This window comes from Larkinella harenae, assembly GCF_054780515.1.
This window is the reverse complement of record NZ_BAAGWE010000020.1, coordinates 1-41,389: the sequence shown is the minus strand read 5'-3', so window position 1 is coordinate 41,389 and position 41,389 is coordinate 1. Positions and strand designations below refer to the sequence as shown.

45 protein-coding genes are annotated in these 41,389 nt (G+C 47.6%); 35 read left to right on the top strand and 10 right to left on the bottom strand.

Annotation, left to right across the window (positions count from 1 at the left end; translation table 11 throughout):
* Positions 1–268: 268 nt before the first annotated feature.
* From ACYVH9_RS31100 to ACYVH9_RS31075, 6 genes are all read left to right on the top strand, one after another.
* The gene (locus ACYVH9_RS31100) at positions 269–595 is read left to right on the top strand and encodes a hypothetical protein (RefSeq protein ID WP_460640360.1); all 327 of its coding nucleotides are present in this window, start codon (positions 269–271) and stop codon (positions 593–595) included.
* A gap of 288 nt (positions 596–883) precedes the next feature.
* Positions 884–1,171: a hypothetical protein gene (locus ACYVH9_RS31095; RefSeq protein ID WP_460640359.1), complete on the top strand. Its 288-nt coding sequence runs from the start codon at positions 884–886 to the stop codon at positions 1,169–1,171.
* Complete coding sequence (locus ACYVH9_RS31090) at positions 1,168–1,395, top strand: hypothetical protein (RefSeq protein WP_460640358.1); 228 nt, start codon at positions 1,168–1,170, stop codon at positions 1,393–1,395. The genes ACYVH9_RS31095 and ACYVH9_RS31090 overlap by 4 nt, the downstream gene beginning before the upstream one ends.
* Positions 1,396–1,438: 43 nt before the next feature.
* Complete coding sequence (locus tag ACYVH9_RS31085) at positions 1,439–1,708, top strand: hypothetical protein (protein WP_460640357.1); 270 nt, start codon at positions 1,439–1,441, stop codon at positions 1,706–1,708.
* Positions 1,709–1,726: 18 nt separating this feature from the next.
* On the top strand, positions 1,727–2,584 hold the full coding sequence (locus ACYVH9_RS31080; protein ID WP_460640356.1) for a hypothetical protein: 858 nt from the start codon (positions 1,727–1,729) through the stop codon (positions 2,582–2,584).
* Positions 2,585–2,638: 54 nt separating this feature from the next.
* Positions 2,639–2,989: a hypothetical protein gene (locus ACYVH9_RS31075; RefSeq protein WP_460640355.1), complete on the top strand. Its 351-nt coding sequence runs from the start codon at positions 2,639–2,641 to the stop codon at positions 2,987–2,989.
* A gap of 715 nt (positions 2,990–3,704) precedes the next feature.
* On the opposite strand, the gene ACYVH9_RS31070 is transcribed toward ACYVH9_RS31075, so the two are convergent.
* Positions 3,705–3,977 carry a hypothetical protein gene (locus ACYVH9_RS31070; protein WP_460640354.1) on the bottom strand — a complete coding sequence of 91 codons (273 nt, stop codon included), beginning with the start codon at positions 3,975–3,977 and terminating at the stop codon, positions 3,705–3,707.
* Between the two features lie 303 nt (positions 3,978–4,280).
* On the opposite strand from ACYVH9_RS31070, the gene ACYVH9_RS31065 reads away from it, so the two are divergent.
* Genes ACYVH9_RS31065 through ACYVH9_RS31055 form a run of 3 tightly spaced genes read left to right on the top strand, consistent with a single transcriptional unit; the run spans position 4,281 to position 6,371 of the window.
* Positions 4,281–4,739, top strand: a complete 459-nt coding sequence (locus ACYVH9_RS31065; protein WP_460640353.1) for a LexA family protein — start codon at positions 4,281–4,283, stop codon at positions 4,737–4,739.
* The gene (locus tag ACYVH9_RS31060; RefSeq protein ID WP_460640352.1) at positions 4,736–6,016 is read left to right on the top strand and encodes a Y-family DNA polymerase; all 1,281 of its coding nucleotides are present in this window, start codon (positions 4,736–4,738) and stop codon (positions 6,014–6,016) included. Before ACYVH9_RS31065 ends, ACYVH9_RS31060 begins: the two co-directional genes overlap by 4 nt.
* Positions 6,017–6,053: 37 nt before the next feature.
* Complete coding sequence (locus tag ACYVH9_RS31055; RefSeq protein WP_460640351.1) at positions 6,054–6,371, top strand: hypothetical protein; 318 nt, start codon at positions 6,054–6,056, stop codon at positions 6,369–6,371.
* A gap of 26 nt (positions 6,372–6,397) precedes the next feature.
* Here the strand turns inward: ACYVH9_RS31055 and ACYVH9_RS31050 are convergent, their stop codons facing one another.
* The 3 genes from ACYVH9_RS31050 to ACYVH9_RS31040 all read right to left on the bottom strand — a co-directional run bounded on the left by ACYVH9_RS31050 (position 6,398) and on the right by ACYVH9_RS31040 (position 8,625).
* Positions 6,398–6,928 (bottom strand): hypothetical protein, encoded by a 531-nt coding sequence (locus ACYVH9_RS31050; RefSeq protein WP_460640350.1) that lies wholly within the window; start codon positions 6,926–6,928, stop codon positions 6,398–6,400.
* 15 nt (positions 6,929–6,943) lie between these two features.
* Positions 6,944–7,219, bottom strand: coding sequence for a hypothetical protein (locus ACYVH9_RS31045; protein WP_460640349.1), 276 nt, complete (start codon positions 7,217–7,219; stop codon positions 6,944–6,946).
* A 701-nt stretch (positions 7,220–7,920) separates the two neighbouring features.
* Positions 7,921–8,625 (bottom strand): recombinase family protein, encoded by a 705-nt coding sequence (locus ACYVH9_RS31040; protein ID WP_460640348.1) that lies wholly within the window; start codon positions 8,623–8,625, stop codon positions 7,921–7,923.
* Positions 8,626–9,338: 713 nt separating this feature from the next.
* Between ACYVH9_RS31040 and ACYVH9_RS31035 the strand changes: the two genes are divergently transcribed.
* From ACYVH9_RS31035 to ACYVH9_RS30955, 17 genes are all read left to right on the top strand, one after another.
* Positions 9,339–9,851 (top strand): hypothetical protein, encoded by a 513-nt coding sequence (locus ACYVH9_RS31035; protein WP_460640347.1) that lies wholly within the window; start codon positions 9,339–9,341, stop codon positions 9,849–9,851.
* A gap of 48 nt (positions 9,852–9,899) precedes the next feature.
* Positions 9,900–12,545 (top strand): bifunctional DNA primase/polymerase, encoded by a 2,646-nt coding sequence (locus tag ACYVH9_RS31030; RefSeq protein WP_460640346.1) that lies wholly within the window; start codon positions 9,900–9,902, stop codon positions 12,543–12,545.
* 40 nt (positions 12,546–12,585) lie between these two features.
* Positions 12,586–13,335 carry a ParA family protein gene (locus tag ACYVH9_RS31025; protein ID WP_460640345.1) on the top strand — a complete coding sequence of 250 codons (750 nt, stop codon included), beginning with the start codon at positions 12,586–12,588 and terminating at the stop codon, positions 13,333–13,335.
* Between the two features lie 54 nt (positions 13,336–13,389).
* Positions 13,390–13,665: a hypothetical protein gene (locus tag ACYVH9_RS31020; RefSeq protein ID WP_460640344.1), complete on the top strand. Its 276-nt coding sequence runs from the start codon at positions 13,390–13,392 to the stop codon at positions 13,663–13,665.
* The gene (locus tag ACYVH9_RS31015) at positions 13,662–14,468 is read left to right on the top strand and encodes a hypothetical protein (protein ID WP_460640343.1); all 807 of its coding nucleotides are present in this window, start codon (positions 13,662–13,664) and stop codon (positions 14,466–14,468) included. The genes ACYVH9_RS31020 and ACYVH9_RS31015 overlap by 4 nt, the downstream gene beginning before the upstream one ends.
* Positions 14,465–15,604 carry a hypothetical protein gene (locus ACYVH9_RS31010; protein WP_460640342.1) on the top strand — a complete coding sequence of 380 codons (1,140 nt, stop codon included), beginning with the start codon at positions 14,465–14,467 and terminating at the stop codon, positions 15,602–15,604. Before ACYVH9_RS31015 ends, ACYVH9_RS31010 begins: the two co-directional genes overlap by 4 nt.
* A gap of 1,154 nt (positions 15,605–16,758) precedes the next feature.
* Positions 16,759–17,094 (top strand): hypothetical protein, encoded by a 336-nt coding sequence (locus ACYVH9_RS31005; RefSeq protein WP_460640341.1) that lies wholly within the window; start codon positions 16,759–16,761, stop codon positions 17,092–17,094.
* A gap of 208 nt (positions 17,095–17,302) precedes the next feature.
* Entirely contained in the window at positions 17,303–17,773 is a 471-nt protein-coding gene (locus tag ACYVH9_RS31000) for a ParB N-terminal domain-containing protein (protein ID WP_460640340.1), read from the top strand.
* On the top strand, positions 17,760–18,416 hold the full coding sequence (locus ACYVH9_RS30995; protein ID WP_460640339.1) for a methyltransferase domain-containing protein: 657 nt from the start codon (positions 17,760–17,762) through the stop codon (positions 18,414–18,416). Before ACYVH9_RS31000 ends, ACYVH9_RS30995 begins: the two co-directional genes overlap by 14 nt.
* On the top strand, positions 18,404–19,426 hold the full coding sequence (locus tag ACYVH9_RS30990; protein ID WP_460640338.1) for a DNA cytosine methyltransferase: 1,023 nt from the start codon (positions 18,404–18,406) through the stop codon (positions 19,424–19,426). The genes ACYVH9_RS30995 and ACYVH9_RS30990 overlap by 13 nt, the downstream gene beginning before the upstream one ends.
* Before the next feature lie 299 nt (positions 19,427–19,725).
* The gene (locus ACYVH9_RS30985) at positions 19,726–20,088 is read left to right on the top strand and encodes a hypothetical protein (RefSeq protein WP_460640337.1); all 363 of its coding nucleotides are present in this window, start codon (positions 19,726–19,728) and stop codon (positions 20,086–20,088) included.
* Positions 20,078–21,664, top strand: coding sequence for a terminase large subunit domain-containing protein (locus ACYVH9_RS30980; protein ID WP_460640336.1), 1,587 nt, complete (start codon positions 20,078–20,080; stop codon positions 21,662–21,664). Before ACYVH9_RS30985 ends, ACYVH9_RS30980 begins: the two co-directional genes overlap by 11 nt.
* Before the next feature lie 110 nt (positions 21,665–21,774).
* Positions 21,775–23,880 carry a hypothetical protein gene (locus ACYVH9_RS30975; RefSeq protein WP_460640335.1) on the top strand — a complete coding sequence of 702 codons (2,106 nt, stop codon included), beginning with the start codon at positions 21,775–21,777 and terminating at the stop codon, positions 23,878–23,880.
* A 1-nt stretch (position 23,881) separates the two neighbouring features.
* A complete protein-coding gene (locus ACYVH9_RS30970) occupies positions 23,882–24,568 on the top strand; it encodes a hypothetical protein (protein WP_460640334.1) in 687 nt (228 codons plus the stop codon).
* 32 nt (positions 24,569–24,600) lie between these two features.
* Entirely contained in the window at positions 24,601–27,612 is a 3,012-nt protein-coding gene (locus ACYVH9_RS30965) for a coiled-coil domain-containing protein (protein ID WP_460640333.1), read from the top strand.
* Positions 27,613–27,660: 48 nt separating this feature from the next.
* Positions 27,661–28,119: a hypothetical protein gene (locus tag ACYVH9_RS30960; protein WP_460640332.1), complete on the top strand. Its 459-nt coding sequence runs from the start codon at positions 27,661–27,663 to the stop codon at positions 28,117–28,119.
* 122 nt (positions 28,120–28,241) lie between these two features.
* Positions 28,242–28,751, top strand: a complete 510-nt coding sequence (locus ACYVH9_RS30955; protein WP_460640331.1) for a hypothetical protein — start codon at positions 28,242–28,244, stop codon at positions 28,749–28,751.
* Between the two features lie 49 nt (positions 28,752–28,800).
* On the opposite strand, the gene ACYVH9_RS30950 is transcribed toward ACYVH9_RS30955, so the two are convergent.
* A complete protein-coding gene (locus ACYVH9_RS30950; protein WP_460640330.1) occupies positions 28,801–29,667 on the bottom strand; it encodes a hypothetical protein in 867 nt (288 codons plus the stop codon).
* Positions 29,668–30,295: 628 nt separating this feature from the next.
* Between ACYVH9_RS30950 and ACYVH9_RS30945 the strand changes: the two genes are divergently transcribed.
* Both ACYVH9_RS30945 and ACYVH9_RS30940 read left to right on the top strand, forming a co-directional pair.
* Positions 30,296–30,487 (top strand): hypothetical protein, encoded by a 192-nt coding sequence (locus ACYVH9_RS30945; RefSeq protein ID WP_460640329.1) that lies wholly within the window; start codon positions 30,296–30,298, stop codon positions 30,485–30,487.
* 58 nt (positions 30,488–30,545) lie between these two features.
* The gene (locus tag ACYVH9_RS30940; protein WP_460640328.1) at positions 30,546–30,806 is read left to right on the top strand and encodes a hypothetical protein; all 261 of its coding nucleotides are present in this window, start codon (positions 30,546–30,548) and stop codon (positions 30,804–30,806) included.
* A gap of 633 nt (positions 30,807–31,439) precedes the next feature.
* On the opposite strand, the gene ACYVH9_RS30935 is transcribed toward ACYVH9_RS30940, so the two are convergent.
* From ACYVH9_RS30935 to ACYVH9_RS30915, 5 genes are all read right to left on the bottom strand, one after another.
* The gene (locus tag ACYVH9_RS30935; RefSeq protein WP_460640327.1) at positions 31,440–31,973 is read right to left on the bottom strand and encodes a hypothetical protein; all 534 of its coding nucleotides are present in this window, start codon (positions 31,971–31,973) and stop codon (positions 31,440–31,442) included.
* A complete protein-coding gene (locus ACYVH9_RS30930; RefSeq protein ID WP_460640326.1) occupies positions 31,936–32,844 on the bottom strand; it encodes a toprim domain-containing protein in 909 nt (302 codons plus the stop codon). The genes ACYVH9_RS30935 and ACYVH9_RS30930 overlap by 38 nt, the downstream gene beginning before the upstream one ends.
* Before the next feature lie 94 nt (positions 32,845–32,938).
* A complete protein-coding gene (locus ACYVH9_RS30925; protein ID WP_460640325.1) occupies positions 32,939–33,565 on the bottom strand; it encodes a hypothetical protein in 627 nt (208 codons plus the stop codon).
* 96 nt (positions 33,566–33,661) lie between these two features.
* Positions 33,662–34,435 carry a hypothetical protein gene (locus ACYVH9_RS30920; protein WP_460640324.1) on the bottom strand — a complete coding sequence of 258 codons (774 nt, stop codon included), beginning with the start codon at positions 34,433–34,435 and terminating at the stop codon, positions 33,662–33,664.
* Positions 34,436–34,477: 42 nt separating this feature from the next.
* Entirely contained in the window at positions 34,478–35,578 is a 1,101-nt protein-coding gene (locus ACYVH9_RS30915; RefSeq protein ID WP_460640323.1) for a type I restriction endonuclease, read from the bottom strand.
* A gap of 286 nt (positions 35,579–35,864) precedes the next feature.
* On the opposite strand from ACYVH9_RS30915, the gene ACYVH9_RS30910 reads away from it, so the two are divergent.
* The 7 genes from ACYVH9_RS30910 to ACYVH9_RS30880 all read left to right on the top strand — a co-directional run bounded on the left by ACYVH9_RS30910 (position 35,865) and on the right by ACYVH9_RS30880 (position 41,281).
* On the top strand, positions 35,865–36,107 hold the full coding sequence (locus ACYVH9_RS30910; RefSeq protein ID WP_460640322.1) for a hypothetical protein: 243 nt from the start codon (positions 35,865–35,867) through the stop codon (positions 36,105–36,107).
* 191 nt (positions 36,108–36,298) lie between these two features.
* Positions 36,299–36,514: a hypothetical protein gene (locus tag ACYVH9_RS30905; RefSeq protein WP_460640321.1), complete on the top strand. Its 216-nt coding sequence runs from the start codon at positions 36,299–36,301 to the stop codon at positions 36,512–36,514.
* A gap of 310 nt (positions 36,515–36,824) precedes the next feature.
* Positions 36,825–38,171 (top strand): hypothetical protein, encoded by a 1,347-nt coding sequence (locus ACYVH9_RS30900; protein WP_460640320.1) that lies wholly within the window; start codon positions 36,825–36,827, stop codon positions 38,169–38,171.
* Positions 38,168–38,650: a hypothetical protein gene (locus tag ACYVH9_RS30895; RefSeq protein ID WP_460640319.1), complete on the top strand. Its 483-nt coding sequence runs from the start codon at positions 38,168–38,170 to the stop codon at positions 38,648–38,650. The genes ACYVH9_RS30900 and ACYVH9_RS30895 overlap by 4 nt, the downstream gene beginning before the upstream one ends.
* Positions 38,647–38,964 carry a hypothetical protein gene (locus tag ACYVH9_RS30890; protein ID WP_460640318.1) on the top strand — a complete coding sequence of 106 codons (318 nt, stop codon included), beginning with the start codon at positions 38,647–38,649 and terminating at the stop codon, positions 38,962–38,964. The genes ACYVH9_RS30895 and ACYVH9_RS30890 overlap by 4 nt, the downstream gene beginning before the upstream one ends.
* Positions 38,961–40,499, top strand: coding sequence for a hypothetical protein (locus ACYVH9_RS30885; protein WP_460640317.1), 1,539 nt, complete (start codon positions 38,961–38,963; stop codon positions 40,497–40,499). The genes ACYVH9_RS30890 and ACYVH9_RS30885 overlap by 4 nt, the downstream gene beginning before the upstream one ends.
* A 422-nt stretch (positions 40,500–40,921) precedes the next feature.
* The gene (locus tag ACYVH9_RS30880) at positions 40,922–41,281 is read left to right on the top strand and encodes a hypothetical protein (protein WP_460640316.1); all 360 of its coding nucleotides are present in this window, start codon (positions 40,922–40,924) and stop codon (positions 41,279–41,281) included.
* Positions 41,282–41,389: the final 108 nt, after the last annotated feature.

Here is a 41,389-nt window from a genome sequence, read left to right as displayed (position 1 = left end):
GGACTCTTGAACGATGGAGTAGCGGTCCTCCGGGGTGAATGTTCGTCGTGTTTTGCTCATTGTTCCTGAAGTTAAAGGGACTTAATTGTTTTTACAATTTTGTCCAACTCTTCGGGGGGCTAAGACATTATCGACGTTGCTTTTTATAGCTTCTGGTTTCGTGCAAGGGGGCCGATCAAACTTCATATAGGCAATGGTAAGGGTTAAGTCGTTCTTCGCTCGCTGCTGGAATGCCTGCCTACCAAATACGCTAGACTTTCATTGGGTCATGGTTTTTGGTCGGCTTGGTATTGCTCTACTGGAAATATCAACCGATTGGGACGGGTGGGGCGGTTATTCCGAAAATCCCAAAAAGACCTATCGGCCGGAGTTTACATTGCTGGAGCTGGAATGGCACGGTAAGAACTATACTGGCTTCCAGCGAAGGCTCTTAGGCTACAAGCTCGAATACCAAACCGAGTTTCTGGATACTGATTTTGACGATGATGACGAAGAGGTGGAAACTGAAACCTGGTACTGGCACCGAGTGAGTATCCTGTTTTTCGACTTCTGGTTTGAAGCGAATGGGCTTATCAATCTGCGAATGAATGCCTAACACCGCACGACGTATAACAACAACCGTAAATACTGAATCATGGATTCAAACCCCCTCGACTACCAGGTCAACGAACGGATTGCAATAACCTTTCAGCATCTAAATATAAAGCCCGGCCAATTTGCGCAGCTTCGCGGATTCAACAGGATGACCTTGCACACGATAGCCACGAAGAAGCGTAGGGTTTCTTCCGAGCTATTGGCCCGCATCTGCCAGGCGGATAAACTAATATCGGCAGAATACTTAGAGCCACTGCGAAACGTATACTAATACCCGGTTAACAAGGCAATGACTATAAATATCAATTTCCTCAATGAGTTCACGGTAGGTAACTGGCGCACCATTGTACTCTCTCTTGTCGCCGATGATGAACAGCCGCCATACTTTGGGTTTCTCGGCCTTTGCAATGAAACCATTGATGTAGATAAGTTATGGTACTTCTCAATTGAGCGGTATTTGTTGTCTTATCAGTTCTACCAATGGTATCGTGGACCTAATTACGACCAACCAGAACGCCCCGTCCACTGCATTGACATTCTTTACTTCCGTATTGTCATCCCCGCCAAAACGTCATGAGCAACGCCGTACCGTACCGGCGGATGGCCGAGAAGGTCGTCCGCCAGGTGATCAGCAATAACTCTAGCGACCGACTCCCTGAGCTTCGCCGGAAGATCCGCAACGCCTACCCTTTTGGCTATCCGGAAGGCTATGCGTTGATGGTCTGGAACTACGAAGTGTCAGCGCAGCTCGCTACGCGCAAACGTCCCTACAATCGCGTGAATTGTAGTATTAAAAAGTAATCCAACTTCTTGATAAATCAACTGATTTTTAGTAATTTAACTCATGGCACAGGTACGTACCACAAAGGAAGATGTGCAGGCAATAACAGGCGGTGTCCTGTTCAATAAAGCCGCCAAATCACACGTAAACAAGGATATTGAGATACCCTCGGTTGAGGGAAAGCAGAAGTTTCGAGTCTATGGGAGGGGGATTGATCGTAAAACATGGATATTCATTTATCCACACCAAGTAGAGGAAAAGCGAGAAAAGTACCGTGTCCTTGGGCAGTCGCTACATGGTCCGCTTTCCGAAGATGACGAAGAAGCAAAATAAAAACATCCAATCTGAAGTATGGACCAGGAAAATAAAGTAGAAGACACACACGCATTAAATGTTGAGAAGTTTAGGTTACGCACCTTGTGGCGATTTGACGCTATTCAAGATTTGGTTAAGCGGGGCGAAGCAGTTGATCACGACGATATAGTATTGGCCCACTCGCTGGACTCTATCGACTTATTTCTACGGGGCTATCTGGTTGGAAAGCAGCAAAACCTAAGATTCGTAAACTCTCATATCCGACAGTATAAGGAGCTTGCCCGGACAATTAACAAGGATGAGCAGAGTATGTACGAAGCCGTATTCTGGCTTGTTGTCGAAGCCTACGAAGACATGCTTGAATTTGAGTTATATGAACTTGTGCCGACGCTCAAAAACGCCTTGGAGAAAGTCACAGCAAACCTATTTCCCTCGGCCTATCCTTTGTTGTTTCCGGAGGACCCGGACGCAACAGAAGAAGAAAGACTGCTCATCGCTTACCGAATGGAACTTTCTCCAGAAGAAGCACCAACAATCGACCATCCGACGGACACCATATTAAAGCTGTGGCCGCCAGATGCCCATGTGGTCCAGGGTAAAAAGCAGGGGCTTACAGGAGAATCACTTAGGCTGTGCTATTTTATGGATAAGGCTTGTGTAACCTTTCGTCGCTACCTTCTCTCGACACGGAGTACCCTTCGCGGCTTTTATGCAACCGTAGAGGATATGCGGTCTCAATTCCCTGATATAGACCCACCTTCTCTACGAACACTCTTATCAGCCATTATTGACCAAGATTTGCGCAACCATATCGCACGTTTTGAAGTCTGGGAGGTAATGGCCCGGTTTGACGACGGATGGAGCAAAATAAAGAGAAAGTATCAAATCCAGTGACGAAAAGGCTGGATTAAGGACAGGGCTTTAAATTCAATTAAACATAAAACAACCATGGTAAGCGTACTATTAAAAGTTGAAGTAGGAAATCGTCAGCGTGGATGGGTATCGTTCAAGACCGAACATTACCCAAACTATTTGCCTGGACAGGAGATAATGCTAGCCACTGAGCTTGACGACGAAGTGATTCAATTCGAGCACTTTCGTGTTAAAGAAGTAGCGCATAGCGTCGGGCCAGAAGAACTGCCCGACGATCCACGTCCAATTACGGTAAACGTCTTGGTTGAAGTAACTGACCGCAAGCAAGTTCGCGGAGAAGAGGAAGAAGGGCGATTCCAGGATTTTATGTTGACCCCGGAGGAGAAGGATGAAATCTTTGAAAACGAGTCTTTCGACTACGAATAAGTGTATCAGACAGGTTAATTATAACCAACGGTTAATTGATACGATCAGTAATCGTACTTAAATAATGGTTGGTTATGATATTTTGGGATAGGCGTAAAAGGCGAGAGTCACTTGATTTTCGCCTTTTTTATTGCAGAAAATCAACTATATTAGACATGCACGTCATCGGGCCTAATATTTTGTTGTTGATCATTCAAAACGCCAAGGTTACTGACCTCGGCGTTTTTATTATAACTAAAAGTTATATATCCAAGATTGAATTGTGAGTTGTTGGGTGTACTGGTTCGGCTAGTTCTTTATCAGCTTAATACTTTCTTACACTGAGGGGGCAGCATAATCCAGAAGGGTTCGACATGGTGTCGAGGGGGTGATGAAACGTCACCTCCATTTTTCTTGATTTTTAGAATAAACCTATTTTGGTGTGATTAGAGAAAGTCTTCAGTTTGAGGAGTTCCTCCTCTTCTGGTGAAAAACTCAGGGGTATGGAATTTCCATGCTCTTGAACGTCCTGACATCAACGTCGAAACGATCCCGGAACGTCGCGCATTTTAAATGCTTAACGTCCACTCCCACTGGACGGAATTAGAAACGTTCGCGCGGAAGCGGACATCGACCGTGAGCGGAAGGATGGCGTTTAAAACGCGACCCTTTTGCCGTTGGAAAACGGTTGATTATTGAGAATTAATTCTCAGCATTGAATTAGTCTGCCCGGTTATTATCCTTCAACAGCTATGAAGCCTAACCGCATTAGTGTTTTTTCGGCTTCGGTTAAGGTAGGGCCGGTCGGGTGACGTCGCTCTACGAAGTTGCGAACGCTTTTGATCACGGTAAGTACGCTACCCTCAAATTCGGACAAGGGCACTTGCTGAGCTTCACCGATGGCCGCCCCATTCACATAAGGGACAATAGTTGCTTGATGCTCATCCATTGACACCGCCACCTCGCAGGGGATGTTGTTGTGAACCAGGGGTAGTTTGTAGGATTTCATTTCTTCTCGCCGGAAGGGAATACCTCGTTGATTTGCCGTACCTGTTCGTCTAATTCGGCTTGGGTGACCGGTTTGATTTCTTTCTTCTTTGCCATGCCACAAAGGTAAAACAAAACCCGGCTCTATCGGAGTCCGGGTTGTCTACATTCTCTCTGTCCTAGTATTTGTTAGTCTACCCAAAGGTACAAATTCCAAGCCTCATATCATACCACTATCTCAGTATTATGATATAATTATCGAATATTTCTTGACATTATTGTTGATTGTATGTTATAGTTGCAATATATATTCTCTCTAACTTACATGATAGTCAATGATGACACCCTATTACCCCACGAAATTATCGTGCTCGATTCCCGCGCATGGGACGAGCAATTTCTTGGTTTTCAGCCCACAACCGGCTTTGCTTCCCCCGCCAATCAGGACTTCAAACGCGCCTGTGACCTGAATGAATTGATCGTGCGGGACCGCGATGCAACCATCTACGCCCAGATGACCACCGACAGCATGGAACCCGACCGCATTTTCGAGGGCAGCCGGTTGATTGTCGATGCGAATCATCCGGTGGTGGACGGTACGATCATCATGGCCTGGGCGGACGGTGGGCTACGGGTTCGGCGCATTCAGATGCTGGACCATTTCTTTATCCTTCACGCATCGAACCAGCTTTACCCGCCCATCTATTGCCACGAAGGCGGGGATTTTCTGTTTTACGGGGTTGTGACATTCGTGTTTTACCCGGTTAAACAGCCGAAAGAATGAGCGCGCTCTGGATTTTACACGTTGACGTAAACAACTTCTATGCGAGTTGCCACGTCTCATTCAATCCAGCACTGCGCGGTCGCCCCATTGTCATACTCTCCAACAACGATGGCAATGTGATTGCTCGGAGCGCGGCCGCCAAAGCGATGGAAATACGCATGGGCCAACCCTTCCATGAGGTGCGGCATCTGGTCGAAGCGGGCAAGCTGGTGGCTTTTAGCTCCAAGTACCAGCTGTACGGTGATATGTCCACGCGGGTCATGAACATCATGCGCCGATTCTTTCCGGAATTGGAGCTTTACAGCATCGATGAGGTGTTTTGCCAAATGGAGGGTAAATTAAAGGATGTGGAGTCCCTGGCTCGGCGCGTTAAGGATGTAATTAATCGCTGGCTGCGCCTGAATGTCTCCATTGGCATTGCCCCTACGAAATCACTGGCGAAAGTAGCGACCCACGTAGCCAAGCGGAATGAAGAGCACGATGGCGTATTTGCGTTGGCAAACCGGCTGTTCACCGATCAGGTGCTGAAAGAAATGAAGGTGGGCGACTTGTGGGGCATCGGTAGCAGCGGAACGGTCAAACTCAACGCGGTGGGGGCTGAAACCGCTTTTCAGTTTATCAACCTACCCGATGGCTGGATTCAAAAGAAGCTGACCATCCAGGGGCTTCGCCTGGCGCACGAGCTGCGCGGTGAGGTAGCCCGGCCTCTACAATTGGTCATCAAACCCAAGAAGGCAATCATGGTGGCACCCTCATTCGGTCGGCCGGTAACGGATCTGGAAACGATTACGAAAGCCCTGAAGCTGCACGTGATCAAGGCGGGCGAGAAACTGCGGCACCAGCATTCCAAGGCGGCCATGATGACGGTATTCATCAATACGAACCGTTGGCAGCCCAGGAAGCCGCAGTATTCCAGTAGCATCAGCTTCTCACTACCGTTTGCCACCAACGAAAATGATGTGATGTTCGACTGCGCCAAGGCGGTATTGCGAGACTTGTACCGTCCGGGTTATGACTACCACAAAGTAGGCGTGATGCTTTCGGGCCTCAGTGAAGATACCAGCCAGCAATTGAAGCTGTTTATCGAAACGCCCGACCCACGTAAGGGGAAATTAGAGAAGGCGTTCGACCGAATCCGGCTAAAGTTCGGCCGGGATATGGTATTCTATGCGGATCGGTTGCCAACCAGAGAACCAGATCCAGACTGGCTGCGAAAAGAGCAGTACAAGTCTGGTGCACCTACTACCAACTGGAAAGAAATTCTGACCGCAGCGTAAATCGAGTATTTTGCCTATAACCCTTGCTTGAACTGATATGATTATTATTGACAAAGCTTTCAAGGAGTTGGCTACCTGGCAATTGAAAAAGCCTTTTAACGACCAGAACCTGAAAATTGAAATGGTCAAAACGCTTATTGCCCAACTGTCCGATTATCTAGTATTCACCAAACGGGTGATTGTGCCCGACGAGGTAGAAAAGCGTCAGGGCATTGAGGTGTCGATGGGCTTTGTAGCCTTAAATCGAAAGGACTACAAGCAGGTAAAAGAACTACTGAGTGACCTAGCGGGCGGTAATTTGGAGAATGAGACGTACCAGAAGATTATTGCCATCCTAGAGCAACCTATGAAATAAAATGTGTGTATCCTGAAATGTAAAGCCTAATTTTTAGGCAAGTTCTCCGGCTTTCCAGCATCTTTCAACTTAATGTAATTTATTACAGCATAATGAAGCTGAAGATCTTTGGGTAATAATTTCATTTTCAGGTATTCGTCTTGGCTCATTTGCTTTCGCTGAACGTACTCCCGAACTTTTTGTTTACACCCCTCAAAGCCTAATTGAATCTGATTTTCGCGTTCCGAGAATGGCAGTGCATCTAGCCAGGTTTGATAATCGTCAAAAGTTGGTTCAATGTCAGATCCATGACTATAGCGGTGGGCAGCGATAAAGCCCATAAATCCACTTATAAGTGAAGAGATTTTGCCTCCCTTTATTGCATGGCTTGTAAACGACTCAATTATCAATCGATGCTGATCTTCGCCTGGGTGCTTAAGATACATTAACTCATCTATCTCCCTTTTTTTTGCAATGTATGCTGGTGCCGAATCAGGGAAAACCTCATCAATCTGCCGTATTTGTTCCTGCCTTTCTTCTGCGGTGAATGGTTTGAAAGTACTTGATTTCTTAGCCATATTATTTCACCTTCACTAAAAGCTTCTAGATGGGTTTATCTTATTGCGATTGGTGAATGGAGGCAGTACTTCCTTGTAAAGGCCCGCCTTTATTCTTCTTTCTACCTCCTCTCGCTCTATCATTTCCCACTTTGTCCATAAACCGTTTCGTTCCTTTCTTCTCTCTGCTAGTGCCCCATCGGGATACTCTATTACCTGAAAAATCATATTAATATCACCCACCGAATAGGTTTTGATTTTCCTGTTAGAGACACTCAAACCAAATAAATCTCCAAAATTGGGTTCGTCCATGATGTTCTTATTTTATATGTTAAAAACCAAGATGAAAATAAAGTGAAAAATCAGAAAGGAAAAATTGAATGAGTTAATGGTAGGTCGGCCTACAGTTACGTTGTAGAGGAAAGTATATAGCTATTGAGTAAGCAATTTTGTCTTGGTCGAAGAGCCCATTACCATGCTATCTGGTAATGAGTTGTAAATCTTACAACCCTTCGACCAATCCGGATATTTCGGGTCAGTCACTCCCACTGAGTGGGAGATAGGAATTGATTCTCAATCTCACCAAGCAAAGTTGAGAAAGTTTTCTCGGTAGCTTCGTCAATCAGTCTGCCTGTACAGCAGTTGTACATAAATGAACCGGCACTGTACAAGCAGTCTTTGATTGAGAATGTTTTCTCATCGTTGCGGGTAAAATTGAGAAAACATTCTCAATATCATGACTTGCCCGTGCGCCATTTCTCTAATGCCTCTGCTGGGACGCTGTAGGTTCTGCCTCTCACATAAATATCTACCATTCTCAACGCGGGATACCCTGCAACTAATCCTGGTTCCAATAGCTCGCTGGAGGAGCGTGTCGCGTTTAAAAAGCGGAACGCTTCTACGGGTAGTCTTAGCTTCAATTGCTGGACCATTGCCATATCAACTATCACCTTTGTTGCGGGTTTTAATTTTGCGAATTGTTTACTGTCCATACTCATGGTTGCACTATTTCATTAACGATTACCTTGGTTACGCTTATGGAGACGTTGCACTTGCATCGCGTGAAACTCCTTGCCGGTTGAAGTAACAAACCCGTCTTGATTTAATAAGTTCGCTATCTCGGTATAGGTCTTGCCCTGACTGCGGAGGTGGGCCACCATTGCCGATGCGCGCCGGTTGTTCTGGTTAACCGCGGCCTTTCGCTTCGTAGCGGCAGCACCCTTGATCTGGGCTTCGCGGGTCAGGTTCTCAGGGTTTCCGAGCTTTGCACCCTGGGCCACTTTTGCCGCCAACGCAGCTTTGGTTCGTCCGCTGATCAGTTCACGCTCATGCTGTGCCAGGGAAGCGAAGATTCCGATTGTTAGTGTTGATGCTTCGGGTAGGTCCACGCACTTAAAATCAACACCCGAGTCCCTGAGTGCGAAGATAAACGAGGCATTACGGCTTAAACGGTCGAGCTTGGCAATGACGAGCGTTGCGCCCTGCTTCTGGGCTGCATCAATGGCCGCTGCCAATTGCTCGCGCTGGTTCTTCTTTCCCGACTCTACCTCCACAAACTCCCCTACTATTGGGGCTTCCTTCACAAATCCGCGCACAGCATCTTTCTGAGCATCCAACCCAAGGCCTGAGCGGCCCTGCTTCGCGGTGCTAACTCGGTAATAAGCGACGTACTTACGGCTGCCGCTGGTGTGTACCTGATGAAATGTCTTCTTTGCCATCACTGTCCATATTTCACATATAAGCCATAACCTAGGGTGCCCAAGACAACAACGTATCCAGCACCCTCAGCAATCGGATTATCAAATAGGGCCAATACTGCACCCAACGCAAGTGCTACATACCACAACGCTCTCGGCTTCTTATTCATAAATGACTTACATAAATCTCATCTTAAAAGTAGGAAATATAGCCCAAATTAACAAGGCATAGACGAACGTTTAAGCCTTGTTATATAAGGAGTAAGCAAAGTGATATACACTTAACCTTTAAACATGATAGCAGATTGCTATACAAAAATGTTAAGTTTTTCTTGCATTTGCCTAGGCTTTTGAGTAGCTTACCATCAAACTTAAATCTATTGAATATCAGATGGATAAAGAACCTAAACAGGTGCAGGTCTTGGTGCGGATGTCACCCAAGATGAAAAGCGACCTTTTGGCGATTGCGAAAGAGAAGGAAGTTAGCATATCCGACTACATCCGCGATTTGGTATCCAATTCGGTAAGAAGTTACCGACGCCAAAATGGTAAAACAGCCTAGTATAGTTAGTAAAACGCCTGATTGTCAACGTTTTAACACTGAGACTAACCGGTTTAGCAAGCGCGAGGCGGATTATTTAGCCGATCTACCTAGTTGACCCAGTAATATTAGTAAACTTTTATGACTGAGTAAACCTAGTAATACGGAGTGAGTCAGTAAATCCTCTTCGATGGTGAAACAGTTGATATACGATGTTAGGGCGCTGCGCAAGGTTCGGCGGGTTGTCGCTCCCGAGCCGGTCTCGGCACCAGTAGTAGTGGACGAAGCGCCAGATAAGCGAGTCGATCCTCTACCGGAAGACCTGCCGACCAACGAAAAAGTATTGATTGGTGAACCGATCGCTATCTATTTTGAGGATGAGGACCAGAGTACCGAAGCCGAGAAAGCGGTACGAAGGATGGAGAAGAAAAATCCGGCACTTACTGCGCTGATTGGGGCACTAGACCTTACCCCTATTGGCGTTGCTGAGCCTGATAGCCACAAGCGTTGCCGCAAACTCGCCGAAGAGCTACTCAGCCCCGGACTTGTATACACAAAGGATCAGCTACTTGATTTGATCTCAACAAAAACCAAAGGTGACAAGCTCCGGGCTGAAGCAGGATTTGCACTGATGTTAACCGCCCGGGCCATTGAGCGAACGCTTAACCCCGATTTATATTACCTGGGTAGCTCTACCCCTTTTTGAAAGTAAACAACATAATATGAGTAAACCTAGTAAACTTTAGTTACCGATATGATTGAAGAAGCTGTATCATATATAGGATTCGGATTGCAACCAATTCCGGCTACTTCGGACAAACGTCCGTTTGGGGAGTGGAAGGCCTACCAAACTACGCGGATTGATGAAGCGACATTGCGGCAGTTGTTCGCTGGTAGCAACGTTACCGGCACCGGCATCCTCTGCGGTGATATTTCGGGCAACCTGGAAGTGATTGATGTTGATTGCAAATACGACCTTACTGGCAGGTTGTTTGATGACCTGCGGGACAACATCGCCGGAGCCTTGCCCGAGTTAATTGATAGCCTGGTAATCGCAACCACTCCGAGTGGTGGATACCACATCTACTACCGCTGTGCTCAGATCGACGGCAACAAGAAGTTAGCCCGCCGCCCACCGACCCCGGAAGAGATTGAAAAGAACCCTAATGAGAAGGCGCTGGTGTTGATCGAGACACGCGGCCAGGGCGGTTTTATCATGGCCCCCCCTTCTGCCGGTTACCGTTTGATACAGGGCCGCTTCAATAGCATTCCAACTATATCCACTGAAGACCGCACGACCATCCTTGCCATTACCCGGAGCTTTAACCTAGAACCAGAGCAAACCGAGTATAAGCAACAACGAACGCAAGCCAGCACCTCTTTTGATGCGGACCTATCCGACTCGCCGTTTGCCGCCTACAACCAACGCGGAGACGTAGTTGCTCTGCTACAGCAACACGGATGGGCCTACGTTTTCCGTCAGGGGCCAAGGGTGCACATGAAGCGCCCCGGCCAAAGTGCCGCCAGAACATCGGGTAACTTCCACGAAGAACTGCGTAAGTTCTACGTTTGGACTAGTAGCTCCGAGTTTGATTCCGAAAGGGCTCATAGCCCGTCCGACGTATTCATTCAACTTGAGTGTGGCGGAGACAAAAGCCTGGCTGCCCGTCGGCTGCTTGAAATGGGGTACGGGTCACCACGCACAACCGCTTCACGTACTCAGGAGCCAACCCAGGTAAAGGCCGACAAAATACGGGTGGAGGGTATTGATAAAGCGAAGCAGCCTGTTACGCTGGTTGATGTCAACCTTATGCTTAAGGTGGAGAACGTTAAAGCCGCAGACCTCGAATCCGTTTACATCTACTACGTTGACGACAAATCAGAGCGCGAGGTTGTACACGTATTGAACGCATTGAACGCGTGGACGCAGGCGCGGATTTACGTTCGGCAGGTGGCCACCATTGAATCTAAGGAGGGCGAATCTTTGCGACCTTATGAGTTTCTGGCGAACCGTCTGTTTCGTCGCTACAATGAACTGTACACCAAGAACGGAGGATACCTCAAAGCCGAAGAAGAGGACCGTTTTTTTGAAAAGGTTCACGACACGGGCGCTAACATAAAAGACCCGGGCGACCGGGAACGGTACCGGGATCTGGTGTTGCGCTTCGGAAAAGAAAACGAGCTAGGGATAACTGAAGAGACTTACACGGCTATTGCGGAGAAAATCCGGTTTGATCGGGCCATTGAAGCTCAAAAAACCGAAATGTCCGATTTGCTGGAGCGTGTTCGCAAAAAGCAAGACACCGGCGATTTGAACGGGGCAATGGCTGACCTGAGCAAGGGGATTCAGCAAATTAAATCTAAGACGGCCAAGGACAACTTTTCGAGTTTATTGCTACCAACGACCGAAGCGGCCTTTGCCGAACGAATCAAAAAGAAGCCCGAAGACCTGGAGACTGGCTACACTATCGCGGGTGAACAGGTCAAATTCCCCGCCGGAGCCATCAGTCTACTGGTTGCCCCAACGAACCACGGCAAAACGACACTTCTAGTTAACTCGTTGTTGCGGGCTGTACAGTCAAAGACGGACAAATCCTTCTATATGTTTAGTTACGAAGAGGATGCCGATAGCGTCTTGGTAACAACCCTGAGCGTGTACATTGGAAAGAAGATTAGTGCCAACAATCGTAACAGCATTCGGTCGTATTACCGAAACGAGGAAGACCCGCTTAAGTATATCAACGCGATTGACCGGGATATCTTCAACCAAAAACGAACCGAGTTTTTCGGTGAATTGGTAGAAACGGGTAGGCTCTCGATCCATTATACCGAGTTCGGGTCCGGCCAACTCTCCGACGCTGTTCGGTATCTGGCAAAACACGGCAACGCGGGCGGTATCTTCATTGATTATATGCAGCTGCTGCGAAAGGAAGAGTTTAAGTCAGGACCTCGGGCTGAAGAGTTAAAACAGGTCTGCCTTGATCTTAAAAATGCTGCGGTTGATACGGGGCTACCTATTATCCTCTGTGCTCAATTTAGCCGCCAGGTGGTGAGCCCAATGCGCATGCACCCTACCAATATCGCCGATGCCTCCGATATTGAGAAAATCGCAAACTGCATTGTCGGATTCTGGAATCTTCACAAAAAGCCTCTTTGCACCGATGACGAGATCGACTTCATAAATACCTGCAAACGCATGGGGGATATGTACGCCGAGGTTTTGAAATTCCGGGGCGGCCCATCGACGGGCAGCGGTCTAGGCGAATGCCTGATCTTTGAAGGCAGTACGGGTGTCATCTCAAACCGGACGGTTGAGACGAACTGGAATAGTAGTGTACATTCACCTACAACATTTTTTAACGGCCAGTTATCTAACAACGAAGACGGAATAGATTTTTAGTAACTCTGATAAGTACAGTAAACTTAGTAAACCTGATAATATGAGTAAGGTAATTGCACTGGCAAATAACAAAGGTGGTGTCGCCAAGACTACCTCAACGATCAACCTGGGGGCGGGCCTGAACCGGATGGGAAAACGAGTTCTTTTGATTGACCTGGATCCGCAGGCCAATCTAACGCAGTCGCTAGGGGTTACCAATCCGGCTATAACCATCTACGACACGATGAGTGGTAGGGCACCCATATCGCCAGTGGTCGTACTGGATGGATTCGATATAGTCCCTTCTACACTGGACCTGTCGGGCGCCGAGATTGAGTTGAGCGCTGAAACGGGTCGGGAGTATATCTTACGTGAATCGCTTGACCCGATCCGCAAAAACTACGACTATATCCTTATTGACTGCCCCCCATCGCTGGGGCTGTTGGCGGTTAATGCACTCACCGCAGCTGACGAAATATTGATTCCGTTGCAGGCACAGTTCCTGGCCACCCAGGGATTAACCAAAATGCTTGAGGTCATAGATAAGATTCAAAAGCGACTCAATAAGAAGCTGAGGATTGGCGGGGTATTCCTAACTCAATACGATAGCCGAAAGGTTCTCAATCGAAACATTGCTGATGCTGTTCTGGGACACTTCACTGGGCAGGTACTTTCAACCCGCATCCGTGACAACGTAGCCCTAGCCGAAGCCCCGACACAGGGGCTAGACATCTTCCGGTATAACCCGAAGTCAAACGGAGCCGAAGATTATACCTCGCTCAGTATAGAGGTAGCCGGTTTAAATGGTTGACCAAATAACCTTAGTAAGTAAAGTAAACCTAGTAAACTTAGACTACTCAATAATATGGCAAAGAAAGACCTTACAGGCGGTATTCAATCGCTATTAGGAGGAAAGCCGCAACCAGAACAGCCACGCCCTACCGCAACAACGGCGACTCCGGTATCTGCCGAAACGCGGGCCACCTTCATTGTTCCAGAGGACCTGGTTAATAAACTTAAAGCCGTAGCGTATTGGGACCGGCGACTTTTAAAAGAAGTTGTTGCCGATGCCCTGGAGGGTTATATCCAGAAGTACGAAAAAGAGAACGGCACCATCCAACCCATTAACAAGACCAGATGAAGACCAGGCGAAGCGCAACAGATATAATTAAAAGGCCCATCAAAGACCGGGTAGAAATTCTGATCGACCATTTCGCCGCAGACGGTACGGGTGATCCTGAATTTGATAAGTACCTGCTCAATGATGAAGAAGTTGCCCTGATTGAAAAGTCTTTGGAAACCACTAGGGGGCGCGCCCTTTATGATCAAACCTTCTGGGCAAGAACCCAAATATGGGTAAGCCTGCTGGCCATCAAGCAACTTCATTACGCCTATCGGGAAGCGGTTGCATACATCACAGGCTACGCTATGCTTTGGGAGAGCTACCAAGAGACAGAGAACCTGCTGAACAATGTGCTGCGGGAGGTTGGCCCCCCAAAATCAAAAGCTATTGCCAAAATGATTCAGGAGTCGGAAAACCTGCTGTTTGTAGAAGTAGGAGAGAAGTCCGGCGAAAGTGAGCAGATTGAAATTGTAACGGACCGTAAGACGCCGGCAGTGACACGGCCCCTCGAAACCGTTATTCTCGAATGGCGAAGAAGGGCCGAGATGATCGTCGTTCAGCTTCGTGATGCATCGCTACAGCTGATTGATACGATGAGCACCTATGATACCTGGCCGAAGCCTTACCTAAAAGTTTTTGAACGGATTCTTCGCGCAATCGAAGACACGGAGGGATTCATGCCCAAGTATACAAAGTGGCGCTCTGGTCTGTCTGAAGAGCAGGTTCGTTTCGCCATTTATCCTGATACTAGCCAACTACTTGTCGATGACGACTTGTATGAAATGATCAAGAATCGAAAGGCCCTAATCGGTGAGCTATGAGCCAGAAACGAAAGTTGATTAAAAAGGAGAAGGTTAATCCGATAGTTCCGAATCAGCTCGACACGCTGACGTCGGCAAAGTCGCTTCGGGTAGAGCCGCCTAGCAGAGAGGGGTCCTTCATGCGTGCATCCATACTCGTTGAGCAAACCCAGAAGTACAGTTACCCAAAGGGGCAGTCTGACCAACTATCAATTTTTGATCAGCTATTACCGACTACTCAGGATAAGATTACCAAGCTCGGCAAATCCGCCGAATGGATAAATGAAAAAGGGATCGGGTTAAAATTAACCAAGGGTGAGCACAAGCTCCTTATTTGCATATCGAAGCTATTACATAAGAAGAGTCAACACACGGACAAAACGCGGAGCGACTACTTTACGGGCAATGTTGACCCCAATATCGTAGCGCCCAGAGAAACCTACCGGGAAGGGACTGATTTGAGATTTGATAAACGAAATCGCCGAACAGCATCTTTAGCCCTGACGCTTTACGAGATCACAAAAGAGTATAAAGGTGGCGAAACGCCCAGCGGGAGAGACGTTCAGAACGTTTTAGGAATGTTGATGCCACTGGCGAATGATCCAGACAAGCGGGCCCTGATAAAGTACACCCGGGAAACGAAGGACCCAAGTGCTCGCGGGGGGAGAATCGTGGACGAAATCGAAGGTTTTGAAACACTGTTGGATATTTTCACCACCAACCGGAAAATCTACAATGAGAATGATGTTTTGACTTCCACGCGGTCAGAAGTCATTATCTACCTAAATCCCATCTTTCGGGATCAGATTGAATCAAAATACATTGAGTACCCCGATGACTTCATAAAGCGCATTATTGACGCCAACAAGTCACACAATATATCTGAAGTAACATTCCGTCTGATCGACTTTTTGGCACATGCCCGATCAAACAAGCCGAAGGATGGCAAAACAGAAGTCTACGAAGAGAAGCTATATTACAAACTTGCTGAAGACTGGATGAAGGACCCCAAGCGCGGCAAGTCATTCATCAAGAAGGCGGTTGATAAGGCGATTGAAGTTTCTGTATCCATCGGATTGCTGCTCGGATTTGAGCGCACGGCCGGTGCCACAGGCAGCCCAAAATACATTTTCAGCCTGAACGCTAACTGGACTTGAGAAGGGAAAATGTTGCCTTAACAACTATGTACCTAATTGCGCTAGCTATGTACCTAATTGCGCAAAAAGGCAGGAGACTATGTACCTAATTGCGCTAGCTATGTACCTAATTGCGCAAGATATTTTGTAAATACCTGTTTAACAGTAGTTTATAGGCCATTTTGAAACAGTAAGAATATTAAGAGTATTTTTTAAGACTCTTAAGAAAGAAGGGAAGTCCGCACAGGCTTCCTTCCCTTCCGGAAAAAAAGCCCCCCACGCGCCTGAAAATCATTACTTGCTGTTGGGAGATGGAAAGCTAGTCATGCCTTAAAAAAATATTTGGTAAAGTAGGTTTTGATCGTTGATCCACTAAATTTGCGATGCAAGGGAAATAAAATAGGCATGTAATTTTGGCACCATATTTTCCCTTTAAAAACATTAAGGCCCCCTGCATAAAACAGAAAGGCCTTAAAGTGAGGGGTCAGCAACTTGCTACTCCTCTCCAAGGAGATAGATTCTTAAAGCATAGAATACCACTCGAAAAAAGCTTCCTACGGCTTCGAGTTTTCGATATGGTTTCTCTCTTTTAACTTCTCCTTGCTTCCTGGGCACCTTTTTTTTGCCCATTTCGCAATAGGCCAGAGGGATGTTCTCTCTGGCTTTTTCGTTTCCAGATTTTACCAGAAATGACTAGGCGTAAAACGCGTGTTGATTAATCCAAAATTGAACTTTGAATATATAATTTGCAAATATTTGTCAGTTTTTTGTGCAAAAAAGGTCGATATCAGAGTTGAAAGCGTAAAACAAAGAATGTTGAACAATCAAAAAAAAGGTCGAATTAATTTCATAAAAAATATCTGAAATCACTGATTATCAGAATATTGTTAGAGTTTTATTGTATAATTTTAATTTAGATTTGCGCCCCCGTTCTTGCGTTTATTTGCCGAATTTTAAGTTAAAAGTTATATAAAATTTTATACTCCTTGTATCATTTGTGTGGATACAATTTGTTATAAAAATAATGCAATATCTGACTGTGTATATAGTTGATTGTGAAAAGGATGTTTTAATCTTAGTACCGGAGCATATTTTGCATATAACAAACGTTGAACGCAATCCAAGTAATTCTTGAGGATTGATCCCTTTCTAGGGAAATCAAAACACTCTATTCAATGGGAGCATATAGCGAACTCTGGCATGGTGGAGAATTTGCCGAAATAAAGGCATTTCTGGAAGAGTATAGTTTTAAGCCTGTCGATAGTTATAAGTTCGACTCCTGGCTAGTACTTTATCGATCTGACGAGGATAATGACGTTTTTGTAATCTTTAATCCTAGTGATGGAGATGACAAGCATAAAGTCGTCATCATTAAATACGTAAAAACCTTTAGGCCAGATTATTTAGGCAATGAACAAGATCACATTGGACGACAAGTGTTGTTCTATGGAAAAATTGATCCATACAACGTAAACGATTTAAAAATCATCATAGCTTCCACATTGTTTTAGAAGCTAACATTGTCCTCTTCTAAGGCACCTTCTTACTAAAGTAAGGGGGTGCTTTTTTGTTGCTACTAGCTTGACGAAGTAATAAGAGACAAATAAGAGAAAATACCATTACTAACAGAAAAATTTCCTTTGTATTTAGCCTATAGGTTGTATAAATTCCCGTACTAATTCGATATAGCAGTAAATATTTCTAAAACAACAATTACCGATGAAAAGTGGAATCGTTAAAATGCCTATCGGGGATCTGATCCCGAACGAAGAAAATCCCCGGACCATCCAGGACGGCACGCTTAAAAAGCTCACCGAGTCGCTAAAGTCTTTTCCGGAGATGATGAACCTACGGCCGATCATCGTCAACGAAGAAATGGTAATCCTAGGCGGGAATATGCGCTACAAGGCCGCCCAGGCCGCAGGATGGAACGAAGTGCCTGTTATGGTGGCAAAGGGTCTTACCCCGGAGCAAGAGCGGGAGTTCATCATCAAAGACAATGTGTCATCCGGCGAATGGGACGAAGAGTTGCTGGCCGATTGGGATAGCGACCTATTAAGCGAATGGGGTCTTGACCTGGAATCGGTCATGGATACGCCCAAAACCCGTAGCACCAAGGACGGTAGCGAGATCGGCGGCAAGTTGGCTACAAAACACAAATGCCCCAGCTGCGGCCATGAGTTCGACTGAGTTCTCATTCGACACGATCACCAACTTTGACGATCATATTGAACTTTCGATACCGAACTACGTCAACCTGCGGGAATCGGTGTTACGTGTCGCTACGCACTTTATCAAGGAGAACGCCGTAGTTTATGACCTCGGCTGTTCTACGGGCGTCTTACTGGCTAAAATCCGGCTTATTGCCCCGGAGTCCGCTACGCTGATCGGCATCGATCGGTCCGACAACCTTCTAGGTAAATCCCTCAACGCGGGCGTTCAACTAATCAAAGACGACCTGACCCGTCCGGACCTGACGCTAGGCCCGAGTGAACTATGCTTATCGTTGTTTACGCTTCAGTTTCTGCCAGTGGATGCGAGGGCGGCTTTAATCGCCAAGGTGCACGAATCGCTCAAGCCCGGCGGGGCGTTGATCGTTGCCGAGAAGCAGTTTCTCAACGATGGCTACATTCAGGATTTGTTTACGTTTAGCCATTACGACATGAAGCTGCAACACTTCACGGCGGAGCAGATACTCGACAAGCAGCTATCCTTACGGCGAATCATGCGCCCGCTATCGGAAGAGCAGAACTTAAACCTACTGGGCCGTTTTTCGAGCGTTACACCCATCTGGCAGTTCCTCCAATTCAAAGCCTGGCTATGTATCAAGTAATATCGACATTCTCAGGCATCGGCGGATCGTCACAAGGCTACAAGCAAGCCGGTATGAAAGTCCTGGCATCGGTGGAGTTCCTCGACTATCAGGCCCGTAACTACCGACTTAACCACCCATCGACAAAAGTATACCAGGCAGATATCCGAACGCTGGACCCGCTGGCAATCCTTTCTGACCTAGGGCTACACCCGGGCGATCTGGACATTCTCGACGGTAGCCCGCCGTGCTCTTCTTTCTCCACGAATGGCATTGTCGCCGACGGTTGGGGCAAGGTAAAGCCTTACGGCAACAAACAGCAACGTACCGACGACCTATTCTTTGAGTACATCCGCTTTCTGCAGATGATGCAACCGAAGTGCTTTGTTGCCGAGAATGTCAGCGGATTAATCAAGGGCGCCAGCAAAGGGTACTTCAACCAGTTCTTTGAAGCCTTTCAGGGTGCTGGATACCGGGTGAAGGCGAAGCTGTTAAATGCCGCCAATTACGGGGTTCCCCAGATTCGACAGCGTATTATCTTTATAGGCGTTCGTAATGACCTGGGGCTTGATCCGGTGTTTCCTCTGCCCACGAGCCGCATCATCAGCGCGAGCGAAGCTATCCGGGCCTACCAGATACGCAAAACCGAAGACGTTAGTATATCGGACTTGCAGTACGAGTATTGGGGCGTCACCAAGCCCGGTGAGTCAATGGAGGAGTCCAACTACCGAAAGACCGGAAAGAAGGGCTGGTTTTCCAAAGTTAAGCTGCACGCCCTGCGGCCGGCCAATACGATCACTGCCCACGCTTCGGACGACCTATTCCACTGGAAAGAGCCGCGCCACCTGTATATCGATGAACTCAAGGCGTTACAGTCGTTCCCCAATGATTACCAACTGGTCGGGTCCTATGGTCGGAATGCCGAGGGAATTGGCCGCAGTGTACCGCCTAAAATGATGGAAGCAATTGCGCGAATAATTGCCGAAGAAGTATTGAGTAAGGTTCCAATCAATAGCCACGAACAGCCGTGAAGCGAAACGAACAGATACAGCAAGTAGTCGCCTTTCGGCGGTTCTTGAAATTAAAACAAAGAGGAACGCTTACCCTAAAATCGCCCGCTACCAATGGCCAACAGTCAAAACCTTAAACCGGCGAAGAAGGGCGAAGTCAGAAACCCGAACGGAAGACCCAAAGGGACGCTTAACGGTGCCACATTAGCAAAGAAGGTGATTGCTCATTTGGCAAAAGAAGGCATAGCCCCATCCGCCATTGAATACCTACGTGAATTATACGGACCCAGGGTAGACGTAATCATTAATAAACTAAAACCATGAACGACGAAAACTTAAAGCCAGCAAAGCCCGGAGAAGTGCGCAATCCAGCCGGAAGGCCAAAAGGATCGCCAAACCGTTCAACCGTTGCCAAAAAGATACTGGCGGCATTGGGAAAGAATGTCATATTTGGCGCATCCCTCGCTAAAATTAAGGAGATCGTTGGGGACGATATTGACAAAATGACGGTCGAGGAAATAATGACTATTGTGCAGATCAACGATGCCGTTTCCGGAAAGCGTCGGGCTGGTTCCTACAAGGTTGTTATGGACTCGGCCTACGGCGCGCCAAAGCAGGAAATCGACACACCGGGTGACAAAACTAACGTCATAATTTTCAAAATACCTGACAATGGTCGTTGAGACAGAAACGGAGAGTATTCGGTACATCGGACCGCAGCCGGGCTACCAGATGAATGCGCTGTCTTCAGCCGCGGACATTGTTATTGGCGGAGCTGCGGCCGGTGTGGGCAAAACATTTTCTCTGCTGCTAGAACCACTTCGACACGTTCAATCCAATGCGAATTTTGGTGCGGTCTGTTTCCGCCGAACGTCGCCCCAGATCAGCGCCCAGGGTGGACTTTGGGACGCATCCTCAGCAATTTATTCGCTCGCTGGCGGAATCCCTCGACAGTCGCGCTTAGACTGGCACTGGCCTAATGGTGGCCGGGTCAGCTTTAAACACTTACAGTACGAAAGTGACCTGCTGGATTGGCAGGGTTCAGAGATTCCGTTGATTCTGTGGGATGAGTTGCCGCACTTCACCAAGAAGATGTTTTTCTACATGCTCACCCGGAACCGGTCTACCTGCGGAGTAAAGCCCTATGTTCGGGCCACCTGCAACCCTGACCCAGATAGCTGGGTGGCCGAGCTAATCGCCTGGTGGATTGATCCCGAGTCGGGCTTACCTATTCCGGAGCGCGACGGGGTTATTCGGTGGTTTACAATGTCGGGTGACAACTACGTTTGGGGTAACACGTTTGAGGAAGTTGCCGATAAGGCATCTCACTTTCTGGAACCAATGGCCGAGCAGTACAACGTATCTATTGATACGTTCATTAAGTCAATCACTTTTATCTCGGGCAAACTGGTCGATAACCGGGAGCTGCTAGGTAAAGACCCTTCTTACCTGGCAAACCTGATGGCGCAGGATGAGGGCACCGTAGCGCAGTTGTTACACGGCAGTTGGAAAGCGGTTATCTCCGACCGTGACCTTTATAGTTATCCGGCGTTTCTAGGGATGTTTAACAATGCCTACAAGGTCGAAAGCAGTGGACGATACCTAACCGCCGATATTGCCCTGAAAGGTTCTAACAAGCTGGTTTTTGGCGTATGGTACGGCTTTGAACTAACCGACATTTCGATCCTTGACATAAGCGACGGTAAGAAGGTTGTTGACGAAGCCAAGCGGCTAATGGCTATGCACAAGATTCAAAACCGGCACTTCACCTACGATGCCGATGGCGTCGGCGGATTTGTTGACGGCTTCATTGAGGGAGCTATCCCGTTCCATAACAATGGCACCCCCAAAGAGGTACGCGGTACCGATGGGCGGAAGGTAAAAGAGAACTACGAAAACCTAAAGGCCCAATGCTTCTACCGCAGCTCAAACCGGGTTTCCGAAGGGGGCTATAAGGTCTCCGAGGATGTGGCAAACCGGATGTATGACGATAAGATGACGATTCGTCAGCGCTTTATCCACGAACGCAAAGCCATCAAGCGGGCCAATCCCGACAGTGAGGGGAAGCTAGCTCTAATTCCCAAGAAGCAAATGAAGATTATCCTTCAGGGCGAATCACCAGACTTGATGGATATGTTCGCCATGCGTGAATCATTTGAGATAGAACCAGTACCAAGCGGGGAAACTTCCGCCTACCGCGCACCAATCCCGCCCAGCCGGTTTGGACCCGCCACTGGTCGCACTGGTCGCGCCTGGTAGTCAAATTAAACTGTTGAAATTTGATGTAGATACAAGGAATTTGTTCTACTCAAGTGTCTCTAAAAAGTTTTTTTTACGGTAAGCATGGAAATTACTAACTTACGATACCAATGGAAGACGGACTTTATATAGCCGAAGGCGAACGTTCCCCGCACAACTGGGTAGCTGACGTTGACTTTGAACTCACCCTACAGGCCAACGATTTATCCAAGCCAGATTCGCTCCAATCCTCCTATACTAATTCCGCCACCCTGCCTGACACGAACGCGGTGCGGCAACTCCTGCGCGGCTGTGAGCAGATCGACGCGGGGGGGCCGAACCCATACCAGAAACTCGATGCGTATGTGATCAAGTCGGGCTTAAAGTTGTTCAGGGGATCAAGTATCTTAAAGTCATTTGCCGGGGGTTGGACAGTGGAGTTGTCAGAAACCAAGCAAAATCTGCTTGACCAACTGGCCGCCAAATCACTACGCCACCTTAATCTGTCACACCTCAATCACGACTGGAATATTCCCACTATTGACGTTCTAAATAAAATTGGCACCGATGTGTGTTACCCCCTGATTGACTATGGTACAATGGGGCCGGGTAATGTGCCCTACGACGCTTTATTTCCATCGGTAAGGGTTACGGCTATTGTGGGGCAAATGTTACTGGAGTCGGGCTATAGGGCTATAGGGGACTGGGTGTCTGATCCGCTATACAAAGCGATGGCAATTCCATTCTCCGAAGCCGAAGCGACTGGGCACGATCAGAAGTGGGTTGATGACCGCACGGCCCGCGTGACGCTGGTTGAAGCCGAGCCTTTAGAGCGGCGGTTTGACCTGGTGACCAACCAGAAGGTTAGCCGAATCCAACCCTTTACCGTGGACTCCTCCGCGGATAAACGCTTTTCTAATGGTAGCGCCAAAAACTACCGCACGGCTATTACTTCCTACGTCGCTGATCAACCGATGCGCCTGAAAGTCAATGCTTATCAGGAGTTCATGGCCACCGTGGACGTGGGCGCTCTGGAAGTAAAACTGATTTGCGAGGTCAACGGCACCAACCGGGCCCAGGGCTATTGGAGCAAAGGCGGTCCGTACAACCAATACCGCGAATACACCGGACTTAAAAAGAAGGCGTCTGTTACACTGGATACGTTTGTAGACCTGAAAGCGAACGACTCGGTGCGTATTCGGCTGGAAGTAGGCAAGCGTACCAACGTTACCAAAGGGGACATAAAGCTCTATCAAACGCCGGATACCTCCCATGCGTCGTTCATTCCCGATAACACGATCAAGTTCGGCGATAAATGGCCGGTAGCCGGAAACCTTCCGGAAATGAAGTGCCGGGATCTGCTGCTGTCGATTGCATTTATGATGCAGGGTTGGTTCCGCATTGATGACCTGCGAAAAACCATTGAGCTAGTTAAGGTCTCCGATCAGGTTAAGCAGCCGCCCAAAGACATTTCGACGCTGGTAAACGAAGCAGTAGAGCCAGTTCACACCCCGTCTATTGGTGGCTATGGGCAGCGCAACTTCGTTAAATGGCGGGAGGCTGAGGAGGTGGTTAACTTCTCCGGTGGCAAATCCAGCAGCAACAGCCCCCAGGCGTATTACGGTGACGGTGTAATCGGTTGCGATGCCAACACCCTGCCGAATGATGCAATTCTGTTTACGCTACCCTTCTCGGCGAGCATTGATAGCAAGACCGATGTAACAGGGTACGGTAGACCCCTCTTTATTGAAACCCGGACCGTAAACACCCCCGCCGGAGGACAAACCAGCATTACCAAAAAATCGGCCGGCGCGCGGCTGATCCTCATTGAGCCGACCAAGACGTTTTCTGTGCCCACGAAGATACGCAGCGGTGAATCGCTGGTTGACGCAACGGTTACGCTGGTGGGGGCATGGTTCGGCGTCCGCCCGGAGACTATCCGCACGGAAGAGAACGCTTTCACGCTCTGCTTTGATCGGGTCCAGAATATGCGGGAGCAATCACTGATCGAGCGGTACTTTACGGGATTGAAGCTCATCTTACGCCGGCCGCGAACGTTTGAGGTTTCGCTCTACCTGCGTCCAAACGACCTTATGAATCTCGACCTAGCCCAGCCGGTACAACTGCAAATGGTCCGGATCGGCGCGCAGGCGATTGGTACCGCCCGCTTTCTCATCAGTCAGGTAAAGGGCTGGAAAGATGGCCACCCAGTCAATGTTATTTTAACCGCTTACTGATATGCTACAAGTAGAAACCAAACAAGGAATAATCAATTTCCCTTCAGCGTGGGAAGAAGTTAATTTAGGACAGTTTGTCGCCATTTCCGCGATCAAAGACGCAACCGCCCCGATAGCGTTAGGAGCACTGGCGGACAATCGGCAGCTCTTTTCCTCGCTTTCTGATGAGCACTGTAGCCAGATTTTAGCCAAGCTGGACTTTCTGCAAACCCCGTTACGCCTTGATGCGCTGACGCTCCCGGAGTACGTCACCATTGAAAACCGCCGAATCAAAGTACTTGAGTGGCCGGACTTACGAATGGGTCATACTGAATATCTAAGGGATTTGGGGTTAGGGCACCATGACCTAGAAGACATTGAAGGATACTCGTTTGCTGTTCCTTTCCTTAGTGTTCTGCTATACTACCAGGTATCCTGCGATCCTTCATTTGGTGACTTTGATAAATTCCTCGACATCGCCCCGTCCATCCAGACTATGTCTTGCCTGGAGGCAGTCCCGCTGGCAAATCACTATATGAATCTGTGGGCGTCTGGCGAATACCGGGAACTCCGGAAAGGACTTGATCCGGAACTGGTGATGATGAAAACGAAGGAATACCACCATAAATCACTGAAAGCGCGTCTGTGGTTCTGGTGGCAAAACTTTACGGGTAAGCACTATAAAGTAATCCTGATGGGCAGAGAATGAAATAACCTAGGTAAACAACAAGCACGAAGGACATGGCAGAGACGCTATTATTACGCCTGGAGTACGATGAAGCCGGAGCTCGGGAAAAGATCATCGCTCTTAACAAGGAGATGCTGGGACTTAAGGGCCAGCAAGCAGAACTAAATAAGCAGTTTAAGGAGGGTAAGATAACCGCCGAACAGTACGCCGAAAAAAACTTTGATCTGGGCGAGAAGATAAAGAAAACGAGTAACCAGATCAAGGACCAGGGCAAAGCCTTGGATGAGGGCCGTAAAGCCAGCAAGCTAGCGATTGATAGCATCAAGAGTTTATCGGCGGCCACGGACGAACTGGTCACCAAATACCAGGAGATGAGCCGTGCCCAGCGGGAAAGTGCCGAGGGTAAGGCGTTGGTTAAGCAAATCATTGAACAGCGAACCGAACTAGGGCGCACCGATGAAGCGATCAGTAAAACCCGGAAAACGTTTCGGGAGATGGTCAGCGAGTATGAAGTGTTTGGCGTTAGTATCGAAGGGATCAAGACGGGAACCGACGCTTGGATAACAAGCCTGAAAGGAGCGCAGCTAGGATTAACGGGTATCAAAGCCGCGCTGGCCGCTTCAGGTATTGGCCTACTGGTAGTAATCCTCGGGTCGCTGATTGCCTTCCTGACCAAATCACAGGAAGGAATGGATTTGCTTAGCCGAAAGATGGCGGGCGTTTCGGCGGTAGTAAGCGCAATCACCAGCCGTTTTTCAGCGATGGGCAAAGCGATTATCGAAGCGATTGACAAGCCCGGCGAGGCATTCAAGAAATTCGGTGACTTTCTACAAAACAACGTCATCAACCGGCTTAACTCCTTCAAGGTGATTTGGGAAGGCATCCGGACGGGCAGTGCCACCAAACTGCTTGATGGTGTCGTTCAATTTGGCACTGGCATTACCGATGCCACCAAAAAGGTTTCGGGGCTAACCACCGAACTCAACAAAACCCGAAAGGCGGGTGAAGCCGTTGCCCTGGAAAGTCAGAAGATTCGGGATTTGTCTATCCAGATGGAAGCCGACTATAAGTTAATGCGGGGAGAGTCCGAGCGGCTCAAGCAAATTGCTGACGACACCACCAAATCATTCGCCGAGCGCAACGCAGCCATCCGAAAGGCCGGAACCATTGAGGTTGAATTACAGTCTAAGCGGGAGGCTTTCCAGCTCCGAATCATTAAAAACTTGAAAGAAGAAGCACGGTTAAATGGTAACAACTTTGAAGACAAAAAGAAGGTGGCCGAAGCCGAGCGCGAACTAGGAGACATTCGGGAAGATCGCTATGAAAGGGGAACTGAAATTCAGAACACCTACAACAGCCTGGTTAAAGAGCAAGCGGAAAAGCAAAAGGAGTTGGCAAAGAGCGCCCTGCAGGCTCAAATTGGCGGCTATGAATTGTTAATCAATGCAGCAAGAAAAGCTGGCCGGGAGACGCTAAAAATTGAAGAAGATTTAATTTTAGCCCGCGCCAAGCTCGACAAGAAGAATGCCGCCACCAAGCGGGAAAGGGACTTGATCGATGCCCAGGCAGCAGCTTCAATTGTTGACCTTCGTACTGGTAGCGTCATTAACGAACAGCAGCGCTTCTTTAAGATTCGGGAATCCAACATCAACGCTGAATTGGCTCTGGTAAAAAGAGGCACGGAAGAGGAGGCAAAGCTGATGAAGTCCTTGATTGCCAACCGGGCCGCACAAGATCGGATTGCTACCGTCAGCACCATCACCAATGCAAAAGAACGGGCGGCTAGGCTCAAAGAGATTGATGCCAGCGAGAAAGCCCAGAAGCTGGCGGTTGATAATGCACTTAAAGCTCAATTAGCCCAGAACGACGTTGCGGCCATTCAAGCCCGTTTAAACGCGGTCCGGGAAGGAACTGAGGCCGAGTTCGATTTGCGGAAGGAAATGCTTGATGCGCAACTGAAAGAAGAGCTGGCCAACGTTGATCTATCCGAAGAACAGAAAGCCGAGGTTCGTAGCCGGTACCAACGGGCGCAGGATCAGCTAGCCAAGGAGCGTATCCTCAAGGATAAGGAAAACGATCAGATACGCATTCAAACGCGGCTCAACGCAACGATTCAAGGCAGCAAAGAAGAATACGACATCCAAACCGAATTGCTACAGAAACAACTTGAGCGGGAGTTAGAGCTTTACAAAGACAACCAGATCAAAAAAGATGAGATTCAGAGTGCCTTTGACCGGATCATGCGTGATCGGGAACGGCAGCGAGATCAACAATTCATTGACAATGTGGCTGACATTGCCAGCCGTGCCACGGCGATTTTTGCCAGCATCTTTGAGGCCCAACGGCTGGTCCAGGAACAGGCATTCAATGAGCAGCAGGATGCAGCTTTAAAATCGGCGGGCAACAATGCCGAGCTACGAGCCGCCATTGAAGAGGACTACCAGAAAAAACGGGAGCAGTTGGAGAAAGAAGGTGCCGAAAAGCGCCGGAGAATTGCCCGCGTCGAAGCATTGATTAATACGGGAGTAGCGGTCACCAAAGCCCTTACGGGAGCACCTCCACCCTTCAATGCCATTCTGGCGGCGGTCGTAGCGGCTCAGGGTATCGCTCAACAGGTCTTGATTGATCAGCAGAAATTTGCGCAAGGCGGGGTGTACAGCAGCAATCGCAACGGCCCAATGGTCAAAGGGCCCGGAACCGGTACGAGCGATTCTATCAATGCCAAACTGTCCAACGGCGAGTCGGTCAACACGGCCAAGGCTACCAGCATGTTTGGGCCACTACTATCCTTCCTGAATCAATTGGGTGGTGGCCGGGCCTATCCGGGCCACCCGAGCCTTGGAAGTGGCTATACGGTGCCGCTCCCGAGTACGATTACCAACTATGCAACAGGCGGGGTTTATAACCAGATACAGCCGCAGGAAATAAATTATGACAAGCTAGCATCAGCATTGGGTGCCGAACTAAGAGCCAATCCAATCATAACGAAGGTTGTTGACATCAACACCGCGCAATCAAATGTTCAGGTTCGAGAAAGTCGCCACGACAACGGTTTCGGATCATAATTATAACCAGGCCGCATTTTGGGTGTGGCCCATAACCAACCAAAAACAATGAATATTTTCAAAAGAACATACCGTTTCGTTTACCGTCAATATCTAATCGGCTCTGTGCTACAGCTTTTCCCGGATTGGCGCAACAAAGAAACCGATCAGATCCTCAACGACTACTGTAGCCTAATTACCGAAGAAATAGCCGCCGATGAGATCGACCGTTTAAGGCACCTGATCGAATGCCATCAGACCGGAGCGACTCCCGCAGCTTGGCGCCGATACCCTCGCCCCGCCCTCTACCAGTCAATACTAGGCTTCCAGGCTGCTACTAAAAGCAAACAAACATTAGCGGTAGAGCTGGCTATTGAGTCGCAAAAGGTGACCTTCCTGATGACGGAGATTGTCGGCAAAGACAAGATTTTCGAAAGCCTTACCCATACGTCAGAACGCATAGCAGACCGGGCACTGACATTAGAAGAACAATTCTTGGCAACGCTACCCGAGAAGCGTCAAAATTAAGCCCGTAGACAAGCGATCTATTTAAAGTATATACTTCATCAACTTTTCCATGTTCGTTGATTCTAGGCCATATCCTGCGCGAAGTATGGCCAGAATCGGCGAACAATCTACTAAAAACATCTATGTCTTCTCACAAGCTAAAGGTTTACTTGAAAGAACACCGGGGGAGTGAAATGATTGACGGGCATTACTTCTATGGAGCCTACACCCGATGGACCTTCCTGGAAGCGACAACCGAGCAAATGAAACTCCGCCCCCAATCCGAAGAAGGTGCTTACCGGCAATTTAGCGGGTGCATTCCGGCAGATGGTCAGACGTGGAAGCTGTCCGAACTGAGCGCCTGTGTACTTGAGTCTGACGTTGAGATGCCTGAGGGGTACAGGATTCACAAACGGGGCTTGTGGCAGATACCCGTTTACCCGGCGGCTAAAACCCCAGAATTACTAACCGCTGAGCAGGTGAGCGAACAGTTCCCGCTAGTCAGTATTTGGGGTGGTGCATTGATTGGAACGGTTGAATATGTCCTTAAGAATGGCCGTTTGCAGCGGAAGCATCAAAACATGGCTAAATCTTATCTTGAGGATAAAGCGCCCGAAGTAGAAGAGGATGAACTAGAAGCGGTTGAAGCATAACAATCCCCAGTTTCTATTTATTCATACAAATAGAAAATGGGGTTCTACTTTAAAAGCCTCCCTTCGAAAGCGTTACCTTGATAAAGCCAGCCTCTATTCTTCCACGGTCGTAGCTCATTACAAGTTTAAGAGTATCATTTGTCCAGGTATAGCCTTGATGGGTTGAGTCTATGGCTACCCCGTAGCGATTCGTTAATGCGTCCCGAAGTTGCTCTATAGAACGATTATTAAATGGGTGCCGGTTAAACTCAATCTCAGAAACACTTTCGCCCTCCGCCCGGATGGCAATGGTTCCTGGGTGGCCTTCAAAGGTTTGTTTTGAGAAAACGAGCCGCCCGTCTTGAATCAGGGTGGACTTCCCTTTAATTGTGCCCTTGATTTCGGATAAGGGCATATAGGGCGTAAGGCCGTTAATTGTTAAGGGAGCAGTAGCAAAACCCTTCTCCCGCTCTCTCTCATACGCTTCTCCGGCATCCATTGCCACACTAACCACCCACGCGACCACGGCGATTTTAAGTGTAGCCTCAAACGCGCAAATAACCGCCAGCCTCTTTAGCTCGTGATGTTCTGCCGATTGGTTATAATAAGCAAACGCCCAACGAACCGGACGGATGATCCGCCCAATAAAGAGCAAGCCCAAGAGAAGTCCTGAGATTGGGTTGCCCCCGAAAAAGGCCACAAGTCCAACGAGAAGGAAAAGCCAGATGGCCAACAATACCGCATTTGATATTGCGCTGCTCCACGAAGGAAGTGGCGCTTCCTCTTCTGCTGTTGATGCCGACGGTCGGCGTGAAGTCTTACCAGAAGAAAGAGGTATGCGGTAGGTTAGCCCCGGAATGCCGGTTCGGATACCTATTGAGCGTTTACTTATGCTTCCCCAAGAGGTACGAAAGTAGGGTCGGTAGCGAAATCCCATAGCTGATTTTCCAGTGAATGGAACAATATTATCAAAGGTGAACGAAATAACAGCTAGTAATTTAGTCTTTGGCAGTTTCCTGCTGAACAACGGATGTATAGCCGTTTGTGTGGTCGGTTTGCTTTATAATGCAAAATTGCGTTTTCGATTTGCTTATCCATTTCCGACCCGGGGGGAAGGCAGGTAGCGGAGGTAAAAACCATTACGACTCAGAAAAAGCAAGATGTGTTTTTGTAGGACAAAAAACTCCAAAGGGCCTATGGCATCATCCCTACTAGTGGGTGGGTTTTTGTTGCCTTTAAAAGATTTAAAGAGGGGGTTTAAAACATTTAAAGAGGGCGCATGATCAGCCTTTGCTGATACATACCAGAAAACAGCGCAAACGCTCACTTTATGCCGCGATCTTTTGTTGCCAGTGTGAGTGCGACTGGGCAGGATCGTTGATTATAGCGTGTTACTGCGCGTAATTCGTGCAAGCTGATTCTGGCTGCGACAGAAACCTCACCAAACCTCACCTTACTGTCACAGAAACGTGAGCACCTTATTACTTGGTCAAGCAAAATTAACCTAAGAACAATTTGTTTCGTTGCGAAACGCTTGTTATCTTCACCTCATAATCAATGAAGCTATGACGCGCGTAGAGCTAAACAAACTGATCGAATTACACGAAAGTCGTTTGGCTCACCTTCTTAACTTGCTGGATAACCACTATTCGGATATTGAAGAACTGGACCAGCAAAATGAATGGGTAACCCTTTTGGTCAAGGAGAAGAAAATCCTGGCAGGGCTTAAAGCGATGACGGCCGACGATGACGAGTGACCGGGGGCCTAACCAACCCCCTCCGTTTTACCAAACAAACACAATAACCACAATCTAAATGAACCAAACGCTCAACCTCGCTGCCGAATTGGAGGATATTCGGCGCGGGCAGGAGAAGACACTGGCCTTCCTGAAAGAACACGGCCACGAACTAGACATCGGCGAATGGTTGTCTATTCGCGACTACGCCAAGAAGTACAGTATCACAACCCAGGTTGTCACCAACTGGATTGATCGAGGGAAAATCCCGGCTGACTGCGTTGAGGAACTACCGATGTTTAACAACATCCGAATGGTCCGAGATAGGGAATATAGATAAGTGCACAAGCCCGACTACTCCGGTAATCGGGCTTCTTTTTTACCGGGTCCGAAATGGTCAAATGAGTCAAAAACGTGGGCAATCCTTATTAGCTCCATATCCGCCCTACAATCAACGATCTCGATAAAGGCGGACTGTTGTTCAACTTTTGGCAGATCGCGCTCTAGACAGCGTGTTTTGTCGGTTCGCGGGGCAATGATCGCTATTCAAGGGCACGAAAAGTCAAGAACACCCCGGTATACCACGTAGATGTTGCCATGGCGAAGTAAAATTTACCGAAGCATGTCGTTGGCACCTCTTAAGCACAACAAACGAGGGGTAGTTTTGCCCAGACCAACCCATTGTCACCGGGGGCCAACCACAACAGAGTAAAGAAAAACAACCCTATTCTTCTTAAAAAAGAGGGAGGGAGGGAGGGCAGGCTTTTCTCTTCTCCTTCTTCTAATTTACTATCACCCTTCTTTTTTTTTTCTTTCTCTAGCAAAAGGATCTGTGAAGTATCATAAAAAAACCGTGGAGTATCATATTATGTGGTGTGTTTCCCCGGTACTACAGTGGTGTGTTTTCAGATCACTGGAAGGTGGGCAAATGGGGTGGTTATCAGTGGTGTGTTTTCCCTGCAATGATAGATAACTAGAAAGGGGTGTCCAAGTCTTCGTCAGAGGTCATGCCTTCTACGGTCTTTGATAGTTTCGCAGAGACCTCTATTGATCGTCTTTTAAAGAAGTCTGCCAGTCGGTGAATCTCTTCGTCAGGAACTGCGTAGAGGGACTCCAGGACATCAGGCTGGTCAAGGACATCAAATAGGATTCGGTAATGAGTCTTTCTTTCCGGGTATCCACTGGCAAGCCTTCGGCCTATTGGCCTTATTGACTTAACTAGTACCCCAATTTTTTCAAGTGTTCGGACGGCTCTGTCAAAGCGATCTTCTTTGATGCCGTACCTTTCAAACTCTTTCTTCGAGCAGAAATACCATCCGTCTGGCGACTTGCCCTCGATGGTCTTTGTATAACACTCATGCTGTAGCTTTTGGAAAACGATAACCGTTTCAAGGCCGATCCTCTTCATGTTGAACGAGGCCAGGTCTTCAAAATTTATCGTACATCTTCCATACTCTCGGCTTCTTGATTTACCCGGTTTTTTCTGTATATTGCTGTTGTCTTTCATGGCGTCCCTGAATTAGGTAGTCGTTGAAATCCTTGTGCTGTGCGTAGTACTTTGGCGAGTAATCAACAGCGCGAGGAATGGAGGCTAAAACTTTTTGGGTGGCCTTTCGGCCGGCGTCATCGTTATCTAAAAACAAGTTTACCCGTTCGTAGTAGCTAAGTCTTTCAAGTGTCTCTTCGTTTAGCAAGGAAAGAGAGTTAAGGACGATAGCGGTATGAACGGGTTTCTTTCTTTCAAAAAAGGCCATCGCGGAAAGAAAGCTCATAAAGCCTTCAAATACCGTCACCGTGTTTGGCTCGGTTCCCCACACAGTACTAATCGCTTTTGGGTTGGTGCTGCCCTTAAACTTAGGGCTACGCAACTCATATCCTCCTTTATCATTCCGGAACCCTAGGGCGAAAAATGGGGCCTTGTTTTGTTGTTCCCGGTCAGGGGTGGTATAAAAACACTCCTGCACATACGTATCAACAATGCCTTGAGGTATTCCACGGTCTTTTGTGATGTATTGAACCAGCGGGTATGAGCTCACCTTCGCCGTGCGAAGTATCCTGATGTCAGGGCTCTTTGCGACAAGTGACGAACTGTTTGTAGGGCGAACGGATGGCCCTATACTTCCCCGATCCAGGATGGCCAAGGCTCCGGACTGATCAACCCGAAACATCAGCATCACCAGGTTGATAATGTCGCCCTTTTGATCATCGCCCCAGTCCTTCCATAGGTTCGTACCAGAGTCCACCCGGAAGGATGCTGACCGTTCGGTGCGGTAAGGAGAACGATACCAGTAGAAACGGCCTTTTATCTTGGCCGGACGTAAGCCTTGTCTGGATAGGAAATCAACAATAGGGATTCGTTTTGCCTGGCTGCAATTCATGCTTTAAGTCGGACAGAGTGACGACTTGTTTTGATAAAGCAAGATAATCAAAAGTGAGGCATATTTTGTCTACCTTATTTTGTGACGTTAAAATTCATACTGGGCTTTGTGGAATTGTAGTATAAGTTTTAACGGACTGAACTGGTATATTGTCAAATAGCCCTTGCTTTTCGTAAGCTTCAAAGTTGGCTTTGTGTGCGTTTAGCCGTCTTTCTAGTACTCTGTCATAAACACGTTCACACAAATTAGAATCGCTGTTAAGTCGCTTTCCTACCTCATCAAATCCACTTTTTACTTGTTGTGTGAAATAGTTGACATTTAAAATTATTGTGCCATTATAGTCTCTAAAAAATAAAGACGCATCAATTATCTCTACGCCAGATGTTTTGTATTTCGATATTCCAATGTCGTAATGAGGGAAATATTCGTGTGTGATTCCACTGCGAATAAGTTCGTATAAAACATCAGACCATTTTGCTATACTAGGAATAAACTCAACTATAAAATACTTGACTCTTTCTTTTGATTGCTTTACTCTCTTTGGATTTATAAGATACCCCCAAGTTTCCATTACCGAAAATAATGACAAAACTTGGGGGACCCCACAGTATCCATAAGGCCCTGTTGGCACAATATTAGTTAATTGGTCAATATCATTTGTAAAATAATTATATATGCTTGTATAAAAGCTAGTTACAAATTGATCTTTCGAAATTGACATAATAAAAAATAAAGAGGTGGAGAAATATTCAGTAAACACTGGAAATGACTGGTAGTCAGTCGCCTGAGCGTTTTTTTGCTGGGGAGCTAAATACAATTAATTTATCGAGCTTCGGAAACTATCTCTTATTTCTGTCTCTGGCCTATAGTCTGCTGGAATTAATGAAAAGACGGGAAGTACAGGCATGTTTAATCTTAGATCAGCCTTCTCAGCATAATCATAGCTAGCGAAAAAAGTAATCTCGAATAAGCGTTCATCTGGTGAATCTGAATCAACTGTCAAAACAAAACCAAATGGTGGATAGGCCAATTCAGTCATACCGACTATCTTTTTTGCTAAATCAAAGCCGCCTATCCATGTCATTGGAAAAAATCGTCCATTGCCTTCGTGGTTGTAATAGGCAAAAATCCGATACCTTGAATCCAGATATTTTTCCTCCTTTTGGTGCACAAATTTATTTAAGTCCGAAAACGCTTTTCGAAAGGGGCCTTCATGGTTGATTGAAATAAACATTGACACAATCTGCTTAAGGATGCGTAATGGAAAAAGCCCAGGGTAGTAGATATTACCTGGACTATAATTAGTTCTGTTCAGGGCGGTTATGCCCATATAACACCATTCTACATAAGCCCTTGCATACCAACTGCCTGTGTTGTTATTACAGCGATCACAAATTGAATACACTCCAATTCCACCCTGAAGTAACCTCGTCTTAGGCTCTTCCCCATAGTTCATCTCAAGAGCTTCGTCGAACGGAATTATCCAAAACTTTCCGTCATTAAACGCCGCTTTTGGAGGTATGTGCTCATAGGAAAGTAGGCCTCGCGTTCTGCATATAGCGCACTCACCTTCAACTTTTTTCCTGCCCATCAATTTAAGTTTTATAAAAAAGGGGAAGCCTTAGTAGCACGATCATTCCCCCTTTTTCTCGTACATCGCCAGCGATTTCTTCAACTGGTCTGCGTAGTTGTAAATATCATTTAATGACTGGATTTCGTTACGGGTTTCTTTTCTGGCTTCATCCACAAAGGCAATGTATTTCTTTTGACCGTTCATGTACATACGACAGATCGGCTTCCGGTTATTATCATCCAGCAGGATCGCAAAGTACGTTTGAGCGTCGCGGTGTACAATGCGCTCGCCGTCGATCTCCGATCGTAGAATAGCCCGCACGATATAGAACGATTCGAGCTCTTCCGCCGTGGTGACAATATTGGGCTCCCGTTTCGCTTCTTCGCTTGGTATGGCTACGGCCGGTTGACTTGCGGCCGTAGCGGTAATATTAGCCACCTCCTGCTGTTCCTCCTTCGTCAAAGCAGACTTTAGCCGGTCGGTAATCTGGTCCGATACAACCTGATGAAACCCCTTCTTGATGAGCGCCTTAAAGTAGTCCAGCATTTTGGCGTGAAGTTGCCCTTGGTACACCTGTTTAGCCAGATGCCGCACAATCACGTCCGAAGGATCGTTCATTTCCTGCGTAATTAACGGCTTTAATTCGCCCATGTATTTTAGCTCGCTGGCCGTAGACAGGATAGAATCCACGTCGAAATACGACTTAGAAAACTTCTTCAGCTCTTCGATGTGAGCGTCCTTCAGGTCGGTTAGATCAACTTCCAGAAAGGGCTTCTGGTCCATCTTGTTCGGTTCCATCAAGTCGGTATAGAACCGGTAGGTTACGCCATTGGTCAGGATTCCAAAACGCGCTTTGGTAACGTGAAAGTAACGGAGCAGCTGATTGTCGTGAAGGGTAAGGCTTTGGTTGTGGTGCTTACACTCGATGAGCATAATGGGGTGCCCGTCGCGCATAATGGCGTAATCAACTTTTTCTCCTTTCTTGGTGCCAATGTCGCTGATAAACTCCGGCGAAACTTCGTGTGGGTCGAACACGTCGTAGCCCAGGGCGTTGATGAAGGGAAGAATAAAGGCTGTCTTTGTGGCCTCTTCGGTTTGAATAGAATCTTTAAGGCGAGTGATTCTCTCACCAAACTTTTTGATGGTGTCTTTAAAGTCCATGTTCAGGAATTGAAATTACTGGACAAGTATAACTAAAAGACCATATAATCCAACGATGATCTATTTTTCGGCAATTATTAGCATCTAATGAGTTTTATACAGGCGGTTTTGTTATTAATTTATTAGTATTTAGCCCTATTTGCAATCTTGAATTTTAATTATAATATTAGTTTGATCTTCCCAAGCAAGGGGTTGCTGCATCAAACATAGTTGAAGGGGTCAACTAGTGAGGTAAGATGATTGTCAGTTCTTATCAATTTTTGACTTTAACCAAACCAATTCGACTATGCATGCCTTAAACTTGTCATCCAAAGCTCACGAAGCTTTTATTCAATTAAATCAACAAGACATCTATGCCGCTCAACTAGAGGGCGCTGTTCTTGCCATTTCTTCATTTATTTTATACTACGACGATTTTGAGCGGCATCTTGTTAGGATAGAAAGATTGCTTGAAAGTTGTGGCTTAAAGGCTACGTCACTCGAAAGATATGGCCCGATGGTTTCATTGATAATCGTAGAAAGAATCTAATTAGAAACCGTCGTATATTTAATTCTACTATATAGCACTCTCGGCAGGGTGCTATTTTTTGCAATATAAGCCCTATCTAACCGATAAGGTCTATTGTTCGTCTTAATTGCAATATACAGCAAAGCGAACTATATTTACTACAAGCGAAAGTTCTTGCTTCTATCGTACTACAATCACTTTCTGTTAGCAAAATGGCAACCGATAAAGAGAATACTGGCAAAACGACCTCTTACCGTCTTACCCCCTCCACGCGCAACAAACTAAAAGAGCTGGCCACCTTGTTGCGCAAGTCAGACCGTGAGATTATCGAGGACGCCATTGCCGCCTACTACGACAACCGTGAAAACGTTGTAAAAAAGGACATGGAAGAGCGGCTAAAGATGATCCAAAGTAGCACGGGAAAATAATATTTGTACTTATCAAATAACAATACCTGTTCTTTGTCGGACAGCAGGGGGGCTTTTATTAACTTACGAAGGGATGTAGTATTTAGTAGTATTGCGATTTGTTTTTAATTAGAACGCTTTATATATTCGCTTATTCAATTAACAATCAAGGCCAGAAAAGGCGATATAGAACCAAGAGGGGTAACCCTCTTACCAGTTGCCCGCTAGACTGTACGGCCTTTTTGAGTAAAAACAGTAAACCCCGGCGCAGAACTTTCTCAGGGTGCATGCGTCGGGGCCTTGTGAAACACAGTTAAACTTTCATTCAACCATGCAACGGGAGCAAAATTACTCCGGGAAAGGGGAAACTACAAGCCCATCCCACGAAAACGGCGCAAAAAACGGACAAACGGTAAATACGCCTGACCAGTCTAACATTCCTTCATGTGTCATTCAGGCTAATGCTCAGATTGAAGCAACGATAGCCGACTTTATGGCCGAGCATCTAGAGGCCCGGTTCTCTATTTCTAGCAATGCGGCCCTTGCTGCTAGAATTAAAAACATCGTTTCGACTACCTTCCTGGGTGCTGCGGACATTTCGCCAGATACGACGCTACCACTGTTCGTGCAGGTGCCTAATTTCATCGCTGAACGCCTGGGCGATGAGGACCGATTCCGCCAAGAGTTGGCGTATGCGATTGAAGCCATGCGCGATTTTGCCGTAAGTCAACCGGGCGAGACGGTGGACAAGCCAAACTACGAAGGGGTATATTATTCCTTCATGCAGATCATTGAATCCGCGTCAATGATTTCCAAAGCCCGTGAACTTGGCTTTGACCTCACCCCGAATACCCCTTCTAAAGGGGATAAGGTATACGACCCATCAATTGTAAGCCGGGTTAATGCCCAGGTGGAAGCGGCAATCACGTACCTCGTTACTTCTTATGCAGGTTCTGATATTCCCGACGAAGAACTTTATAAAATGGTCGACCAAATAAAGCGCACCATCTTGCAGAACTTTGGCGACCAGCAGGACAAAACCTCTGACTCTCACGCCCCGATTTTGGTGCAGGTTCATGAGTTGTTTGATACAGCGGTTCGAAGCGCCGACAAGCTGTATGAGTTACGGGGGCTTCTTGAGAAGATGGAAAGGATGCTTCTAAACGATCCTCAGCTTCAGCCAGAAGAGGAGCCTATTGAACAAGTATTCTCCGCTCTTCACTTTATGATCAGTGCCGCCGAACACACTGCCAATGCGCGCTTACTGGGTTCGGGGCAATCAATCCCCTTTGTGGCCCGTCCCGCCGTTGTAACAGCAGAAGTTAACCCTGACGAGGTAGAACCGGGCATTTATGACACGCGCATCGTTTTGGACCTGGCAAGAACAACCTACTTCGATGCTTGCGATGGCGGTGGCAAAACGGTCACCATCGAGTCCAATTCGCAGTTTTTCGATATGCTGAGTAACCCAGAGGATCTGGGGGGTCTTATTCGCAACATCTCGGCATGGTATGTTTCCTGGGTTGAGTTCAACGGGGTTCAGGTCTACGGCGACGTTCCCGAGGGGCACCGCTGCTTTGCCAACATCATGCACTTTTTGGGTTTAATGCCGCTGGCCGTTACCGACGTAGAGGTTGACAAAGCGCGGGCACCGAAGAAAGGAGGGCTGGCGAAATGATCAAGACCCCCACGGCTACAATTGAGGTGAGTGCAGTCGCTCCGATTGGCGCCACCTCCCCCGCAGTAGTTCTTTATAGCGCCCTGTGTGCCGAGTCCGACACGTTTCTCACCTACATGCTTCAGGAGCACGAACGGCAGGAGTTTGAGAGTGCCGCCCTGAGTCTGGAGCGTTACGAGCAGGTGGAGGAAATGAAAAAGAACCTCGTTCAGTCGCTGGCAAAGCTGTGCCAGGAATTGAATGGCGAACTATCCTTGCTGAAATCGCCGACACTTCACCGTGACACCCAGGCGGCCGAGAAGGATTGGGCAAGAGTTGGCAGGCTTAACCACTTTTTTGAGAAGGTTAAATCTGCGCCGATGCCTGACGATTGGGATAAAGATGAAGTTGCATCTGAAACTACAGTTACGCCCAATTTTGTGCACAACTCTAAAGGTGAAGGTAAGGACCAAGATACCGCCGAATCCACTCAGCAATGAGCATTACGGACAAAGCCCCCGACTCGGACCAGGACGGGGGCTTTCCGAAAGAGCTTTATGACGACGAAACGGGACAAGGAAAGATGCCGGTGCGTCTGGCTGACTACCTGACCGACTTCGATGCATTGCAATCCTTTCGGGAGATTCTACGCGAGTGGTATACTACCTCCGCAGTTGAGGGGTACAAACGGCATGATAACCTCGACGCTACACTTTTTAACGGGCTGGACGACCTTTTCGCCGACCTCCAGAAACCGGCTCTGATGGCACAACTTATCAATTCTCACAACATTCAAAACGATCCCAAGCAATGAATACCCCAAACTACATCTTGATTGACAACAACCGCGCTGCGGTCGATATGCGCCTTTATTTGCCTTCAATCGGTATTTCCGACGAAAGCTATCGGGGATGGATGGCTCACCGCATTAAGGAGCTTGATTTAGTCGATGGGCACAACTTTTTGATATACAAAGAACACGGGATTAAAGGCCACGTTGTAACCCTGCCAACGTTAAAAGAAATGCACCTGATAGGGCGGGGTGACAACTTACGCGAGTTACGGGCAGAAATCAAGGGGCTATCTGCTCAGTTAGTCGAAGCTGGTGTAGAGTTAATCGAAACCCTGCAAGACTTTGATATGAAGGCTGCGATGGTCCCTATTCCGCTACCTCTTGTCGGTACGGAGGAAGTGTCTGAGCAAAAGCACGGTTTGCTTATTCATACTGACGGCCCTGTACCAATACTTCAAATCGGTGGCCGCGCAGCCGTTTATGCGCATGATCTTTTTGAATTATGGGCCAAGGGCGGTAAGATGCTACTGACCGACTGGATGCGGAATCGTGTAAGTAAGCATGACCTGCTTATCGGCAAGAATTATGTCGAGTATAAAGATGCCGTGCCGGGAAAAAGTCGCAAAACAACCTTTTACATCCTCAGCGTTGAAGCGGCTATTTTAATCGCCCGTGGAGAAGTGAAGGGCAAGGGTAAGCCACTGGCTGAATATTTGATCGGATTTCAAAAGAAGATGAAAGCAGAACGGCTATCAACTAAAGGGGCCCTATCGGACTTTATCCACGCCGGACTACCAATCGTTGCTGCTATAACCACGCCAGATGCTGTAATTGGCACAACCCCGAACTGGTTTGACTATGAAGAGACGCAGCCCCAGGAGCGGGCCACAAGTCCCACTCGTGAAGTCGTGGAGGCTAGTAGCGTACTTGCCCCGTCAGAGCCGGAACCAGAGTCTACAACTGAGTCAATGGATGTGCCGCCAATAAGCGAGCAGACCACAAGTGAGGCAGGCTCCGACGAACAGGCCGGCAGCACTCCGAACAACACCGAGCCACAGGAACAGCCCTGGGAGTTTGGGTCTACCACGGTTGTTTTAAACATCTTTGACCTGTTGGTCGAAATGACCCAGAATAATCTCGCTATGGCCAGTAGTATCCACTTGGCTGCGGTGAAAATGTCAGATATGTACAAACAGCAGGGGGTAACCGCTGAAACCATTAGCGCCTTGGTTGGCATTGAGCAGGAGGCAGCCCGCGCCAAGATGGGATTGCGAAGAGGAACGGCTCCAATCCCTACCGCTACCATTCGGGACAATATCCGGCACTTGGTCAATAAGCGTGTCAACCACTCTAAAGAGTCTTATTCGGATCTTTTTAGCTGGATATACCGAAAACTGCGCTACGTCTATAATATCGACATTTCAAAGTACGAAAAGCTCAACAGCGAAGAGACACACTTGCAGTTATGCGAACGGATCGGAGTATTAGATCAAGTATTGCAAATCGTTCAAAGTCCGCAGTTTAATGACTACGCTCAGGCGAAACAGGCTGCGTAAGTTCTTTTTGAAAGTGGAAGTTTACTGATGGACGCGAAAGGCCCGGTTACTGGCCGGGTCCTTTTTCAACCTACAAACAACCTACATAATGGATAATTCCCCACTGTCTGCCTTAAGGGAGAATCGCGAAAAACTAATAGACAGTCTCCATTGGCAAGTCACCAGAAACATTCGTGAATCGCTCGCACCTGGTACTCCTAAGATTATCTATCGGCTGATGAAAAACATCCGCTCGATTAACCAACGCATAAGGGACATTGAACAACGATCAACTTAGCAATGAAGTCAAACCCGCATTTAGAACGGCTCTGCCAATGGGTAGAGCGTAACGACGATATTGCCCTTGCTTTTTGTTTCGGCTTATTTGTGGCCGTTTTGGCCGTATCCTACGCCGTTTCGTTCGGACCTATAACTGATTCCGTATGGAAAAGATAATCACGCCACGGGCAGGAAAGCGGCCTTTTTGGGTCGCCCTTAAATCCCGATTCGTCCGGGCCTGGAACGCTTGCTTACCGAACTACGTGGATATACACATCTGCACAAGTATTGGACCCTTATTTCTCGCGCTGATCGAGGTGGAATCTGACAATGAGGAGATGTTCTATGATGGCGGAGGGTGCCGAAAGTATCTGCCCAGATTCGCGCTAGGTGTCATTAAGTGGGAGAAGGCGATTCATAGCCACTTCAAAGAAGCCAGGGCGATTATAGGGTATCAGCTCAACCACTACGACACGCGTGGCGAAAGCGAGTACTGGCACATTATTGTCTTAGCCCCTGATTAGTTGGACATATTTTCTAATAATGGTTGAGTCAGAGCTATTGTTATTTCCCACTTTTCCTGTGGGGTAATGAAGCCTAATGACCGGTGACGCCGATTATAGTTGTAATGA

Coding starts and splice junctions, on each gene's coding strand:
- ACYVH9_RS31100 (WP_460640360.1), top strand. CDS start 269: ATGGTTTTTGGTCGGCTTGGTATTGCTCTACTGGAAATATCAACCGAT.
- ACYVH9_RS31095 (WP_460640359.1), top strand. CDS start 884: ATGACTATAAATATCAATTTCCTCAATGAGTTCACGGTAGGTAACTGG.
- ACYVH9_RS31090 (WP_460640358.1), top strand. CDS start 1,168: ATGAGCAACGCCGTACCGTACCGGCGGATGGCCGAGAAGGTCGTCCGC.
- ACYVH9_RS31085 (WP_460640357.1), top strand. CDS start 1,439: ATGGCACAGGTACGTACCACAAAGGAAGATGTGCAGGCAATAACAGGC.
- ACYVH9_RS31080 (WP_460640356.1), top strand. CDS start 1,727: ATGGACCAGGAAAATAAAGTAGAAGACACACACGCATTAAATGTTGAG.
- ACYVH9_RS31075 (WP_460640355.1), top strand. CDS start 2,639: ATGGTAAGCGTACTATTAAAAGTTGAAGTAGGAAATCGTCAGCGTGGA.
- ACYVH9_RS31070 (WP_460640354.1), bottom strand. CDS start 3,977: ATGAAATCCTACAAACTACCCCTGGTTCACAACAACATCCCCTGCGAG.
- ACYVH9_RS31065 (WP_460640353.1), top strand. CDS start 4,281: ATGATAGTCAATGATGACACCCTATTACCCCACGAAATTATCGTGCTC.
- ACYVH9_RS31060 (WP_460640352.1), top strand. CDS start 4,736: ATGAGCGCGCTCTGGATTTTACACGTTGACGTAAACAACTTCTATGCG.
- ACYVH9_RS31055 (WP_460640351.1), top strand. CDS start 6,054: ATGATTATTATTGACAAAGCTTTCAAGGAGTTGGCTACCTGGCAATTG.
- ACYVH9_RS31050 (WP_460640350.1), bottom strand. CDS start 6,928: ATGGCTAAGAAATCAAGTACTTTCAAACCATTCACCGCAGAAGAAAGG.
- ACYVH9_RS31045 (WP_460640349.1), bottom strand. CDS start 7,219: ATGGACGAACCCAATTTTGGAGATTTATTTGGTTTGAGTGTCTCTAAC.
- ACYVH9_RS31040 (WP_460640348.1), bottom strand. CDS start 8,625: ATGGCAAAGAAGACATTTCATCAGGTACACACCAGCGGCAGCCGTAAG.
- ACYVH9_RS31030 (WP_460640346.1), top strand. CDS start 9,900: ATGATTGAAGAAGCTGTATCATATATAGGATTCGGATTGCAACCAATT.
- ACYVH9_RS31025 (WP_460640345.1), top strand. CDS start 12,586: ATGAGTAAGGTAATTGCACTGGCAAATAACAAAGGTGGTGTCGCCAAG.
- ACYVH9_RS31020 (WP_460640344.1), top strand. CDS start 13,390: ATGGCAAAGAAAGACCTTACAGGCGGTATTCAATCGCTATTAGGAGGA.
- ACYVH9_RS31015 (WP_460640343.1), top strand. CDS start 13,662: ATGAAGACCAGGCGAAGCGCAACAGATATAATTAAAAGGCCCATCAAA.
- ACYVH9_RS31010 (WP_460640342.1), top strand. CDS start 14,465: ATGAGCCAGAAACGAAAGTTGATTAAAAAGGAGAAGGTTAATCCGATA.
- ACYVH9_RS31005 (WP_460640341.1), top strand. CDS start 16,759: ATGGGAGCATATAGCGAACTCTGGCATGGTGGAGAATTTGCCGAAATA.
- ACYVH9_RS31000 (WP_460640340.1), top strand. CDS start 17,303: ATGAAAAGTGGAATCGTTAAAATGCCTATCGGGGATCTGATCCCGAAC.
- ACYVH9_RS30995 (WP_460640339.1), top strand. CDS start 17,760: ATGAGTTCGACTGAGTTCTCATTCGACACGATCACCAACTTTGACGAT.
- ACYVH9_RS30990 (WP_460640338.1), top strand. CDS start 18,404: ATGTATCAAGTAATATCGACATTCTCAGGCATCGGCGGATCGTCACAA.
- ACYVH9_RS30985 (WP_460640337.1), top strand. CDS start 19,726: ATGAACGACGAAAACTTAAAGCCAGCAAAGCCCGGAGAAGTGCGCAAT.
- ACYVH9_RS30980 (WP_460640336.1), top strand. CDS start 20,078: ATGGTCGTTGAGACAGAAACGGAGAGTATTCGGTACATCGGACCGCAG.
- ACYVH9_RS30975 (WP_460640335.1), top strand. CDS start 21,775: ATGGAAGACGGACTTTATATAGCCGAAGGCGAACGTTCCCCGCACAAC.
- ACYVH9_RS30970 (WP_460640334.1), top strand. CDS start 23,882: ATGCTACAAGTAGAAACCAAACAAGGAATAATCAATTTCCCTTCAGCG.
- ACYVH9_RS30965 (WP_460640333.1), top strand. CDS start 24,601: ATGGCAGAGACGCTATTATTACGCCTGGAGTACGATGAAGCCGGAGCT.
- ACYVH9_RS30960 (WP_460640332.1), top strand. CDS start 27,661: ATGAATATTTTCAAAAGAACATACCGTTTCGTTTACCGTCAATATCTA.
- ACYVH9_RS30955 (WP_460640331.1), top strand. CDS start 28,242: ATGTCTTCTCACAAGCTAAAGGTTTACTTGAAAGAACACCGGGGGAGT.
- ACYVH9_RS30950 (WP_460640330.1), bottom strand. CDS start 29,667: ATGGGATTTCGCTACCGACCCTACTTTCGTACCTCTTGGGGAAGCATA.
- ACYVH9_RS30945 (WP_460640329.1), top strand. CDS start 30,296: ATGACGCGCGTAGAGCTAAACAAACTGATCGAATTACACGAAAGTCGT.
- ACYVH9_RS30940 (WP_460640328.1), top strand. CDS start 30,546: ATGAACCAAACGCTCAACCTCGCTGCCGAATTGGAGGATATTCGGCGC.
- ACYVH9_RS30935 (WP_460640327.1), bottom strand. CDS start 31,973: ATGAAAGACAACAGCAATATACAGAAAAAACCGGGTAAATCAAGAAGC.
- ACYVH9_RS30930 (WP_460640326.1), bottom strand. CDS start 32,844: ATGAATTGCAGCCAGGCAAAACGAATCCCTATTGTTGATTTCCTATCC.
- ACYVH9_RS30925 (WP_460640325.1), bottom strand. CDS start 33,565: ATGTCAATTTCGAAAGATCAATTTGTAACTAGCTTTTATACAAGCATA.
- ACYVH9_RS30920 (WP_460640324.1), bottom strand. CDS start 34,435: ATGGGCAGGAAAAAAGTTGAAGGTGAGTGCGCTATATGCAGAACGCGA.
- ACYVH9_RS30915 (WP_460640323.1), bottom strand. CDS start 35,578: ATGGACTTTAAAGACACCATCAAAAAGTTTGGTGAGAGAATCACTCGC.
- ACYVH9_RS30910 (WP_460640322.1), top strand. CDS start 35,865: ATGCATGCCTTAAACTTGTCATCCAAAGCTCACGAAGCTTTTATTCAA.
- ACYVH9_RS30905 (WP_460640321.1), top strand. CDS start 36,299: ATGGCAACCGATAAAGAGAATACTGGCAAAACGACCTCTTACCGTCTT.
- ACYVH9_RS30900 (WP_460640320.1), top strand. CDS start 36,825: ATGCAACGGGAGCAAAATTACTCCGGGAAAGGGGAAACTACAAGCCCA.
- ACYVH9_RS30895 (WP_460640319.1), top strand. CDS start 38,168: ATGATCAAGACCCCCACGGCTACAATTGAGGTGAGTGCAGTCGCTCCG.
- ACYVH9_RS30890 (WP_460640318.1), top strand. CDS start 38,647: ATGAGCATTACGGACAAAGCCCCCGACTCGGACCAGGACGGGGGCTTT.
- ACYVH9_RS30885 (WP_460640317.1), top strand. CDS start 38,961: ATGAATACCCCAAACTACATCTTGATTGACAACAACCGCGCTGCGGTC.
- ACYVH9_RS30880 (WP_460640316.1), top strand. CDS start 40,922: ATGGAAAAGATAATCACGCCACGGGCAGGAAAGCGGCCTTTTTGGGTC.